52 protein-coding genes and 2 pseudogenes (2 of these 54 cut by a window edge) are annotated in these 56263 nt (G+C 71.1%); 26 read left to right on the top strand and 28 right to left on the bottom strand.

The window, feature by feature from the left end:
• The 5 genes from uraH to polX form a co-directional block, all read right to left on the bottom strand.
• Positions 1-203, bottom strand: the 5' end (the start) of a protein-coding gene (gene uraH, locus ACGFZQ_RS15645) for a hydroxyisourate hydrolase (protein ID WP_393840829.1). The gene continues 220 nt to the left of window position 1, outside the view; only the first 203 of its 423 coding nucleotides appear in the window; it begins with the start codon at positions 201-203; the stop codon falls past the left edge of the window.
• 4 nt (positions 204-207) lie between these two features.
• On the bottom strand, positions 208-720 hold the full coding sequence (gene uraD / locus ACGFZQ_RS15650; protein WP_393840830.1) for a 2-oxo-4-hydroxy-4-carboxy-5-ureidoimidazoline decarboxylase: 513 nt from the start codon (positions 718-720) through the stop codon (positions 208-210).
• 126 nt (positions 721-846) lie between these two features.
• A complete protein-coding gene (locus ACGFZQ_RS15655) occupies positions 847-1215 on the bottom strand; it encodes a helix-turn-helix domain-containing protein (RefSeq protein WP_351729725.1) in 369 nt (122 codons plus the stop codon).
• On the bottom strand, positions 1212-1466 hold the full coding sequence (locus tag ACGFZQ_RS15660) for a hypothetical protein (protein ID WP_393840831.1): 255 nt from the start codon (positions 1464-1466) through the stop codon (positions 1212-1214). The genes ACGFZQ_RS15655 and ACGFZQ_RS15660 overlap by 4 nt, the downstream gene beginning before the upstream one ends.
• A gap of 259 nt (positions 1467-1725) precedes the next feature.
• Complete coding sequence (gene polX / locus ACGFZQ_RS15665; RefSeq protein ID WP_393840832.1) at positions 1726-3465, bottom strand: DNA polymerase/3'-5' exonuclease PolX; 1740 nt, start codon at positions 3463-3465, stop codon at positions 1726-1728.
• Between the two features lie 133 nt (positions 3466-3598).
• Here polX and ACGFZQ_RS15670 point away from each other — a divergent pair, with 133 nt between their 5' ends.
• The 4 genes and pseudogenes from ACGFZQ_RS15670 (at position 3599) to ACGFZQ_RS15685 (ending at position 6788) form a co-directional block, all read left to right on the top strand.
• Complete coding sequence (locus ACGFZQ_RS15670; protein ID WP_393840833.1) at positions 3599-4456, top strand: TIM barrel protein; 858 nt, start codon at positions 3599-3601, stop codon at positions 4454-4456.
• A gap of 69 nt (positions 4457-4525) precedes the next feature.
• Positions 4526-5416, top strand: coding sequence for a 2-hydroxy-3-oxopropionate reductase (locus ACGFZQ_RS15675; protein WP_393840834.1), 891 nt, complete (start codon positions 4526-4528; stop codon positions 5414-5416).
• 198 nt (positions 5417-5614) lie between these two features.
• Positions 5615-6167, top strand: a pseudogene (locus ACGFZQ_RS15680) (catalase); the annotation flags it as partial.
• 375 nt (positions 6168-6542) lie between these two features.
• Positions 6543-6788, top strand: coding sequence for a hypothetical protein (locus ACGFZQ_RS15685; protein ID WP_351729710.1), 246 nt, complete (start codon positions 6543-6545; stop codon positions 6786-6788).
• 211 nt (positions 6789-6999) lie between these two features.
• On the opposite strand, the gene gcl is transcribed toward ACGFZQ_RS15685, so the two are convergent.
• A complete protein-coding gene (gcl, locus tag ACGFZQ_RS15690) occupies positions 7000-8784 on the bottom strand; it encodes a glyoxylate carboligase (protein ID WP_351729707.1) in 1785 nt (594 codons plus the stop codon).
• Positions 8785-8981: 197 nt separating this feature from the next.
• Between gcl and ACGFZQ_RS15695 the strand changes: the two genes are divergently transcribed.
• Positions 8982-9653, top strand: coding sequence for a hypothetical protein (locus ACGFZQ_RS15695; protein WP_393840835.1), 672 nt, complete (start codon positions 8982-8984; stop codon positions 9651-9653).
• Between the two features lie 72 nt (positions 9654-9725).
• On the opposite strand, the gene ACGFZQ_RS15700 is transcribed toward ACGFZQ_RS15695, so the two are convergent.
• Entirely contained in the window at positions 9726-11333 is a 1608-nt protein-coding gene (locus ACGFZQ_RS15700) for an AMP-binding protein (protein WP_393840836.1), read from the bottom strand.
• Positions 11330-13000 carry an AMP-binding protein gene (locus tag ACGFZQ_RS15705; RefSeq protein WP_393840837.1) on the bottom strand — a complete coding sequence of 557 codons (1671 nt, stop codon included), beginning with the start codon at positions 12998-13000 and terminating at the stop codon, positions 11330-11332. The genes ACGFZQ_RS15700 and ACGFZQ_RS15705 overlap by 4 nt, the downstream gene beginning before the upstream one ends.
• Positions 13001-13128: 128 nt before the next feature.
• Here ACGFZQ_RS15705 and ACGFZQ_RS15710 point away from each other — a divergent pair, with 128 nt between their 5' ends.
• The 3 genes from ACGFZQ_RS15710 (at position 13129) to ACGFZQ_RS15720 (ending at position 17916) form a co-directional block, all read left to right on the top strand.
• Positions 13129-13962 carry a response regulator transcription factor gene (locus ACGFZQ_RS15710; protein WP_393840838.1) on the top strand — a complete coding sequence of 278 codons (834 nt, stop codon included), beginning with the start codon at positions 13129-13131 and terminating at the stop codon, positions 13960-13962.
• Positions 13963-14105: 143 nt separating this feature from the next.
• Positions 14106-16922: an AAA family ATPase gene (locus tag ACGFZQ_RS15715; protein ID WP_393840839.1), complete on the top strand. Its 2817-nt coding sequence runs from the start codon at positions 14106-14108 to the stop codon at positions 16920-16922.
• 202 nt (positions 16923-17124) lie between these two features.
• Complete coding sequence (locus ACGFZQ_RS15720; RefSeq protein ID WP_351729689.1) at positions 17125-17916, top strand: serine protease; 792 nt, start codon at positions 17125-17127, stop codon at positions 17914-17916.
• Between the two features lie 233 nt (positions 17917-18149).
• Here the strand turns inward: ACGFZQ_RS15720 and ACGFZQ_RS15725 are convergent, their stop codons facing one another.
• Entirely contained in the window at positions 18150-19253 is a 1104-nt protein-coding gene (locus ACGFZQ_RS15725; protein WP_393840840.1) for a winged helix DNA-binding domain-containing protein, read from the bottom strand.
• A gap of 164 nt (positions 19254-19417) precedes the next feature.
• On the opposite strand from ACGFZQ_RS15725, the gene ACGFZQ_RS15730 reads away from it, so the two are divergent.
• The 6 genes from ACGFZQ_RS15730 to ACGFZQ_RS15755 all read left to right on the top strand — a co-directional run bounded on the left by ACGFZQ_RS15730 (position 19418) and on the right by ACGFZQ_RS15755 (position 23760).
• Positions 19418-20599, top strand: coding sequence for a magnesium and cobalt transport protein CorA (locus ACGFZQ_RS15730; RefSeq protein WP_393840841.1), 1182 nt, complete (start codon positions 19418-19420; stop codon positions 20597-20599).
• Positions 20600-21129: 530 nt separating this feature from the next.
• Positions 21130-21633 (top strand): helix-turn-helix domain-containing protein, encoded by a 504-nt coding sequence (locus ACGFZQ_RS15735; protein WP_393840842.1) that lies wholly within the window; start codon positions 21130-21132, stop codon positions 21631-21633.
• A gap of 40 nt (positions 21634-21673) precedes the next feature.
• The gene (locus ACGFZQ_RS15740; RefSeq protein ID WP_393840843.1) at positions 21674-22117 is read left to right on the top strand and encodes a hypothetical protein; all 444 of its coding nucleotides are present in this window, start codon (positions 21674-21676) and stop codon (positions 22115-22117) included.
• A gap of 71 nt (positions 22118-22188) precedes the next feature.
• Positions 22189-22821, top strand: coding sequence for a sigma-70 family RNA polymerase sigma factor (locus tag ACGFZQ_RS15745; RefSeq protein WP_393840844.1), 633 nt, complete (start codon positions 22189-22191; stop codon positions 22819-22821).
• Positions 22818-23132: a hypothetical protein gene (locus tag ACGFZQ_RS15750; protein WP_393840845.1), complete on the top strand. Its 315-nt coding sequence runs from the start codon at positions 22818-22820 to the stop codon at positions 23130-23132. The genes ACGFZQ_RS15745 and ACGFZQ_RS15750 overlap by 4 nt, the downstream gene beginning before the upstream one ends.
• A gap of 13 nt (positions 23133-23145) precedes the next feature.
• Complete coding sequence (locus ACGFZQ_RS15755; protein ID WP_393841191.1) at positions 23146-23760, top strand: DNA-binding response regulator; 615 nt, start codon at positions 23146-23148, stop codon at positions 23758-23760.
• Between the two features lie 56 nt (positions 23761-23816).
• Here the strand turns inward: ACGFZQ_RS15755 and ACGFZQ_RS15760 are convergent, their stop codons facing one another.
• Together ACGFZQ_RS15760 and ACGFZQ_RS15765 are read right to left on the bottom strand one after the other, a co-directional pair.
• Entirely contained in the window at positions 23817-25097 is a 1281-nt protein-coding gene (locus tag ACGFZQ_RS15760; RefSeq protein ID WP_393840846.1) for an NtaA/DmoA family FMN-dependent monooxygenase, read from the bottom strand.
• Between the two features lie 92 nt (positions 25098-25189).
• Positions 25190-26257, bottom strand: a complete 1068-nt coding sequence (locus ACGFZQ_RS15765; RefSeq protein WP_393840847.1) for an LLM class flavin-dependent oxidoreductase — start codon at positions 26255-26257, stop codon at positions 25190-25192.
• A gap of 391 nt (positions 26258-26648) precedes the next feature.
• Between ACGFZQ_RS15765 and ACGFZQ_RS15770 the strand changes: the two genes are divergently transcribed.
• Together ACGFZQ_RS15770 and ACGFZQ_RS15775 are read left to right on the top strand one after the other, a co-directional pair.
• Positions 26649-27680 (top strand): aldo/keto reductase, encoded by a 1032-nt coding sequence (locus ACGFZQ_RS15770; RefSeq protein ID WP_393840848.1) that lies wholly within the window; start codon positions 26649-26651, stop codon positions 27678-27680.
• 435 nt (positions 27681-28115) lie between these two features.
• Positions 28116-28265 (top strand): annotated as a pseudogene (locus ACGFZQ_RS15775) (aldehyde dehydrogenase family protein); the annotation flags it as partial.
• Positions 28266-28362: 97 nt separating this feature from the next.
• On the opposite strand, the gene ACGFZQ_RS15780 reads toward ACGFZQ_RS15775, so the two are convergent.
• The 10 genes from ACGFZQ_RS15780 to ACGFZQ_RS15825 form a co-directional block, all read right to left on the bottom strand.
• Positions 28363-28959 (bottom strand): helix-turn-helix domain-containing protein, encoded by a 597-nt coding sequence (locus ACGFZQ_RS15780; protein ID WP_393840849.1) that lies wholly within the window; start codon positions 28957-28959, stop codon positions 28363-28365.
• A complete protein-coding gene (locus tag ACGFZQ_RS15785; RefSeq protein WP_393840850.1) occupies positions 28956-29876 on the bottom strand; it encodes a sugar phosphate isomerase/epimerase family protein in 921 nt (306 codons plus the stop codon). The genes ACGFZQ_RS15780 and ACGFZQ_RS15785 overlap by 4 nt, the downstream gene beginning before the upstream one ends.
• A 22-nt stretch (positions 29877-29898) precedes the next feature.
• Complete coding sequence (locus ACGFZQ_RS15790) at positions 29899-30438, bottom strand: MarR family winged helix-turn-helix transcriptional regulator (protein WP_393840851.1); 540 nt, start codon at positions 30436-30438, stop codon at positions 29899-29901.
• A gap of 333 nt (positions 30439-30771) precedes the next feature.
• Positions 30772-31908 (bottom strand): hypothetical protein, encoded by a 1137-nt coding sequence (locus tag ACGFZQ_RS15795; RefSeq protein ID WP_393840852.1) that lies wholly within the window; start codon positions 31906-31908, stop codon positions 30772-30774.
• The gene (locus tag ACGFZQ_RS15800) at positions 31905-32213 is read right to left on the bottom strand and encodes a helix-turn-helix domain-containing protein (protein WP_351697821.1); all 309 of its coding nucleotides are present in this window, start codon (positions 32211-32213) and stop codon (positions 31905-31907) included. The genes ACGFZQ_RS15795 and ACGFZQ_RS15800 overlap by 4 nt, the downstream gene beginning before the upstream one ends.
• Positions 32210-32953 (bottom strand): hypothetical protein, encoded by a 744-nt coding sequence (locus tag ACGFZQ_RS15805; protein ID WP_393840853.1) that lies wholly within the window; start codon positions 32951-32953, stop codon positions 32210-32212. Before ACGFZQ_RS15805 ends, ACGFZQ_RS15800 begins: the two co-directional genes overlap by 4 nt.
• On the bottom strand, positions 32950-33234 hold the full coding sequence (locus ACGFZQ_RS15810; protein WP_393840854.1) for a hypothetical protein: 285 nt from the start codon (positions 33232-33234) through the stop codon (positions 32950-32952). The genes ACGFZQ_RS15805 and ACGFZQ_RS15810 overlap by 4 nt, the downstream gene beginning before the upstream one ends.
• Entirely contained in the window at positions 33231-34025 is a 795-nt protein-coding gene (locus ACGFZQ_RS15815) for a hypothetical protein (RefSeq protein WP_393840855.1), read from the bottom strand. Before ACGFZQ_RS15815 ends, ACGFZQ_RS15810 begins: the two co-directional genes overlap by 4 nt.
• Positions 34026-34133: 108 nt before the next feature.
• Positions 34134-34835, bottom strand: a complete 702-nt coding sequence (locus ACGFZQ_RS15820; RefSeq protein ID WP_393840856.1) for a Crp/Fnr family transcriptional regulator — start codon at positions 34833-34835, stop codon at positions 34134-34136.
• 141 nt (positions 34836-34976) lie between these two features.
• Positions 34977-39428 carry a hypothetical protein gene (locus ACGFZQ_RS15825; RefSeq protein ID WP_393840857.1) on the bottom strand — a complete coding sequence of 1484 codons (4452 nt, stop codon included), beginning with the start codon at positions 39426-39428 and terminating at the stop codon, positions 34977-34979.
• 489 nt (positions 39429-39917) lie between these two features.
• Between ACGFZQ_RS15825 and dacB the strand changes: the two genes are divergently transcribed.
• Positions 39918-41252 carry a D-alanyl-D-alanine carboxypeptidase/D-alanyl-D-alanine-endopeptidase gene (dacB, locus tag ACGFZQ_RS15830; protein WP_393840858.1) on the top strand — a complete coding sequence of 445 codons (1335 nt, stop codon included), beginning with the start codon at positions 39918-39920 and terminating at the stop codon, positions 41250-41252.
• Positions 41253-41325: 73 nt separating this feature from the next.
• Positions 41326-41886 carry a GNAT family N-acetyltransferase gene (locus ACGFZQ_RS15835; protein WP_393840859.1) on the top strand — a complete coding sequence of 187 codons (561 nt, stop codon included), beginning with the start codon at positions 41326-41328 and terminating at the stop codon, positions 41884-41886.
• Positions 41887-41909: 23 nt separating this feature from the next.
• Here the strand turns inward: ACGFZQ_RS15835 and ACGFZQ_RS15840 are convergent, their stop codons facing one another.
• From ACGFZQ_RS15840 to ACGFZQ_RS15855, 4 genes are all read right to left on the bottom strand, one after another.
• Positions 41910-42677, bottom strand: a complete 768-nt coding sequence (locus ACGFZQ_RS15840; RefSeq protein ID WP_393840860.1) for a class I SAM-dependent methyltransferase — start codon at positions 42675-42677, stop codon at positions 41910-41912.
• A 130-nt stretch (positions 42678-42807) separates the two neighbouring features.
• Positions 42808-44022: an aminotransferase class V-fold PLP-dependent enzyme gene (locus tag ACGFZQ_RS15845; RefSeq protein WP_393840861.1), complete on the bottom strand. Its 1215-nt coding sequence runs from the start codon at positions 44020-44022 to the stop codon at positions 42808-42810.
• Complete coding sequence (locus ACGFZQ_RS15850) at positions 44019-45356, bottom strand: pyridoxal-phosphate dependent enzyme (protein WP_393840862.1); 1338 nt, start codon at positions 45354-45356, stop codon at positions 44019-44021. The genes ACGFZQ_RS15845 and ACGFZQ_RS15850 overlap by 4 nt, the downstream gene beginning before the upstream one ends.
• A complete protein-coding gene (locus tag ACGFZQ_RS15855; protein WP_393841192.1) occupies positions 45353-46822 on the bottom strand; it encodes a Y4yA family PLP-dependent enzyme in 1470 nt (489 codons plus the stop codon). The genes ACGFZQ_RS15850 and ACGFZQ_RS15855 overlap by 4 nt, the downstream gene beginning before the upstream one ends.
• A gap of 403 nt (positions 46823-47225) precedes the next feature.
• Between ACGFZQ_RS15855 and ACGFZQ_RS15860 the strand changes: the two genes are divergently transcribed.
• The 3 genes from ACGFZQ_RS15860 (at position 47226) to ACGFZQ_RS15870 (ending at position 49932) form a co-directional block, all read left to right on the top strand.
• Positions 47226-48161: a metal ABC transporter solute-binding protein, Zn/Mn family gene (locus ACGFZQ_RS15860; protein ID WP_393840863.1), complete on the top strand. Its 936-nt coding sequence runs from the start codon at positions 47226-47228 to the stop codon at positions 48159-48161.
• Between the two features lie 74 nt (positions 48162-48235).
• Complete coding sequence (locus ACGFZQ_RS15865; RefSeq protein WP_393841193.1) at positions 48236-49054, top strand: metal ABC transporter ATP-binding protein; 819 nt, start codon at positions 48236-48238, stop codon at positions 49052-49054.
• Positions 49051-49932, top strand: a complete 882-nt coding sequence (locus tag ACGFZQ_RS15870) for a metal ABC transporter permease (protein WP_393840864.1) — start codon at positions 49051-49053, stop codon at positions 49930-49932. The genes ACGFZQ_RS15865 and ACGFZQ_RS15870 overlap by 4 nt, the downstream gene beginning before the upstream one ends.
• A gap of 11 nt (positions 49933-49943) precedes the next feature.
• Here the strand turns inward: ACGFZQ_RS15870 and ACGFZQ_RS15875 are convergent, their stop codons facing one another.
• A complete protein-coding gene (locus ACGFZQ_RS15875; protein WP_393840865.1) occupies positions 49944-50252 on the bottom strand; it encodes a nuclear transport factor 2 family protein in 309 nt (102 codons plus the stop codon).
• Positions 50253-50724: 472 nt separating this feature from the next.
• Here ACGFZQ_RS15875 and ACGFZQ_RS15880 point away from each other — a divergent pair, with 472 nt between their 5' ends.
• Positions 50725-51807, top strand: a complete 1083-nt coding sequence (locus ACGFZQ_RS15880; protein WP_393840866.1) for an NlpC/P60 family protein — start codon at positions 50725-50727, stop codon at positions 51805-51807.
• Between the two features lie 4 nt (positions 51808-51811).
• Positions 51812-52726: a hypothetical protein gene (locus ACGFZQ_RS15885; protein ID WP_393840867.1), complete on the top strand. Its 915-nt coding sequence runs from the start codon at positions 51812-51814 to the stop codon at positions 52724-52726.
• Positions 52727-52928: 202 nt separating this feature from the next.
• Here ACGFZQ_RS15885 and ACGFZQ_RS15890 read toward each other — a convergent pair whose 3' ends face one another.
• Entirely contained in the window at positions 52929-53618 is a 690-nt protein-coding gene (locus tag ACGFZQ_RS15890; RefSeq protein WP_393840868.1) for a M24 family metallopeptidase, read from the bottom strand.
• Between the two features lie 254 nt (positions 53619-53872).
• Here ACGFZQ_RS15890 and ACGFZQ_RS15895 point away from each other — a divergent pair, with 254 nt between their 5' ends.
• A complete protein-coding gene (locus tag ACGFZQ_RS15895; protein WP_393840869.1) occupies positions 53873-54292 on the top strand; it encodes a molybdopterin-binding protein in 420 nt (139 codons plus the stop codon).
• Positions 54293-54624: 332 nt separating this feature from the next.
• Positions 54625-55260 (top strand): molybdopterin-dependent oxidoreductase, encoded by a 636-nt coding sequence (locus tag ACGFZQ_RS15900; protein WP_393840870.1) that lies wholly within the window; start codon positions 54625-54627, stop codon positions 55258-55260.
• Here the strand turns inward: ACGFZQ_RS15900 and ACGFZQ_RS15905 are convergent.
• The gene (locus ACGFZQ_RS15905) at positions 55215-56156 is read right to left on the bottom strand and encodes a winged helix-turn-helix transcriptional regulator (protein WP_393840871.1); all 942 of its coding nucleotides are present in this window, start codon (positions 56154-56156) and stop codon (positions 55215-55217) included. The two genes, ACGFZQ_RS15900 and ACGFZQ_RS15905, sit on opposite strands and share 46 nt — an antisense overlap.
• Positions 56157-56248: 92 nt before the next feature.
• On the opposite strand from ACGFZQ_RS15905, the gene eno reads away from it, so the two are divergent.
• Positions 56249-56263, top strand: the start of a protein-coding gene (eno, locus tag ACGFZQ_RS15910; RefSeq protein ID WP_351729615.1) for a phosphopyruvate hydratase. Its footprint extends 1269 nt past the window's final position; only the first 15 of its 1284 coding nucleotides appear in the window; the start codon lies at positions 56249-56251; the stop codon falls past the right edge of the window.

Consider the following 56263-nt stretch of genomic DNA (forward strand, 5'->3'; position numbering starts at 1 on the left):
CCCTCCGGCAGCGCCGGCAGGCCCTTGCACCGGCCGTCCGTGTCGGTCGCGCCGCCGCCGAGCGCCTGCCAGACACCTCCCTGCCCATAGTGGGCGGACCGGCCCTGGCGGGCGGACAGCTGGACGGCGACACCCTCGGCGGGGCGGCCGAGCGAGGTGTCCAGGATGTGGGTGGACACGGAGGCGGTGGTGCTGGTGCTCATGGTGTCAGGCGTCCTCTGCGACGAGTCGGGCGAGCCGGATGCGGTTGATCTTGCCCAGTTCGGTGCGGACGATCTCCCGCTCCTGCTCGGGCGCGTTGCCGATCCGCTCCTTGACCGCGTCCCGCATCTCCTCGCCGCTGCGGCCGGTCGCGCAGATCAGGAAGACATGGCCGAACTTCTCCTGGTACGCCAGGTTGAGTTCGAGCATCTCCGCCTTGAGTGCTTCGGCGGCGTCGGCCATGCCGGACTGTTCGCGGGCCGAGGTCGGGTCACCGGGCCTGGGGCGGCCGATCGGCGGGTGTCCGGCCATGGCCTCCGCCAGGTCGGCCGGGCCCAGTTCGGCCATGGCCGCGTCACTGGCGGAGCAGAGGGCCTCGGGGGTGGTGTAGGGGCGGGCGGCGAGCAGGCGCCGGGCCCATGCGGTGGAGGCACACGCCTCGTGGAGGGCGGCGAGGGCCGCGTGCTCCTCCAGAACATTGAACCGGGCCAGACCCGGGGGCGTGGAAGTCGACGTCACGGGAGCCTCCGTGGCCGTAGGCGGCCTTCGTGCTGAACGGGCTGCCGTTAGCTAACGCCCTCCGGAACCCAGCGTCAACACTTTGTTGAAAATTCCGCGTAACAACCCCGGGACGCACCCCGCGGGTCAGCTCTCCTTCTCGCGGTTGAGGTAGTTGTAGACGGTGAAGCGGCTCACGCCGAGCGCGCCCGCCACGGTCTCCACACCGTGCCGTACGGAGAAGGCGCCCCGCGCCTCCAGTATGCGCACGACCTCCTGCTTCGCCTTGCGGTCCAGGTCGGCCAGCGGCTTGCCCTGCTTGCGCTCCATGGCGGCCAGGATGTGATCGAGGGAGTCGGCGAGCTGCGGCAGCCGTACGGCGACCACGTCGACGCCCTCCCAGGCGAGGACGACGTCGTCGGCGCCGGCCTCGTCGGGCGGGAGCATCTCCCCGCCCATGGCGTCGACCAGCGGCTTCACGGCCGTGATGAAGGGCTCGTCCGCGTTTCCGGTCACTTGTCGCCGTCCTCCCCCACCACGTTGACCTGGAGAGAGATCCGGGTGGCCCCGGCCTCCAGGCTCCGGCGCAGCAGCGCGTCCACGGCGCCGAGTACGGCGTCGGCGCCGCCCTCGGCCGTGTTCCCGAACGGCCCGACGTCCACCGCGTCCAGCTGAGCACCCTCGATGACCTCTCGGGCGACCAGCGCGTGCGCGGGTGCCTCGTCCAGGTCGAAGGGCTCGGTCGTGAACTCCACTCTCAATCGCATTGCGCCCCCAGAAAACGTCCCTGACCTGCACTTCGGCCGACCGCTGCACAGCCGCGACGCACTCCGGGCCAGTCAGTTCCACCGCGACGGAGCCGCTGCGTCCGCCACGAGCCGACCCTAGCCGACCGGGGCGCCCCTCCGCCTGGTCGTCTGTCAGGCCGTTCGTCCGGTGGATCAGCCCCGGGCCCGCTCGCGTGTGCCGCACGTGGCGGTGCTCGCCCCGGTCATGAGGTGACAGGCCGGGTGGCGGTCTCCCGGCTCAGCCGCGCTTGCGCAGGAAGCCGCGCAGTCGGCGCTCCGGCCAGGTGTTGATCACGTCGTCCTTGGTGAGCCAGCCGCGCTGGGCGGTGCCGATGCCGTACCGCATGGCGGCCAGATGGGGGACGGCGTGGGCGTCGCTGTTCACGGCGAACTTCACGCCGTGCCGCCGGGCCCGCAGGATGTCCTCGTCACGCAGGTCGAGGCGGTCCGGGTGGGCGTTGATCTCCAGGGCCGTGCCCGTGCGGGCGCACGCGGCGAAGACCGCGTCGAGGTCGGCGTCGATGCCGGGACGCCTGTCGATGAGGCGGGTGGTGGGGTGGCCGATGATGTGGACGTGCGGGTTCTCGCAGGCCCGGACGAGCCGCCGGGTCAGGGCCTCGCGGCTCTGCTTGAAGTGCGAGTGGATCGACGCCACGCACAGGTCGAACCCGGCGAGGAAGTCGTCCGGCCAGTCCACCTCGCCCTCGGGGCCGATGTTCAGCTCGGTGCCGTGCAGCAGTCGTAGCCCGCCGCGCCGCCCCTTGGTGGGGTACGTGCCGTCCAGCTCGCGCACCCGCTCACGCTGGGCCAGCATCCGCTCGTCGGTCATACGCTGCATGGCCAGGTCGGGCGCGTGGTCGGTGATCGCGTAGTAGGCGTAGCCGCGCCGGGCCGCCGCCTCCACCATCTCCTCCAGCGGTGCGAGCCCGTCGGTGAGGTCGGTGTGGGTGTGCAGGTCGCCGCGCAGGTCGGCCTCGGTGACCAGCTCCGGCAGCTCGTCCCGCAACCCGGCCTCGATCTCGCCGCGGTCCTCGCGCAGGGTCGGCGGGATCCAGGGCAGGCCCAGGCGGGCGTACACCTCCTCCTCCGTTCCGGAGACGATCTTCTCGCCGCTCTCGACGTCGAAGAGCCCGTACTCGGAGAGCTTGAGCTTCTGGTGCACGGCCCGTTCGCGGGTGCGGATGTTGTGGGCCTTCGAGCCGGTGAAGTACTGGAGCGCCGCGCCCCACGAGTCCGGCGGTACGACCCGCAGGTCGACGTTGAGCCCCTTGCTGGTGCGGACCGACGTTTTGGTCTCGCCCTGCCCGATGACCTCGGTGACGTACGGCAGCTCGGTGAACGCCCGCATGATCGGCGCGGACTTCCTGGCCGCGACGAGGATGTCGATGTCACCGATCGTCTCGCGGAACCGGCGCAGCGACCCGGCGTACGCGCACTTCTCGCAGCCGGTCACCGCGGACAGCGCGCCGACGACGCTCTCTGCCAGGTCCATGGCGACGTCGAGCCGCACCCGGCCCCCGGCCGACCGGAGCAGCTCGATTCCGTGCAGGATGTTCTCCTCGGTCTTCGGCCCGAAGCCCTTGAGATCGCGCAGCCGCTCCTGGTCGATGGCGTCGGCCAGTTCCTCGACCGAGGAGATGCCCAGCTCCTCGTAGACCGCCATCGCCTTCTTCGGACCGAGGGTGGGGATGGCGGTCAGCCGCCGTACCCCGGCCGGGATCTTCGCCCGCAGCTCCTCCACCGCGGACACGCTGCCCTTGTCGAAGAACTCCAGGACCTTCTGGGCGATCGACTTCCCGACGTTCGGGATCTCCTGGAGCCCCTTGAGGTCGAGCGTGGCGGCATCGGCGTGGTGACCGCCGACCGCCCGGGCGGCCTTCTCGTAGACCCGCGCCTTGAAGGCGTCTCCGCCGGTGATCGAGATCAGGTCCGCGTACTCCTGGAGCAGGGCGGCGACCTCGTCGTTGGACCGTGCCATGCCTTCAGGGTAGGGCGCGGGTTTTGCGCGGGCGCTCTTGACAGCTCTCCCCGGGCACAGGCAGTCTTCCATTAAGCAGAAACCAACTTCCGTAATACGGAATTACAGACAGCGGAAGGGAGCGCCGACCCCCATGCCAGGTTTTGAATTGAGCGCAGCCGCAGAGCAGCGCTTCAACGTCAACCTGTCGATCCTCTTCACGGAACTCCCGCTCCTGGAGCGCCCCGCGGCCGCCGCCGCGGCCGGCTTCGGCGCGGTCGAGCTGTGGTGGCCCTGGGTCGACTCCCCCACCCCAGAGCGGTCCGAGCTCGACGCGCTGAAGAGCGCGATCGAGGACGCGGGCGTGCGGCTGACGGGCCTGAACTTCTACGCCGGGCAACTGCCCGGCCCCGACCGGGGCGCCCTGTCGATCCCGGGCGCGGAGTCGGAGAAGTTCCGCGCCAACATCGAGGTGGCGGCCGGCTTCGCCCAGTCGCTCGGCTGCAAGGCCCTCAACGCGCTGTACGGCAACCGTGTCGAGGGCGTGGACCCGGCCGAGCAGGACGCGCTGGCCCTGGAGAACCTGGCACTCGCGGCCCGCGCGGCCGACCGGATCGGCGCGGTGCTCCTGATCGAGACCCTCAACCGGCCCGAGTCGCCGCGGTACCCGCTGGTGAGCGCACCGGCCGGCGTCGGCGTCGTCGACAAGGTCAACGAGGCCACGGGACTCGGCAACGCGCGCTTCCTCATGGACCTCTACCACCTGTCCATGAACGGCGAGGACCTGCCGTCGGTGATCGAGCGGTACGCGGCGAAGACCGGCCATGTGCAGATCGCCGACAACCCCGGCCGTGGCGCCCCGGGCACGGGTTCGCTCCCCCTGGAGGAGCTGCTCGACCAGCTGCGGAAGGCCGGTTACGACGGCTGGGTGGGCCTGGAGTACAAGCCGGGCGACCGCCCGAGCGCGGACACCTTCGGCTGGCTGCCGGTGGAGCAGCGCGCCGCCCGTTGAGGTGACCGCTGCTTTTGGCGACGCCCGCCGAGCAGCAGACGTATCACAGCAGTCAGAGAGGCACCCCCTATGAGCACACTCCCCAAGATCGCCTGGATAGGCCTCGGCATCATGGGCTCCCCGATGTCCGAGAACCTGATCAAGGCGGGCTACGACGTCACCGGCTTCACGCTGGAGCAGGACAAGCTGGACCGGCTGGCCGCGGCCGGCGGCACCGCGGCCGCCTCGATCGCCGAGGCCGTGCGGGACGCGGACGTGGTCATCACCATGGTTCCCGCGTCGCCGCAGGTCGAGGCCATCGCGTACGGCCCGGACGGCATCCTGGAGAACGCACGGTCCGGCGCGCTCATCGTCGACATGTCGTCCATCACCCCGCAGACCTCCGTCGACCTGGCGAAGGCGGCGCGGGACAGGGGCATCCGCGTGCTCGACGCGCCGGTGTCCGGCGGCGAGGCCGGGGCGATCGAGGCCGTGCTGTCCATCATGGTCGGCGGCGAGCAGGCCGACTTCGACACCGCGAAGCCGATCTTCGAGGCGCTGGGCAGGACCATCGTGCTGTGCGGCCCGCACGGTTCCGGCCAGACCGTGAAGGCCGCCAACCAGCTGATCGTCGCCGTGAACATCCAGGCGTGCGCCGAGGCCGTGGTCTTCCTGGAGAAGTCCGGCGTGGACCTGACGGCCGCGCTGGACGTGCTGAACGGCGGCCTGGCCGGCTCGACCGTGCTGACGCGGAAGAAGGACAACTTCCTGAACCGCGACTTCGCCCCGGGCTTCCGGATCGACCTGCACCACAAGGACATGGGCATCGTGACCGACGCGGCCCGCAATGTCGGCGCCGCCCTGCCGGTCGGTGCCGTGGTGGCCCAGCTGGTCGCCTCCCTGCGCGCACAGGGTGACGGCGGCCTGGACCACTCCGCGCTGCTGCGCGCGGTGGAGCGCCTCTCCGGCGCCCGGGTCTGAGCCGTACCCCATGACTTCCGGGCGGCGCCGGCGCTGACAACTGTCCTGTCGCGCCCAGGCGCCGGTGCCGCCCGGAAACCACTTCAACAAACTGTTGACGCCCCAGCCGACGCGATCCTAGGCTCCACAAAGCGAAAAGAAATTTCCGCTGACACCCGCACGGAAGGTCCACGATGTCGAAGCGCGTGCTCACCACCGAGTGGCGCGTACGGCTACTTCGAGGTGACCGACGACGTCACCGGCTTCACCCATGCCGACTTCCTGAGCACGGTCGGCGGGCGCACCGACGTCTTCCTGCGGTTCTCGACGGTCGCCGACTCCCTCGGCGGGAACAACACCCCGGTGTTCTTCATCAAGGACCCCGTAAAGTTCCCCGACTTCATCCACTCACAGAAGCGCGACCCCTTCACGGGCCGTCAGGAGCCGGACAACGTCTGGGACTTCTGGGCGCAGTCCAAGGTGTGGCCGCAGGCCGCTTTCTCCCCCAACAACTTCGTGCCGCCCCGAAGGCGACGACCGCGCAGAACTACGGCCGCGACGGCCTCATGGCCGCCAACCCGCAGGGCCGGCACGCCAAGAACTACGAGCCGAACTCGTACGACGGCCCGGTGGAGACCGGCCGTCCGCCGGCGGCCTCTCGCAGGTCTCCCGTGACGACGTGATCGAGAAGAACCTGGCCCACTTGCACGCCGCCGACCCGGAGTACGGCAAGCGCGTGGAGGAGGCGGTCCACGCCCTGCGCGAGGACTGACACAGACGGCCCGCGCACAGCCGGACGGCCCGGATGAGGGGTGGCCGGCCGGTGGTGCGCGGGCGTGGCAAGGACCGCGGCGGCGTGCGAGCCAGTGCGGTGGTGAAGGAACCGAGCGCCCTTCCCGACCAGAGGGAAGCGCGCCCCGGCTCCGTCGCACCCGCCGCGGTCCCAGCCGTTCCCAGACCCCGTCCGGCGGCGCGAACGACCTGTCGCGCCCAGCCTCGCGCCGTCGGACGGCCACAGCCGAAGAGGCCCGACCGAGCGCCGGAGCGCCGGATGCGGAACCGTCCGCGTCCTCCGCTCCGGCGCTTCGGCGTACCCGCATCCCCGCTTCGGCGTGCGCATCCGCGCCGGCCGCAGCACGCTGAAGGCATGACAGCGCACCCACCGACGGAGTTCCCTCACATCGTCGTGCACGCTCCCGCCCTGGACGGCTCCCGACGCGTCACCGAGGGGGAGGTGACCCTGGGGCTCGCCTCCCACCTCGACGACGTGATCGAGATCCTGCGGATGGCCGATCTGGACCGGATCGAGGTCGAGGAGAGCGACCTCATCGAATGGCAGGGCGGCGGACCGGACGACTGGCCGGGGCTCACCGAGCATCCCGAAAGCCCGTGAACCCGGGTAAAGCGGATGGCCGATCCTCAAATCAAGCTCTGAATCCTGTTCAGCAGGCTTCAACCGCCCCAGTCGGCGGGCATATTCACTCCACACGGAGCCCGCCGGCACGGGGGCGGCGGGCCCCGTGTCACCCACAGCGCGAAGCGGGCGGTCCATCCCTCGGATGGGCCGCCCGCTTCGGTGTACGCGCCGGTCGTCGTGCCCCGGCTCAGACCTTCAGTGTCCTGATCGACGTCGGCGCATGGCCGGGCTCGGTCGCGATCTCCTCGAACTCGACCACGTTGCCGATGTCGTTGGTGGTGGACATCGAGATGTTGGTGACCCGCTCCAGGATCGCCTCCACCACCACCGGCACCCGGTGCTCCTGCGCCAGCTTCCTGGCCTGCTCGAAGGCCGCGGCCAGCTCGTTCGGGTCGGTCACCCGGATCGCCTTGCAGCCCAGGCCCTCGACGACCTTCACATGGTCGACGCCGTAGACGCCCAGCTCGGGCGAGTTGATGTTCTCGAACTCCAGGTTGACCTGGAAGTCGATGTCGAACGCCCGCTGTGCCTGACGGATCAGGCCCAGGTAGGAGTTGTTGACGAGGACGTGGACGTACGGGATCTTGTGCTGCGCGCCGACCGCCAGTTCCTCCAGCATGAACTGGAAGTCGTAGTCGCCGGAGAGAGCGACGACGGAGGCCTCCGGGTCGGCCTTGGCCACGCCCAGCGCGGCCGGGATCGTCCAGCCGAGGGGGCCCGCCTGGCCACAGTTGATCCAGTGCCGCGGCCTGAAGACGTGCAGCATCTGGGCGCCGGCGATCTGCGAGAGGCCGATCGTGGACACGTACCGGGTCTCCGGACCGAAGGCCTTGTTCATCTCCTCGTAGACGCGCTGCGGCTTGATCGGGATGTCGTCGAAGTGGGTACGGCGCTGGAGGGTCGCCTTCTTCTCCTGGGCCGCCGCGGCCCACTCGCTCCGGTCGGGGAGCCTGCCCGCCGCCTTCGACTCCCGTGCCACCTCGACGAAGAGCTCCAGAGCGGCCTTCGCGTCGGAGGCGATGCCGTAGTCGGGGGCGAAGATCTTGCCGATCTGAGTGGGCTCGATGTCGACGTGCACGAACTTCCGGCCGGCCGTGTAGACGTCCAGCCTGCCGGTGTGGCGGTTGGCCCAGCGGTTGCCGATGCCGAGGACGAAGTCGGACTCCAGGAAGGTCGCGTTGCCGTAGCGGTGCGAGGTCTGCAGGCCGACCATGCCGGCGTTCAGCTCGTGGTCGTCGGGGAGCACGCCCCAGCCCATGAGGGTGGGGACGACCGGGATCCCCGTCAACTCCGCGAACTCCACCAGCAGTTCGGCGGCGTCGGCGTTGATGACCCCGCCGCCCGCGACGATCAGCGGCCGCTCGGAGGCGTTCAGCAGACCGATCGCCTTCTCGATCTGGGCGCGGGTCGCGGCCGGCTTGTAGACCGGGAGCGGCTCGTAGGTCTCCGGGTCGAACTCGATCTCGGTGAGCTGGACGTCGATCGGCAGGTCGATCAGGACCGGACCGGGGCGGCCGGAGCGCATCAGATGGAAGGCCTGCTGGAAGACGCCGGGGACCTGGGCCGCCTCCAGCACGGTGACCGCCATCTTCGTCACCGGCTTGGCGATCGAGGCGATGTCGACCGCCTGGAAGTCCTCCTTGTGGATCACCGCGGTCGGTGCCTGGCCGGTGATGCAGAGGATCGGGACGGAGTCGCCGGTGGCCGAGTACAACCCGGTGATCATGTCGGTGCCGGCCGGACCGGAGGTGCCGATGCAGACGCCGATGTTGCCGGGGTGGGTGCGGGTGTAGCCCTCGGCCATGTGCGAGGCGCCCTCGACATGGCGGGCGAGGGTGTGGTTGACGCCCCCGGAGGCCTTGAGTGCCGCGTAGAACGGGTTGATCGCCGCGCCCGGCACCCCGAACGCGGCGCTGACGCCCTCGCGCTTGAGGATCTCAACTGCCGCGCGGGCAGCGGTCATTCGAGCCATCGAGTACTCCTGCTTCGGCTGTCGGATGCCTGCTCCCGTCGCGCCCTGCGGTGAGCATAATTCCGCAATACGGAAACTAACTTCTACTATCTGAAATCAATGTAGGCGCGGGGGCGAACGTCGTCAAGGGACGGACAAGCAGGCCCCGGCGGGAGCACCATGGGACCGCTGAACCGACGCGACGCTGGGGTGGGGCCATGTCCGAGACCGTGCCGGTGCGCTGTCCGGCCTGTCGGCGCGAGCACGTCTACACCGCGCCGTCGTACCCCTGCGCCTGCGGTGCCCCGGTCACCCCGTCCCTCGACGGCAGGACCGCGCCGACTTCGGTGGCCCACCGCGCCTGGGACGAGGACTGGGTGATGGTGAGCTGCGGCTCCTGCGGCCGCCGGGACCAGTGGCCACAGCCGGAGCTGGGCTGCCCGTGCGGGGCGGTGCTGCGCGTCCCGGTCGCCGGGACCGAGTCCGCGCCCGCGCCGGCCCCCGAGCCGCGGTCGCCCTTCCAGCCGGTTCCGATCCGGACCGCCCGGGACGCGGTCACCGCCGCCGCGCTCTATCTGCGCTGGCTCGGCTACCGGGACATACGCCGCGCCGACCAGCGGCCGCCGTCCGGCATCGGCCTGGCCGCGCGCGGTCTGGTCGCCCAGGTGGACCCGACCGTGCGGCCGGCCTCACTGCGGGACGTGGAGTGCCTGTGGCTGACGGCGATGACGGAGGACTCGGGGTGCGTGTACTTCTCCCTCGCGGGGTACGCCGAGGAGGCACGTGAGCGGGCCGACGCGCTGGGGATAGCGCTCTTCGTGCTGGACCTCACGGGGACGCCGCAGCCGATGAACGGGCCCGCGGACGAACTCGCCTCCACGGGAAGCTGATTCGCCCGCGGGCCGGTGGGGGCTTGGCGCGCCCGCGCCGCGGCAGCCGCGCATCGACACACCCCGCGCCCCTTACGGGGCGCTGTACGTCTCCCTCAGTTCGATCTTGCGGACCTTTCCCGACACCGTCATCGGGAAGTCGTCCATGATCTGCAGTCGGCTCGGCACCTTGTAGTGGGCCAGCCGGCCCTGGCAGAAGGCCCGCAGCTCCTCCAGGGTGAGCGGCTCCGCCGGGTCGTGCGGGATGACACAGGCCAGGACCTCCTCGCCGTACCGCTCGTGCGGCACCCCGACCACCTGGACGTCACGGATCTTGGGGTGGGCGTAGAGGAACTCCTCGATCTCCCGCGGGTAGATGTTCTCGCCACCCCTGATGATCATGTCCTTGATCCGGCCGACGATCTCGACGTACCCGTCGTCACGCATCATCGCCAGGTCGCCGGTGTGCATCCAGCGCCCGGCGTCGACGGCCTCCGCGGTCTTCTCGGGCTCGTTCCAGTAGCCGAGCATCACGCTGTAGCCGCGGGTGCACAACTCACCTGCCACGCAGCGGGGTTGGGTGACCCCGGTGGCCGGGTCGACGACCTTGACCTCCAGGTGCGGCAGCACCCGGCCGACCGTGCCGGTGCGGTGTTCCAGGTCGTCGTCGATACGGGTCTGGAGGGACACGGGGCTCGTCTCGGTCATGCCGTAGCAGATGGAGACCTCCGCCATGTGCATCTCCGCGACCACCCGCTTCATCACCTCGACCGGGCAGGGCGAGCCCGCCATGATGCCGGTGCGCAGCGTGGAGAGGTCGTACGAGGCGAAGCCGGGGAGGTTCAGCTCCGCGATGAACATGGTCGGGACGCCGTACAGCGAGGTGCAGCGCTCCCGCTGGACCGCCTCCAGGGTGGCCTCGGGGTCGAAGGACGGGGCCGGGATCACGATGCAGGCGCCGTGCGAGGTGGCGGCCAAATTCCCCATAACCATGCCAAAACAGTGATAAAAGGGCACCGGGATGCAGATCCGGTCCTGCTCGGTGTAGGAGATCAACTCTCCGACGAAGTAACCGTTGTTGAGGATGTTGTGGTGGGAGAGGGTGGCGCCCTTCGGGAAGCCGGTCGTCCCTGAGGTGTACTGGATGTTGATGGGGTCGTCGCAGGACAGCTCACTCCTGCGGGTCCGGAACTCCTCGTACAGGTCGGGGGTTCCACGCCGGAGCAACGCCTCCCAGCTCGGATCCCCGATGTACACGGTCTCCCGCAACTCCGGGCACCTGCCCCGAACTTCCTCCACCATCGCCCGGTAGTCGCTGCTCTTGTGGCTGAGGGAGGCGAACAGCAGGGAGATCCCCGCCTGGTTGAGGACGTACTCGACCTCATGGGTGCGGTAGGCCGGATTGATGTTCACCATGATCGCGCCGATCCGGGCGGTGGCGTACTGGACGAGCACCCACTCCGCGCAGTTGACCGCCCAGATCCCCACCCGGTCGCCCTTGGCTACCCCGCTCGCCAGCAGCGCGTACGCCAACCGGTCCACGTCCGCGGCGAACTCGCCGTACGTCCAGCGCCGTCCGGACGGCACGTCGACGAGTGCCTCGCGGTCCGGCCAGGCCGCGACGGCCCGGTCGAGGTCGGCGCCGATGGTGTCGCCGAGCAGCACGGTCCCGCTGGTGCCGTGTGTGTACGAGGTGCTCACCTGAAGTCCTCCTCGCGGTACTCGTCCGCGGACCCGGCCGCCGTGGCCTCACGCAGTTCGATCCGGCGGATCTTGCCGGAGACGGTCTTGGGCAAGGCCCCGAACTCCAGCCTGCGGACCCGCTTGTACGGCGCCAGGACCTGACGGGAGTGCTCGAAGAGCACCTTCGCGGTGTCCGGGCCCGGCTCCCAGCCCGCCGCGAGGACGATGTACGCCTTGGGCACGGCGAGCCGCAGTTCGTCCGGCGCCGGGACGACGGCCGCCTCGGCCACCGCCTCGTGTTCGAGGAGCGCGCTCTCCAGCTCGAACGGGCTGATCTTGTAGTCGGACGCCTTGAACACGTCGTCCGCGCGGCCGACGTAGGTGATGTAACCGTCCTCGTCCCGGGAGCCGATGTCACCGGTGCGGTAGTAGCCGCCGGCCATCGCCTCCGCCGTACGGTCCGCGTCCCCGTGGTACCCGGTCATCAGGCCCACCGGCCGCGCCGACAGGTCGAGGGCGATCTCGCCCTCCGCCGCCCCCGGCGCGCCCGACACCGGGTCGAGCAGCTCGACCCGGTACCCGGGACTCGGACGGCCCATGGAGCCGGTCTTCAGCGGCTGTCCGGGGCTGTTGGAGACCTGTACGGCCGTCTCGGTCTGCCCGAACCCGTCCCGGATGGTGACGTGCCAGGCCCGCCGCACCTGCTCGATCACCTCGGGGTTGAGCGGCTCGCCGGCCGCCACCACCTCACGGGGCGGGGTGCGCAGCTGCGTCAGGTCGGCCTGGATCAGCATCCGCCACACCGTCGGCGGAGCGCAGAAGGAGGTCACCCCGTGCCGGTCCATCTCGGCCATCAGCCGGCCCGCGTCGAAGCGGCTGTAGTTGTGGATGAAGACGGTCGCCTCCGCGTTCCACGGCGCGAACAGGTTCGACCAGGCGTGCTTGGCCCAGCCCGGCGAGGAGATGTTCAGATGGACGTCGCCGGGCTTGAGGCCGATCCAGTAGAGGGTGGCCAGATGGCCGATGGGGTACGAGGTGTGGGTGTGCTCGACCAGCTTGGGCCGGGCGGTGGTGCCCGAGGTGAAGTAGAGCATCAGTGGGTCGTCGGCCAGCGTCGGCCCGTCCGGCAGGAACTCGGCGGACGCCACGTACGCGTCCTCGTACGCCTCCCAGCCCTCCGCCGGCCCGCCCACCGCGATCCGGGTGTACACGCCCGGCACCTCGGCGAACTTGGCGGCGTCCTCGGCGCGCGTGATGACGTGCTTCACCCGGCCCCGGTCGACACGGTCGCGCAGGTCGGCCGGGCCGAGCAGCGGGGTGGCCGGGATGACGACGGCGCGCAGCTTCATCGCGGCCAGCGCGGTCTCCCACAGCTCGGCCTGGTTGCCGAGCATGACGAGGATGCGGTCCTCCGGCTCGACGCCCCGCGCCCGCAGATGGTTCGCGACCCGGTCGGAGCGTTCGGACAGCTCGGCGAAGGACAGCTTCGTCTCGGTGCCGTCCTCCTCGACGATGTGCAGGGCGGTGCGGTCGTTGCCCTCGGCGATCACGTCGAACCAGTCGAGCGCCCAGTTGAAGTGGTCCGGACGGGGCCACGCGAAGCCCTCGTAGGCGGTGGCATAGTCCGTACGGTGTTCCAGCAGGAAGTCCCGTGCCCTGCGGAAGTCCTCCGTCGCACTCGTCATACGCGTCTCCTTCGGTACCGGACCATTGCCGGGCGGCTCTCTGGCATCGTGTAATCCGTGATGCAGGTCTCACTACCCCCGAACGGGGGTGTGGGCAGCACGAGGCCGGGGTCGAAGGGGCAGGACAGGTGGCAGCAGAGGTCGCGGGGGCGGTGGAGATACGCGGTGCGCTGGCCAGACTCCGGCGCGCCACCGGGCTCCCGATCGCCTTCGGCGGGCTGGTCGACGCCGACCGGCCGCAGGTCCGGATCAGCGAGCTGACCGGCACCAACACGGCCGCCCTGCGCTCGCTCGCGGTCACCTCCGGCAACGGCCTGGGCGGCCGGGCGGTCATGCTGGCCCGCCCGTGCGCGGTCACCGACTACTCCGTCTCCCGGCAGATCAGCCACGAGTACGACATCCCGGTGGCGGCCGAGGGCATCCGCTCGGTCCTCGCGGTGCCCGTGGTGGTACGGCGCCGGGTACGGGGCGTGCTGTACGGCGCGCTGCGCACCGCCCAGCCGCTGGGCGACCGCACGCTGGGCGCGGCGGTGGCGGCGGCGCGTGACGTGGAGCAGGCCCTCGTCGTACGGGACGAGGCGCGGGGCCTGCTGGCGGCGGCGCGGCCGGAGCCCGCCGCCGTACCGGATCCGGGGGGCGCCTGGGAGCAGGTGCGGGAGGCGCATGCCGCGCTGCGGGCGCTGGCCCCGCGGATCTCCGACCCCGAACTGCGCGCCGAACTGCTCGCCGCCTGCGGGCTGCTGAGCACCCCGGTACCTGCGGCCGAAGGGACGCTGGCGCCCCGGGAGCTGGATGTGCTGGCCTGGGTGGCGGCCGGCGCGACCAACGCGGCGGTGGCCGAGCGGCTCGGGCTGCGGCCCGAGACGGTCAAGGGGTATCTGCGCTCGGCGATGCGGAAACTGGGCGCACACACCCGAGGGGAGGCGGTGTCGGCGGCTCGTCGGACGGGGTTGTTGCCGTAGCGGAGGGAACCCATTCCATTCATGCATGCGTGCTTTGAATTGCCCGATGCAAGGCCGCTGTTATTTCCCTCACCATGCCGTTCGGCCGGATTTCAGGGTTCGTTGCCTAGAATTTGGCCCGAACACGACACACGAGGGGAGCGGTGACCGTGCGACGGGACTTCCAGGAGCCTGCCCGATGCCGCCCCGACCTGGTCATCGGCCGGGCGGAGCTGCTCTCGGCCGCCCGTGAACAGCTCGCCTCGGGCGGCAGCGTGCTCCTGCACGGGCCCGCCGGAATAGGGAAATCGACCGTCCTGGGGGCATTGGACGCCGAATACGCCGGCGCCGCGCGCACCGTGTTGCGCTGCTCGGCCACCGAGTCCGAATCCCATCTTCCGTTTCTGGCCCTCGCCGACCTCTTCGGGCTGGTCCTCGACGAGGTCGCGCCCCGGCTGCCCGGCGCCCAGCGCACCGCCCTGGAGTCGGCACTCACCGGCCGCGGCGAGTCCACCCTCCAGCGCGACGGCCTCGCCCTGCGCCTCGCGGTGCTGTCGGCGCTGCGCGCGCTGGCCGCCGAGGGCCCCGTGCTGATCGTCGCCGACGACCTCCAGTGGCTGGATCCGGCCAGCGCCGAACTCCTCGGCTTCGCCGCCCGCCGCCTCGGCGGCACCCCGGTCCAGCTGCTCTGCGCGGTCCGCACGGAGGGCCAGGAGTACGACCGTCACCTACGCGCGTCACCCCCGGACACCGTCGCCGTCCGCCTCGGCCCGCTCACCCGCAGGCAGGTCGCCGACCTCCTCGACCACCGCGGCCACGCGGCGCTGACCCGGGCCGCGGTCCGGGAGATCCACCGCACCAGCGGCGGCAACCCGCTGTTCGCCCTGGAGCTCGGCCGCGCCCTCGCCGAGAACCCCACCCCGCCCCGGCCCGGCGAGCCGCTGCCGGTGCCGACCTCGCTGCGCGCCCTGGTCCTCACCCGCCTGGACATGCTCTCCGTCGAGGCCCGCCGCACCCTCCTGGTGGCCAGCGCCGGCGCCCGGCCCACGCACGCCCTGCTGCACGCGGCCGGCCGCGAGAACGCCGAGGCCGAGTGCGCCCAGGCGGCCGAACTGGGGCTGCTGGCCACCGAACCGGAGGGCCCGGCCGTACGCTTCGCCCACCCCCTCATCTCCGCCGCGCTGTACGCCGAGGCGCCCGCGCAGGAGCGCCGGGCCGCGCACGCGGCGCTGTCCACGGCCGCCTCCGACCCGATCGAGCGGGCCCGGCATCTGGCCCTGGCCGCCACCGGTACCGACCCGGAGGTGGCCGCCCGGCTCGCCGAGGCCGCGACCCAGGCCCGGGACCGGGGAGCGCCCTCGGTGGCCGCACAGCTCGGCCTGCTCGCCGCCCGGCACACCCCCGGTGACAACAGACCCGGCCCGGAGGAGCGCCGGCTGCTGGCCGCCGAGGACGCGATCAGCGCCGGCGAGGTCGACCTCGCCCAGGACATCGCCCGTGAGGTACTCACCCGTGCCACCCGGCCCGCCGACCGGGTACGGGCCTGGATCCTGGTGATCGACTCCGCCGGCCACACCATGACCGAGGTCGACGCGGCCTTCCCGCACGCCCTCGCCGACGCCGGCGACGACCCGCGGCTGCTCGGCCTGGTCCACTACCAGCTGGCCTGGCGAGCCCTGATCGTGGAGGGCGACTTCACCGAGGCCCGGCAGGCGGCCGCGCACTCCGCCGGCCTCGCGGCCCGCGGCGACGACCGGCGCACCGAGCTGCTCGCCCTGTCCCTGCAGGCCCAGGTCGAAACCCTGATGGGCCATCCGGCCGCGCCCGCCACCATCAAGCGCGCCCTGAAGGAGCCGCAGGACCCGAACGTGTCGTGCCATCACAACGGAGCCGGCAGCGCCCGGTTCCGCTGGCTGGTGATGGGCGACCAGCTGGCCGACGCCCGGGCCACGGTCACCGCGCTGCTGCGTGAGGTGCGCCGGCGCGGCCAGGTGGAGAGCGAGGTGCACTTCCTGCGCGGGCTCGCCGAGACCGAGCTGCGTTCCGGGCACTGCGGCCGGGCCCTCGACCTGGCCCGGGAGGGCCTGCACCTCGCCCACGACTGCGGGATCGGCGAGACCGCCTCCGCGATGCTCACCTCACTGGCCGAGGCCTCCGGCGGTGACGTGGACCGGGGCCTCGCGCTGGCCCGGGAGGCGGTGGACCACGCCGAGCAGGACGGCGACACCATGTACCTGTCCCGGGCCCTGGGCGCCCTCGGATACGCCCAGTTGGTGGCGGGTGACCCGGCGGGCACCGTGCGCTCGCTGCGCCGGGTGCGGGAGCTGGAGCAGAGCCTCGGCATCACCGACCCGGCGCGCGGCCGCTGGCAGGGCGACCTGGCCGAGGCGCTGGTCCGGGTGGGTGAGACGGCCGAGGCGCAGGACGTCATCGACAGCACCCGGGAGCATGCCCTCAGACTCGGCCGGGAGAGCGTTCTCGCGGTGCTCGACCGGGCCGAGGCGCTCGTCCGGGCGGCGCACGGGGAGCACGAGGCGGCCGTCGCCCAGCTGACCTCGGCTCAGGACCGGTTCGCCAAACTGGGTTACGGTCTGGAGGAGGCCCGGGCCGCGTTCGCCCTGGCCTCGCTGCGCGAGCGGCGCTCCCCCACGGCGTACGACGAGGCCACCCGGCTGTTCCGGCGGTGCCGGGCGCTGCCGTGGCTGCGCCAGGTGGACGAGGCCGTCTCGGCTCCCGAGTCCGAGCCCGAGCCGGCGGTCGGGGCGCCGGCCGAGCCGACCGCCGCCCTGGAGGGGCTGGCCGCGATGGAGCGTCAGGTCGCCGCGCTGGTCATGGAAGGCGCCACCAACCGGGAGATCGCCGCCCGGCTGTTCATCAGCGTCAAGACGGTGGAGGCGACGCTCACCCGGGTCTACCGCAAGCTGGGCATCCGATCGCGCGTGGACATAGTCCGTTTGGCGGCAGGGCGGCGCGCGAAGTGAGAGCGCTCCCGGTTAACTGAGGCGGACCGAGGGTTTTCCCTCCCCCATCCCCCTAGGGGGTTCCCTCATTGGGAGGGTGGGGTTCCGGGTTCTAGCTTATGGATGTGCCGCTCGCCCGGGCATACGGGGGTCGGTCCCGCGACCCCCGTGCACCCCCCACACCCGCGCGACCCCCCACCGGCAACCCCCACTGAGGAGACTCATGTTCGGGCTCAACCGCGCCAGAAAGACCGCCGCCGTCCTGGCGGCGACGGCTGCCGCCGCAGCGACCGCGCTGATCGCGTCCCCCACCGCGTCAGCCGCCCCCCAGCCCATCGTCGGCGGCACGACGACCACGACCACCGCGTACCCGTTCATGATGCAGATCACGGACGCGTCCGGCAGCCAGTTCTGCGGCGGCACCCTGGTGTCGGCCACCAAGGTGGTGACCGCCGCGCACTGTATGGAGGGCGAGTCCACCAGCAGTGTCCGTGTGGTCGGCGGCCGCACGAATCTCAACGGCACCAACGGCACGGTCAGCCGGGTCAGCAAGATCTGGATCAACCCGGACTACACGGACGCCACCAACGGCGACGACGTGTCGGTCCTCACCCTCTCGACGGCGATGTCGTACACCCCGGCGTCGTACGTCAGTTCCTCCCAGACCAGCGTGTACGCGGCCGGCACCACGGCCCGCATCCTCGGCTGGGGCACCACCTCGGAGAACGGCAGCTCCTCCAACCAGCTGCGGACCGCGACCGTCCCGATCGTGTCCGACACCAGCTGCAAGAGCTCCTACGGTTCGGACTTCGTCCAGACCGACATGGTTTGCGCCGGATACACATCCGGTGGCGTAGACACCTGCCAGGGCGACAGCGGCGGTCCCCTGCTCATCGGGGGCGTCCTGGCAGGGATCACTTCCTGGGGAGAGGGGTGCGCGGAGGCCGGTTACCCGGGTGTCTACACCCGGCTGACCACCTTCTCGAACCTGGTGACCACGCAGGTCAACTCGTAACCAGAAGACCTCCCGAGCCTCGCTCGGGTGAGTGACCAGGGGGCGTTGCGGGCTACCACGAGCAGCCCGCAACGCCCCCTATCCATGTCCCGGCCCGGCTACTTGCCGGCGGTGAGCCTGCACGGTCCCGGCGGGAATCCTGCCCCGACTCCGCAGGCCCCGTTCGCATGTCCTCCGAACGAGTGGCGCGGGCGGCGTCACGACGATCGGGCCGAGCGGACCGAACCCAGAGATCACCGGGCTACGACGGTCCCGAACCGGATGTCGTACGACGTTCCGGGGTGCAGGACGGCCAGCATCCGCTCGCCTTCTTCCACGACGGCGGACCGCTGGGCCCGGCTCAGCGGCCCGAAGGGCTCGATGACCAGGGCGTCGTCCACCGGCTTCCACACGCCCGCCAGAAAGCCGTCCACGAGCAGGGTGCGGTGGGGCTGGTTGCCCTGCCAGAGGCGGCCCCGGTGCTCGGGCGGGACGACCCGGGTGCGGTCGGTGTGCGCGAGGAGGAGGTTGTCGTACTCGGGGAGGAAGCGGGGCGGGGCGGGCGTCCCGGGGTCGGGGCGGGGCGCGTCGGGCAGGTCGAAGAGTTCGACGCCGTGCTCGTCCCGGAAGGCGAGGAGGCGGGGCCGGAGCCGTTCGAAGACCTCGCGCAGCCGGGTCAGTCCGGCCCAGGTCTGCATGTCCTTGACGGAGGCCGGGCCGAAGGCGGCGAGATAGCGCAGCACGGTGTCGTCCGGTGCCGGGGCCGGCGCGGCGGGGCGCCCCAGCCAGTGCTCGGCGGTGGTGAGGGCGACCTGTCCGGACCGGCCCCACAGGCCGCGCGGGGGGACCTGGACGAGGGGCAGGGTGCAGCGGGCGGCGACGGCCAGGGACTGCGGGTCGGCGTCGGGCCACTCGGCGAGGAGGGCCTGGCGCAGTTGGGCCATGGTGCGCGGCTCGGCCTCGACCAGGTCACGGGCGAGGGCGGCGAGCCGGTCCAGGTCGACGCCGGTCAGGCCCTTGCGGAAGGCGGTCAGCTCGCGGTCCCGGGCGGGCTGCACGAGCGGGCGCAGGGTGCGGGCGTCGTCGGCGGTGTGGGTGTGGATGGTCGACCGCAGGGTGACGATCCGGACGACCTCCCGGTCCGCCATCAGCCGCGAGAGCCGCTCGGGGTCGAACCCGTCGAGCCGGGCGGCGAGGGCGTAGTACGGCGGCTTCACGTTCTGCGCCTGGAGGCCGACGAGATGCGCCACGGCCTCCTTCACCGACCGGGGTGAGCGGCGCAGCAGCAGCTGACGGTCGAGGGTGGCACGGTTGAGGGCGCGGGTGCCGAGGACCGGGCCGGGGGACGTCTTCGCCATATCGCGCACGCTAACGTCCGTCGCGGACAGATCGTGTCCGCTTCTCTCACCGAATCCCGGCCTTGATTCCCTCCGCCGGGCCTGTATGCCCCGTATATCCTGCGCCAAGACCCACTGATCACGCCTGACCACGCCGATGCAGTCCCCATCGAGAGGCGGCCGCGATGTCCGAGCGACGCCCCAGCCCGGTCTCGAAGAACTCCGGGAACGGCAGGAACGGCCGCAGCGCCAGACGGTCCGTCTGGCGCCGTGCCCTGCCGCCGGAGCAGGACACGGCCGACCTGCCGGAGCCGGAGTCCGCGTCGGCGGCGGGGCCGGGCGAGCCGCCGAGCGTCGTGGAGGCGGCGCTGTACCGCGACGGGGTGCGGGTGTCGACGCCGGCGACCCTGGCGGAGACGTACCGCGAACTGCGCGACCAGCCCGCGGGGATGGCGTGGATCGGCCTGGCCCGCCCCACCTCGGACGAACTCCTCTCCCTGGCCACTGAGTTCGACCTGCATCCGCTCGCGGTCGAGGACGCGATGGAGGCACACCAGCGCCCGAAGCTGGAGCGGTACGGCGACACGCTCTTCGTGGTCCTGCGTGCCGCCCGCTATCTGGACGCGCCGGAGGAGGTGGACTTCGCCGAGCTGCACGTCTTCGTGGGCCCGGACTTCGTGATCACGGTCCGGCACGGCGCGGCACCGGATCTCTCGGCGGTCCGCCGCCGTATGGAGGACAGCCCCGACCTGCTGAAACTCGGCCCGGAGGCGGTCCTGTACGCCATACTCGACGCGGTGGTCGACGGCTACGCCCCGGTCGTCGAGGGCGTCCAGAACGACATCGACGAGATCGAGACGGAGGTCTTCCGCGGCGACCCGGAAGTCTCCCGCCGTATCTACGAACTCTCCCGCGAGATGGTCGAGTTCCAGCGCGCCACCCGCCCCCTGGTCGGCATGCTGCACAGCCTGATCGCCGGTTTCGCCAAGTACGAGACGGACGAGGAACTCCAGCGCTACCTCCGCGACGTCGCCGACCACGTCACCCACATCAGCGAACGCGTGGACGGCTTCCGCCAGGCCCTCACGGAGATCCTCACGGTCAACGCGACCCTGGTCACCCAGCAACAGAACGCGGAGATGCGGGCGTTGGCGGAAGCGGGCTTCGAACAGAACGAGGAGATCAAGAAGATCTCCAGCTGGGCCGCAATTCTGTTTGCTCCCACACTCGTCGGCACTATCTACGGCATGAACTTCTCCCACATGCCCGAGCTGCACTGGGGGTTCGGATACCCCTTCGCGATCGGCCTGATGGGGGTTGTATGCGCCAGTTTGTACGTGATTTTCAAGCGGCGGGACTGGCTTTAGGGGGAGCGCTCTCCCACGCGGAGTTCTGCTGTTTACTCTCACAGCTCCCAAAAGCAGGGCACAAACGGGCTCTGGGGAGTCCCTGGGGAGAAGTGCTGTGGATGATCTCCTCGTGCTGCTGTAACCCGGCATCTGACCTGGCCTTTTGAGCACTTCTCAACCGCCGAGCTTCCCTGTTCACCAGCGTCTGCCGAGCCGACTCACTCCTGTGACACATCGCGTCCTGTGACAACGATGCGCCGCCCCGCTGCCCGTCACCGATGCGTTCGGTGTCCCCATCACAGCCTATGCGCTGCCGCAGGCGGGACTGAGCGCCTGGCAAGACGCCATTGAGGACCTGTGCGCCGCCTGCGGCATGCGCCGTGTCCGCATCACACAGCCCATACCAGGGGTGCGTGGCGCGCGGGTTCGGGCACGAGCCGCTGGAGGCGGTGATCCGCTCACTGCTGCTCGGCCGCGACGGCTCTCCCATCTGCCGACGGGGTCAGTTCGTGGTCTGCCGATGAAGTGCCGTTCGGGGGACGAGGAGAGTGCGTGACGACGAACTCCTCACCGTCCCCGAGGCGATGGCCCGTTTCAAGGTCGGCCGCTCCGCCCTCTACGACCTTCTGCGCAACGGCCGGCTGGCCTCGCTGAGCATCGGCCGCGCCCCCCGCATCCCCATCCCCTCGCTGACTACGTTCAACATCACTTGGAAAAGGCCACCCGATGACCGCGCCCAAGCGCAAGAAGACCCACGCCAACGGCGACGGCACCGTCTACCAGTGCAAGGACGGGCCGGTGGGAGGTTGCCGGATACGTCCTCGCGTCCGATGGACAACCACGGTGCACGGGAAGTCACGGTGGTGAGCGCCGTCGGCACCGGCGCCCGGCCGACGCTCGACCTCGGCCGTGGCAAGAGGGGTGCCCGGCACGACATGCCCCACGAAGGCTGCAGATTTTTTGCGGACAGCGACAACCTCGGGTGGGGCCGCACGTCTGGTGGGGTGAAAGGCGGTTTCCGGGATGGGATTTTCAGCCCCGGTGCTGCCTGACCTGTCAGCGTTGTCCATGAACTCTATGGAGTCGTTTTCTATGCGCCACGTCCGCGCCAAGAAGTCAAACCGTTCCCTCCGCACCTGGGTGCTGGGGTCGACTGCCGGTCTCGCCCTGGTGGTGGGCGGCGGCATCGCCGCTCAGGCGGCCACCGCCGGCCACGCGCACCCGGCCAAGTCGGCCACGGTCGACCCGAAGCCCGTGCCCTCCACCCCGGGGAAGCAGACCTCCACCGACACCGACCCGACCCCGGTCCCGGGCGACGCGAACGGCAAGCCCTACCCGTCCGCCGTGCCCTCCACCTCGGGGAAGCGCACCTCCACCGACACCGACCCGACCCCGGTCCCGGGCGACGCGAACGGCAAGCCCTACCCGTCCGCCGTGCCCTCCACCTCGGGGAAGCAGACCTCCACCGACACCGACCCGACCCCGGTCCCGGGCGACGCGAACGGCAAGCCCTACTCGGGTAACACCAGCCGCTGAGCCGCCGACCATAGGTGTGGCGGGGTCGGACAGGAGCCGGCCCCGCCGTACCCCTGTTGTGAACGAGGACGATGCAGCTCACCCTTGCCCTGCCCTGGTGGGCCCGGCTACTGCGCCGCGCCCGTACCACCTCCTCCACTCCGGCGTCGGGCACGCCACTCCTCGGCCGACGATTCCGGCACCTGCGTTCGGTGGCCGACCGGGACGGCGAGGAAGACTCCCCCACACTCGCCGATCTGTACCGGACCCGGCGGCTCGACATGGTCCGGCTGGCGGTCTTCCTGGTGGACGACCTGCACACCGCCGAGGACGTCGTCCAGGACGCCTTCGCCGCCGTCTGCCGTCGGCACGGCGAACGGCTGGACGACCTCCAAGACGCGCACGCCTACCTCCACACCGCGGTGGTCAACGCCGCCCGCTCGGTGCTGCGTCGGCGGCGCACCGCGCGTGCGTACACCCCGCCGTACCAGGGCCCGGGGGCGCCGGTCGACGAGCTGCTGCTGCTCGCCGAGGAGCACCGGCAGGTCTTCGACGCGCTGGCGCAGCTCACCGCGCGCCAGCGCGAGGTACTGGTCCTGCGTTACTGGTCCGACCTGAGTGAGGCGCAGATCGCCGAGACCCTCCGCGTGTCCCGTGGCACCGTTAAGTCGACCGCGAGCCGCGCGCTCGCCACACTGGAAAAGCTCTTGGAGGTGGACCGATGAGTACTCGGGCACCGATCGAGGAACGGCTGCGCGCTGCGCTGGAAGCGCGCGGGCAGCTCATCAGCGCCCACGACTTGTCACCGGCCCGCCCGCCTGCCGGAAGTACCTGGGGCACACGCAGGATTCGGCGGGTGCTGTACGTCGCCGCAGCCGCCACTGCGGCGGCCGCAGCCGCGGTCATCTTCCTGCTGTCCTCCAACACCCCGGACCGGCCTCGCCCGGCACCGCCCGCACAACATTCCAGCCCCGCCGTCACCCCTACCTCCACCGTCCCGTCCCCGGTGCCCTCCGCCGTCGCATCCACGTCCTAGTAGAGCTCCGTTACTGACCTTGAACTTGGGTTCCCGCGGGCGAGTCCGACTGGAGGCACGATCGCATCGGCCGGTGCAGGGGGCGGGACTTCGTGATGACCGTCCGCCGCAGACCGACGCGCGGGGCGCGCACGGTCTCGCCGCCACGTCGGAGATCTGCGCGGATCCGGAACTGCGGGCCAGCCGCATCCTGATCCTCACCACGTACGAGACCGACGAGTACGTCGCCCAGGCGCTGCGCGCGGGGGCCGGCGGCTTCATCGGCAAGGGCATCGGGGCCGAGGACCTGCTGGACGCCGTGCGTACGATCGCCGCCGGCGACACTCTTCTCTCCCCCGCCGCGACACGCTCCCTGGTCGCCCGTTTCCTGGCCACTCCGGACGACGCCCCGCCGCACCACGCCGAACGGCTCGCCGTACTCACCCCGCGTGAACGCGAGATGGTGGCCCTGGTCGCGACCGGCCTGTCCAACCAGGAGATCGCCGAGCGGATGTTCCTCAGCCCCTTCACCGTCCGCGCCCACGTGCAGCGCGCCATGACGAAGCTGGAGGCCCGCGACCGGGCGCAACTCGTCGTCATCGCCTATCGGACGGGGCTGGCCCACTCCGCCCCCGACCGGCTGCCGTAGTCCGGTAAGTGGGCAAGAGCCCCTTGGCGGTCCCCCACACCTGCCCACGGTCCGGGTCAGACCCGGACCGGTGCGGTGTCGCGGGCCGGGAGTTCGAGTCCGAGGTTCTCGCGGAGCGTGGTGCCGGTGTAGTCGGCGGCGACGATCTTTCGTCTGCGCAGCTCGTGCAGGAGGCCGTTGACGACGAAGTCGTGCTGGCGCGGGTCCGCGAGTCCGCTGAGCGAGATCACGTCCAGGACGCCTGCGCGGAAGCGTTCCTCGACGGCGTCGGCGAGTTGCTCGGGCGTTCCCGCGGCGGCCCAGTGTCCGGTGTCCTGCGCCGCGATGATGAGCTCCCGCAGCGTGTAGCCCTGCCGCGCGTAGCCGGTGAAGATGTCGGCCCGGCCGCGGCGGCGGTTCACCGACGTCACGTCGGGCAGCAGGCTCTCCGGCAGCGTCGCGTCGAGCGGGAGCTCCGACAGGTCGACTCCGCCGCCGAGCATGTCGGCCAGCTGGACACGGCCGCGTTCGAAGTCGATCGACTCCCGCTTCTCGCGTACGAGCCGCTGCGCCTCCGCCTCGGTGGCGCCGTACGTGGCGTGGAACGAGCTGAAGATCAGCGGCAGTCCGTCGGCCCGTCCCAGGCTCCGGGCCTGGTCGCGGATCTTCCGGGTGAAGTCGAGAGCGTGGTCGAGGGTCGGCAGCGACGTGAACACGATCTCCGCGTAGCGGGCGCCGAGCGCCGTCCCCGCGGCGGACTGCCCGGCCTGTATCTGCACCGGGCGCCGCTGCGGCAGCGGCGGGATGTTCAGCGGACCGGTCACGGTGAAGAACCGGCCGGAGTGGTGGATCGGGTGCACCCGGTCGCGCCGCAGCACCGCCTTCCCGTCCGCACCGGACGTCAGCGCGCCGGGTTCCCAGCTGTCCCACAGCGCGTTGACCACGTCCAGTGTCTCCGCGGCGCGCGCGTAACGCTCCTCCGGGCTGGGCAGTTCGCCGGCGCCGAAGTTCTCCTCACCGATCGAGGAGGTCACCAGGTTCCACGCGGCCCGCCCGTTGCTGACGTGATCGAGGGTGCCGAAGAGCCGGGCCAGGTTGAACGGGTGGTGGAAGGTGCTCGACACCGTCGCGATCAGGCCGATCCGCTTGGTCACCTGGCTCAGCGCGGAGACGAAGACCAGCGGCTCCTGCGATCCGATCGCACCCTGGGCGTCGAACCTGAGCAGATCGGCGGTGAACAACGCGTCGAACCTTGCCGCCTCGGCGAGCTTCGCCACCCGCACGGCGGTGTCCAGAGTGGATCGGGCCGGGTCGATCGCCAGGTCGTACGTCTCCGACGTACCACCGGCTCCGGTCACGGTCTTCAGTGTTCTGGGCTGCTTTGCGCTCACTACGCGTCCGTTCTCGTCGATGTCGGTAGGGACGGGCCCTGGGACGAACCACCGCGTGGTCACCGCAGCAGGGGCAGCAGTTGGTCGCCGATGCGGCTGATCTCCTGCTGGTAGGGGGTGTCGGAGAGGACGAAGTGGGTGATGCCGAGCTTGCGGTAGTTGTCCAGCGCCGTGGCCACGTCGGCGGCGGAGCCGACCAGCCAGGTGGTCCCCGCTCCCCCGCCGCCGAACCTGCCGGGCGTGGTGTACAAGCAGGTGTCGAGCACCTCGCCCCGCGCGGCGAGGTCGAAGAGCCGCCGCTGTCCGACGGCGGTCCTGCGGTCCCCCGCCCAGGTCAGCTCCTTCCCCCCGTCCGCCGCCATCCTCGCGACCCGCTCCTCGGCCGCGCGCCACGCCTCCTCCGTGGTGTCGCGCACCAGCGTGGTGATCCGCAGCCCGAACTCCAGCGGCTTGTGCCTGCGGCCCACCTGCTCGCTCAGCGCCTTGAGGCGGTCGATCCGTCCGGCGAGTCCGTCGAGCGGTTCACCCCAGAAGAGCTGGACGTCCGCCTCCGCCGCCGACACCCGCTCGGCGGCCTCGGACGCACCGCCGAAGTAGAGCGTCGGATGCGCTCTCGTACCGGTCGCGTACGGGCGTGGGGCCACCGTGGACCGGCCGACCTGGAAGTGTTCGCCGTCGAACGTCACGTCCTCCTCGGTCCACAGGCGTCGTACGAGATGGAGGAACTCCCGGGTGCGGTCGTAGCGTTGTGCGGGATCGCTGCGGGTGTCGCCGTACGCGGCGAGGTTGTCCAGTCCGCTGACGATGTTGACCAGGACCCGGCCGCGGCTGAGCTGGTCGAGGGTCGCCGCCGCACTGGCGAAGTGAGCGGGCTGCCAGTAGCCGGGACGGATCGCGATCAGGGGCTTGAAGGTGGTGGTCCGGGCGGCCAGCGCGGTGGCGACGGTGAAGGTGTCCGGGCGGCCCCATCCCGTTCCCAGGAGCGCGCCGCCCCACCCGTGTTCCTCGGCCGCGCGGGCCAGGTCGGTGGAGTACTCGACGGAGCCCCACCCGGTCGTCGTGTCGTCACCGCGATGTCCCGGCTCGACGGTGTTGGGGATGTACCAGAGGAATTCCGGGCTCATCATGCTTCCGATCACTGTGCGGGGTGGCGGCTGTCAGAAGGCAGGCGGAGGACACCGTCTGAGGCACTGTGCACGGATCGGCGTCGAGCGCCCGGGGCAGCGGGACTCACGTCCTCGCGGGTTAGAGCGGACGCGGCAGCACGCGACAGTGGACTGGCGAAGGGGACCAGAGGATCAACACTGGGCGCTGGACACCCGTACGAGGTCGACGCATCGCTCGCTGGTGAGCATCAGGACCTCGGGCATGCGATCGAGTCTCCGAGTGATCGACCGGAATGTCAATGCGCCGATCCGCCGCCGCACGGCCGGTGCGGAGCCGACCGCCGCCGGCCTCTTCCTGCCTGATTGGATGTGCCCAGCCCCCCGATCCCTCGCCTGGACGGACCTTCCCCGCATGGCATTTGGCGCCCCCTCCCATCGAGCGGCCGACGACCGCTACGAACAGCTCGGCAGCTACCGCAGGGCCGGCGACTCCGGCATCGAACTCCCCGCCTTCTCGTTCGGCCTCTGGCAGAAGTTCGGGACGGACCGCCCCCACGCGACCCAGCGCGAGATAGTGCTGCACGCCTTCGACCTCGGCATCACCCACTTCGACAACGCCAACCGCTACGGTCCGCCGCCGCGCGCCGCCGAGAAGTTCTTCGGCACGGTGCTCCGAAAGGACCTCGCGCCGTACCGGGACGAACTCATCCTGTCGACCAAGGCCGGCAACCCGCTCGGTCCGAGTCCCTATCTCAGCGGCGGCTCCCGCAAGTCGCTCCTGGCCTCGCTCGACCACAGCCTGCGCGATCTCGGCACCGACTACGTCGACATCTTCTACAGTCACAGCCCCGACCTCGCCACTCCGCTGGAGGAGACCGTCGGCGCCCTGGTGAGCGCGGTCCGGTCCGGAAAGGCGCGCTACGCGGGCATCTCCAACTACTCCGCCGAACGGGCCCATGAGGCAGCGCAGTTGCTCCGCCGGGCCGCGGTCCCGCTGCTGGTCCATCAGCCTCGTTACTCGGTCTTCGATCGTCGCCCGGAGCTCGACGGCCTGCTCGAACTCGCCGCCGAGGACGGCTTCGGACTCGTGGTCTACAGTCCACTCGCCCAGGGCCTGCTGACCGACAAGTACCTCGACGGCACGATCCCTCCGGGCGCCCGCGCCCGTGACAGCGCCTTCCTGTCGCCCGACGCCATCGACGACACCTACCGCGAACGCGCGACGGCGCTCGACGAGATCGCCCGGCGACGGGGCCAGTCACTGGCGCAGCTCGCGTTGCAGTGGGTTCTGCGACAGCCCCAGGTGACCAGCGCGCTCATCGGCGCGAGTTCCACGTGGCAACTGGACCACAACCTCAAGGCGCTGGACTTCCCGCCGCTGACGGACGAGGAACTCACGCTGATCGACCGGCACGGCGTCCACGGAACCGGCGCCCGCCGCTGACCGGCACGGCGGCCGTCACGCTCATCCGGACCACCCGGCAGGTGGGACCCCGGGAGACTCGGGCACCGCCAACGGACCGGACCCACGGCTTCAGTTCGCCGCGCGGCGCGACCTCGGCGAGGTCGATCGAGTCCTGGGTGCTGATGAGGGTGTCGGTGTCGCCGCTGCCTCCGGCTCGTCCTCACCCTCACCCTGCTCGCCGACTGGATCGCCCCGTACGGCCCCGACGACCAGGAACTCATCGCCGACCTCCAACCACCCCGCTGGCGCCCACTGATTGGGCACCGGCGAGCTGGGCCGGGACGTACTGAGCCGACTGATGTACGGCGGCCAGGTCACCCTGCTCGGCGTCCTGATCACGCTGGTCGTGTTCCTGAGCATCGGCGTGCCGGCGGGCATGATGGCCGGTTACCGGGGCGGCTGGTTCGACCGGTTCTGCCCGACGCCGATCTCGACAAGGCCGTACCGGCGATGGTCCCCAGCATCGTCACGAACAGCGGCCAGGTCTGCGCCGCCGGATCGCGCGTGCTGGTCCACACATCCCTGCAGGGCCGAATGGTCGAGGCGCTGGCCGAGGGCTTCCGGGCCGTCCGGGCATCGATCGGCTCCTCGCCACCCCCAACCTGGTCTCCGCCTTGCGCCGTGTGGAGGACCGGTGCCGTTGTCACATCAGCCTCAGGGGTCACTCACGTATCGGCTCGCGGCGATTCGGCCACGGGCCACTCCCCCGGAGCTGCGCTGGTCGGCGGTCGGCGCATCGCACCCCCGGATTCGTCCGGGGAGAGATCCGGCTCAAACACGCGCGTTCGAGTCGGGCTGGGTCCCGTGCCGTGGTCGCCAGGAGTGCTCTGCCCGCGCTCGTGGCCGTCAGGGGGAGTTCGTCGCCGGAAGCAGCGAGTACCAGGCCGGCGCCGGGTGCGGCAATGGTGTCGAGGCACAGCAGGTGATCGCCGCTGAGCGTCGCCAGTGCCACCCCCGCGCCAGTGCGGCGCGCCAAGGCGTGCAGATGCACCGCCGCGGCTCGGCGCAGCTCCCGCTCCCAGGGCGCGGCGGCGCCCAGGCGCCAGATGTGCTCCCCGAGCTGGTACCGGCCGGATGCCGTGCGGACCAGCACGGCCCCCTGGAGCAGCTCGCCCAGCAAACGGTGCGCCGTGGAGACCGGGAGGCCGGCGCGGCGTGCGATCTCACTCAGCGTCAGAGGGCGCGGGGCCGTCGCGACGATGTCGAGGAGGCCGAAGATGCGCCTGGGCAGCGAGCGTTCGGGGACGCCCTCGGTCATGGTCGTCGCGTCCTTCGGCCTTCCCGGTTCGCCAGGATGTCGAGCGCCGCCGCGTGAGTCCGGTCGAAGGCTTCGCGCGCCTGGAGCAGAAAACGCTTCGGCGGCATGGCCCAGTAGGAGTCCGGGAGTACCGTGCCGTAGGTGCCGTCGTCGGAGAAGATCTCCAGCTCCCACCATCCGCGATAACCGGCTTCGATGAGAGTGGCCATGATCTCCGGTGCGACTCCTCGCCCCTTTCCCGGTAGCTCGCGATCGAACGCACAGCGCTCCGGATCGCGGATGTCGCACACCTGGACACTGTTGATCCGTGAGGCATACCGGCGCAGATCTTCCTGCAGCCCGGGCTCGGACCAGCTGTGGAAGACGCTGAACATGATCCCCACGTTGTCCCGGCCCACGGTGTCGACGACGTCGACCAGCTCGTGCATCGACGGCACCGCCGAGCCTCGCCGCCGGGCCAGCAGTTCCAGTCCGATGCGGACACCGCAGGCCGCGGCGGTGTCCGCGATGGCGGGCAGGACCTCGAGGACGGCATCCAGTGGACCCGCCGGATTGTCGGGGTCCCCGGACGCCCCAGGGGCGATGGTGACCACCTCCGGCGTGAACGCCGCGAGCCGCTCGATGCTCGCGCAGATGAGGTCGCGTCTGGCCAGGATGTCCTGGGGCGCGCCCGGAGGGTCGATCTGGGAGGGAAGAACGCAGTTGACGGCCGGCACGCAGAAGGTGGCGGAGATCCCGGCCGCGCGCATCCGGTGCGCGACCTCCGGGTCCGAGACGCCGGCCAGCTTGCGCTCCCAGAGTCCCAGGCCGCGCGTGCCGGTCGCGGCCACGTTCTCGATGTCGTCCCAGACGGTCGAGTGCGGCATCGAGGTCGCGTTGACCGCATAGGGAACGGCGAAGGGAACGGCGGGTGGCATCATGGCCTCCGTCTCACACGCGTCATGTCTGCTCTGTGGTCGCGGCCGCGTCCATCGTCCGCTGCAAGTTGCTGAGCACGTCGAGTGCCTGGCTCGCTTCGGCGGCGCTCAGGTGCTCCAGGCCGCAGAAGGACGTCGCGATCCGGCGCATCGCGTCCTCCGCGATCGTGCGCCCGGCCGGCCGCAGGCTGATCAGCACCCCGCGCAGGACCTCGGGATCCGGTACGCGTTCGACCAGCCCCAGCTCGGCGAGGCGGTCGACCTGCTTGCTGACCGCTCCCGAAGTGATCATCAGCCGCTTGAACAGCGCCGTCGGGCTCATCGCGTACGTCGGCGCGGACCTGCGAAGCGCCAGGAGCACGCGTAGGTCACCGGGTCCGATGCCGCTGCTTCGCGCAAGAGCCGTGAAGGCATGCTCGACCTGCTGCGCGAGGCGCAGGATTCCGGCGGAGACCAGGAAGGGTGCGAGATCCAGACCGGGCAGCTCGCCTGCCCAGGCAGCGGCGATCTCGCTCGGCTCCGACGTCTCGGTCCGGGAATGCCTGTCCGTCCGCGACGCCACGAGAACCACTCTCCTTGACCGAGCTCCGCAAGCATCGGACTTCTTCGGAAGTTAACTTCCATGGAAGTCTAAGCTGTGCGTCACCGCACATCCATGAGCGAACTGTCAGCGAGTCCGGGTACAAGAGCCCCCCGTGGGGGCGACGAGCGCCTCGCGACCTCAACCGAGCGAAGCGCCTCCAACGCCTGCCGGTGCCTGCGGCGGCGCCCGTTCTCGGTCCCCTTGTTGTTCTCGGTAGCAGGGTCGTGGGCGGCGATTCCCTTCGCCCCGACCCTCGTCCGGAGCGCGCAGTGCCCGGGCCTCTGAGGAGGCCCGGGCACTGGGAGGGCAGAGTCAGGCAGTGGCAACGGGTGCCAGAGCGCGGGCCTTGGCCGCCCACTCCCCCATCCTCGTGATGACGGAGGTCAGTTGCCGCACCGCCGAGGAGATCTCCTTCACCGGCTTTCGGAGGTGCCGGCTCACCCGGACCATGGCGCCCACCGTGGTACCGAAGGCGCCGATCTGTACCAACCCCTCCTGCGCGGCCTCGTCCAGGGACATCAGCTGCTCCAGGAACTCCTCCGCTCCCTCGCCGCGCTCGTCGGGCGGCGTCATCTCGATGAGCCCCAGCGCGGCCCGCACCCCGCTGTCCAGGGTCGCCATCCGCTCCGCGAACGCGCCGGCGACGGTGTTCAGTTCGCCCGCCGGCGCACTGATCGTCTCCGCATACCGGGCGACTGCGGCAAGCCGTGCGCTCGCGGGAGCGTTCGCCTGGGTCAGATCGAGCATCTCGCTGCCGGACTGCTCGGTCAGCGCTTCGATCGTCTCGATGGTCTTCGTGATCGCCTCCATGTCGGCGGCCATCTCGTCCAGGCCGTCCTCGATCACGGCGAAGTCGTCGAGCAGACCGGGCGAGTCCTCGTCCTCCCCGTTCCCGCCGTCGTCGGCCTCCGAGTCGGAGGCCGGTCCGTCACCGGTCTGAAGTCCGCGCAGCACCCGTGCCGGTGTGAGGAGTTCGAAGCCGTCCCGGAGCCCGGCCGCCAGGGCGCCTTCGATCTCCTTGCGCGCTCCGGCCAGCTGGCTGCGCGTCCGCTGGTAGCGGATCGTCCTGATCGACGCGATGTCGAAGGGCAGCTGCCCGGCCTCCCCGATGTGGATCGTCGGCTTGCCGGTGATGTGCCGCAGCCCCAGCTCGTACATCACGTTGGGGTTGCCACCGCTGACGTCCGCGACGACCAGGTCGGACTCGACGACGTGCCGGCAGATCTGCTCGTTGATGTCACCGGCGTGCGCGATGCCGTCCGCACGCACGGCGGTGATGCCGTACTTCTCGCAGGCGGGAGCGATCACCTGCTCGAAGATGCCGAGATGGTGCTCGTACGCCTCACGCTCGGGGCTGCCGTGCGCGGCGTGCGGGTCGCCGATGGGGCCGACGACGAAGCACATCCGGGGCTGGTCGGACTCCTGCCGGAGCGTCTGTGACGAGATCATGCGGAAACCTCCGATGCGCGGGCGTGGATGTCGTGGGGCCGGGCTGCGGGCGCGGCGTCGTCCTCCAGGGGGACGGCGTACACCGGTCGCTCCTCGATGCCGAGGGTGCGCAGCAGGTAGGCGGTGGGGATGCGGTAGCGTCCGCCGACCCGCAACACGGGGCACGGGAAGGCGCCGAGGCGGATCAGCTTGTACGCCGTCGCGGGGCAGATACCGAAGGCACGGGCGGCTGTGCGCAGGTCGACGCTCAAGGGCAGGTCGAGGGCCTCCGCGAAACCGAGCGGCGGACCGGACCGCCCGCTCACCGCCGCGCTCCCGCGGGGCGCAGGACCAGCGTGCCGATGAGGTCGGCCTCCTCGTGGCGGCGGGCCCGGAACACCAGGTCGGGCAGGCGGGTGGCGGTCCGCCGGCCGCCTTGCCGCGGGTGCGGCTCGGCGAAGCGGAGCGTGGCGTACAGGCCCTCGCGGCGTGGCGGAGGCGTGATGTGCACTTCCCATCCCCCGGGCGGGAGGGGCCGTTCCTCCGACGGAACGGTGGCGTCGCGGGCCTCGGCGAAGGCACCGATGTCGACGACGGGGATCTCCCGCGTGACGCGCTTCGCGTAGGCCCACATCCGGTTCACCGCGTCCTTGACCAGGCGACCGCCCGGGTCCGGGCCGTCCGGGTCCGCCGCGTCGAGGGCGGCAAGCACGGCCAGGACGGCCTCCGCCTCCAGGTCGGCCCGGTCGACCTGCCGCCAGAGGCGCAGGATCCGGTGCAGGTGCCGGTACAGCCCGGGAAGGGCCAGCCAAACGACGAGCAGCCGTCCGGCGCCGTCGGTGTTCCGCGGCTCCCCCCGGGCCTCGGCGACGGCCTGTCGCCAGACCGCCGCGCCCAGCACCGCGTCCCGTCGCGGGCCGTAGAGCGCCCTCCTGCTCTCCTCCGGGGAGAGCAGGACCGCACAGGAGCCGACGTGCACCGTGAGGGACGGCCGTGTTCCGCCGGGCGGTCCGAGGACGCCCCGGTCGATCCGGGCGAAGACGCCTCCGGGTCCGGTCGGTGTCATCCCTCCTCCTTTCCGGCCTCGTCGGGCCGGAGGTACGCCAGCGCGGCGGCGGCTCGGCCGCAGGCACGTGCGAGATCGGTCAGGGCCGACCGCACAGCCGCGTGCCACGTCATGCGGGCCGGGTACGCCGTCCCGTTCCGGCGTCGGAGCCGTGCGGCGGGCGAGGCGGCCGGGTGGAAGTGAATGCCGCCGTACACGGCGTGGCCGACGTTCACCCCGTAGTCCGCCCACTGGCTGTCGCCGCGCTCGCGCGACGGCGGGGGTTCGTAGGCGGCCGTCACCGGGCGGGCCCGGGGCCAGCCGGCGGAGGGGGCACGGGCAGGCCGACGGTGAGACCGCCGGCGACGTCCCGGCCGACGGCGACACCCTGGTGGACGTACTGGGACAGCGCCGTCCTGCTTGGGGCGGCGCGGCCGTCCGGCGAGGGCTTCGGCCCCTGCGTCTCGGCCACGGCCGACCGCACGTCGTCCGGCGCGTAGCCCGGCACGCGGATCCAGCCGTAGCCGCCGAACTCCTTCACCCGCACATGGGCCTGCACGTACTGCGCGGGGTCGAGGTCCGGCCGCCCGGACCGCACGACGTCCTGGTACAGGCGGTCCGACACGATCACGGCGAGATCCGCTGCGGTGAGGGTGGCGAGTACGGTCCTGAGCTGGGACGCGTTGACATAGCGCGCCACGGCGACCGGAGCCGGGCCGGCGTGGCCCAGGGCGGCGTCCGCGACCACGCCGGTGTCCACGGCCATCCGCAGCCTGACCCGCTGGGCGGCCGGACGGGCGTTGCGGTCCCCGAGGCGGATCGCGAGGTGATGGACGAAGGGACCCAGGACGGCGGCCTCCGGCGTGGCCTCGGGGAGGACGGCGAACTCCAGGTCGCCCTGCGGCTGACGCGTCCAGGCGGCCCGGTCCAGCCCGGTCAGCGTCGCCGCCTCATCGAGCATCCGGACCAGCTCGGACTGGACGGCCGACTGCGCCCGGGTGTCGAGACGGCTGTACTGCTCCACGTCCGCGGCCAGGCACAACCGACGGTGCGGCAGGCCCTCCCGCGGGCCGGGAGGAGAGATTTCGTTCACGACAACTCGCCACCTTCCAAGGGGGGTTGGGTGCATGCACGCCAACTGTGCGAGGAAGGGGCGGGGCAGCCAAGAATGCCGCATTAGTGCGGCTTTCTGGCCATGGCCCTAGGCGACCGGGACACTCAGCCGGGCCGCCTTGCGCAGGCTGACCAGGTCCCGTACGTAGGTTTTCCGGGAGTCGGTGCTGATGATGTTCTTGTCCCGCAACCGGGCGAGTGCCTGGTGCACGCTGCGCGTTCTGGCTCCGGTGAGTGCGGCGAACTCGGGCTGGGTCAGGTTCACGTCGATGCGCAGCGAGTTCCGTTCGGGCTGCCCGTACGTGGCGGCGAGTTCGACGAGGACACGTGCCAGCCGGACCGGGACCGGGTATCCGCCCAGTTCGAGCCGTAGGCGGTCGGATCGGCGAAGCCGGCCGCAGACGAACCGAATGAGCGACAGCGACGTCTCGGGACGGGCGAGGAGGAAGGCCTCCAGTTCGTTGCGCGGGACGACGGTGGCGACCACGTCACCGCAGGCGGTGACCGTGGCCGACCTCGGCCCGGCGCCCATCGCCGCCACCTCGCCGACCACGTCCCCGGCGATCCTGATGTCCATGAGCGACGCCCGGTCACGGTCCAGCCGGGCAGTCACCTTCACGAGGCCCTCATGGAGGACCACCAACTCCTGGGCGTGGTCGCCCTCGTGGATGAGTACGTCGCCCACGGCGTAGCGGCGTCGGGTGCCGAGCCGGGTGAAGGCCGCGCGAGCTTCGGGCGACAACGTGTCGAGGAAGGCCGCGCGACCGTTGGGGTTCGAGCCGTGCATCATCCGCACAGCACAGCACTCGGCAACCCCGGCGGCGAAGGTTTCCGCCCGGTGCGCCGGACGCACCCTGGGGCGCGCGGCGGCGCACGGCGGGAGCATTCGCCCGACTTCCTGCGGTCCGGGACCGAGAACGGGCAGTTGCGTTCAGCGCCGGTCGGCGTCGTTGATCGCCTCGGCCACTCCGTAGGACCCGAGCAGCAGCAGCCGGTCCAGCAGGTCGAGGATCTCGGACCGGCGCGCGGGCGACGTGGCCTGGACGTAGGCACGGACCAGCAGTCGGCCGATGTGGCGGGCGGCGCCCGCCGCACGGCGGGGCGGATCGGCCGAGGCCGGGCCGAAGACCGTGAGAAAGCGCCGTACACACGTCAGGACCAGTTCGTCGACCCGGTCAGGGGCGTGTTCGAGCGTGATCAGCAGCTGGGTCAGGGCGGCCCCGAAAGCGCGTGAGTCGATCAGTGCGGTGATCGTCCGCCGGTAGGGCCCCAGACGTCGGTCGCGCAGTTCGGCGGCCACCGCGGCGGCGGCTTCCCGTACCTCCTCCTCGGAGTCATGGAAGAACCGGACGAGCGCGTGGTGGGCGAGCGCCGCGTCACCGGTGTTCAGGAGGCGCTGGGCACACACGTCGGCGGCTCCCTGCCGCTGCGCCGTGTCGTTCCCAGCGAGCACCTTCGCCAGCAGGTCCGGCATCTCCCACTCCATCGCGGCCAGCGCGGCGACCTGCCCGCCGCCCCTACGCACCGGCGCCACCGGGGAGTGCAGCATCCGTTCCGTCAGCGGTCCGGCCGCCGCCCGGTCTCCGTGCATCAGGGCGACGGCCAGACGGGGCACGTACGGTGACGCCAGCAGCTGGTCGGGGGACCGGACGAGCACCGCGAAGGCATCGGCCACCGCCGGGCGATCGTGGCGGATCGCGGCACCCAGCAGGTGAGCCACGCAGGCCCGGACGTCCAGGGAGGGGTCGGCCGCCAGCCGGCCCAGGTGGGGGACGACCAGGGCGGCGCGGGAACCATCCGCGTCGTGGAGGAGCAGATCGCCCAGGCTCTCGGCCGCGCTGCCCCGTACGGTGTTGATCCCGGCGGTGAGCAGGTCGCGCGTCACGTCGCCCCCGCCCGCGCCGGACAGATCGCCGGTTCCGCTCGGCTCACCCGAGTCGAGAGCGCGGCTGAGGAGGGCTTCCACCAGGTCGAGCGGCACGTGGTCGAAGTACTTCCGCAGAGCGTGCCCCAGCCAGCGGTCCTGCTCGGGCCTGCCCCTGCCCGCGAAGTGGCGCACCGCCGCGAAGACGGTTTCCGGGTCGTCGTACGGCTCGGCTTCCCCCAGGCCAAGCAGCAGTGAGGCACCGTAGGCCGGGTGCGTCCCGGCGTCGATCCGCGGGGCGAGCCGCGCGAACCGGCCAGGGTCCGCCACCGTCATGTTCCGCAGCACGTGCGACAGTTCGCGCGCCCCGCCGGTGGAGGTCGCCCGGTCGGTGCGGTCCTGGCTGTGCTTCCTCATGGCGCTCAGCCACTGGTCGTCGCTCATGTGCCGGGCCGCTTCCGACGGGATGGGCGGTCCGATGAACCCGCCCGTCGCTCCCTCCGGTTCGTCCGGCTCCCGCCGGTCGCCGTGGAGCCGGCGGAGTTCGCCGAGCCGCCGCGCCGCCCGCTCGGAGAGCCGCCCTTCGGGAAGCGCCGTCAGCAGAGTGAACTCGTGCCAGGGCGAGAGCCTGTCGTCCGAGGGATGGCGCAGGTGAAGCAGCAACTGCTCCAGCCGCCCGAAGGTGTCGTCGGGCAGGGTGTCACCGGCGGCACGGAGGACCTCCCGGGCGCCCCACACGGCATTGGCCACATAGCCGGACAGGAAACGGTGTCCGCCCTGGAGAAGGATCTCGGCGGACCACGGAGCGAGGGCGGGTCCCGCCGCGGCCAGTGCCTGGTAGAGGAGCCACTGTGCCGCCTCGTACGGCAGGTCGGCGAGCCCTTCCACGAGCCCACGCGCACGCGTGGCGTCCCGGTGGGCCACCATCCGCAACGCGGTGGCCGCGCCTTGCAGCAAGGCGTCGCCCAGGTCGACGGGAACGTCACCGGGATGGCGGTGCGAGAAGTGCCGGTCGGGGACGGGGCGTCCGGTCCGTGCCGGGTAGGCGGTCAGGCTCATGACGGCCGACAGGACCGGCAGCATCCGCACGCAGAACTCCTCCGGAGCGCCGACGGCGGCGGCGGTCACCGTCTGGAGTGCCGCGTGGTCCCGGGTCAGGAGCACCGCCACACTGCCTCGGTCGTCGAGTCGGAGGGCGTCCGGGCCTTCCGCCAGCAAGGTGTCCAGCAACTCGACCGCCCAGGAGGGCTCTTCGGCTGCCAGGATGTCCGCCGGGTCCCACAGGACGTGTTCGACGTCAGCGAAGAGGCCCGCTCGCACGCCGTCGAGCAGGAGGTCGAAGAGCGGCCTGCTGTGGGCGAGGCGGGCATAGGGAACGATCCGCTCCAGCCACGACCCGTACCGGGGATCGGCGGCGTGTGTTTCGAGGACGCGGGCCACCCGGTCGGGCAAGGTGTCGGTGACCGACATCAACAGTCGTACCGCCCAGTCCTGTTCTCCTGCGTCGGCGCTGCCGAGCCAGTTCTCGACGACCCCCTCGTCGTCCGCGCGACGGAACCAGGCCGGCATGCCCACCATGTCGACCATGCGGTCACGGAAGGGCGGGCGCGTGTCCAGCACACGGGCGACGGCGCCCCACTCGACGGCGGTGGGAGCGTCCAGGCCGCGCAGCACGGCCAGGGTCAGGTCCTTGAGGTGGTAGCGGATCTCCGGACTGGTCAGCAGGGCCACGATCTCCTCGGCGAACCGATCGGGGTCCAGCTCCCGCAGGTGATCGAGCACTTGTCGAAGCTGTCCGCGGCGGAACAGCTCCTGCTCCCCGCCGGTGAGGAAGGCGACCAGACTCTCGTCGCGCCGGAGCCAGTCGCGTGCGAAGGCGTAGTCGAAGAAGCTCTCGTGGAAGAAGGCCAGTTGACGGCCGTCGCGCACACAGACGTGTTCCGACTCCAGTACCTTCCGGCTGGCCGCGAGGTCGTCCGTGTCGAGCACGCTGTACGGCACGGACAGCCGCCGGCGTGCGCTCATGGCGGCCACGACGGCCGAGACCGCGTCATGGAAGCGCACGGAGGGCTGGCGCCGAGCGCACTCCTCCCGTTTGGTGTCCCAGAAGGCGTCGAACAGCTGCCGGGTGGTGTGGAAGGAGAGGGCCTCCGCCTGGTCCGCGACCTGGGCGAGGAGAACGAGATGCAGCGGGGAGCGCAGCAACGCCAGCTGCTGGGCGCCCAGTTGAGAGGCGTCCAGGCCCATTCCGGTGACGGCGGCGTCGACCTGGGCGTCGGAGAGGGACTCGATCGTGACGCGCGCGCAGTGGTCCGGGGTGGTGAGCCTGCGGATGCGAGCGTCGGCGTCTGCGTCGAACGCACGGCAGGCCAGGACGACCCGCATGCCCGGGTGTGCCGCCGCCTCGTCCACCAGGTCGGCCACCGCGTCGAAGGCCTCCGGGATCCGCCCTGAGGCCATGCTGACGGCGTCGAGCTGGTCCACGACGAGGACGCAGGGCCGACCGTCCGCCACGGAACCGAGAGCACCGACAGGGGACAGGGGCAGGCCGATGCGCTGCCCCAGTTCATGGGTCGAGCCGAAGGGGTCCAGGCGGTCGAGACGGAAGGCGAGCACCGGAGTGGCCGCCTGGTCGAGGACGGTGAAAGCCTGGTGCAGTACGGCGCTCTTCCCGTCGCCCGCAGTACCGGTGAGCAGGATGAGCCGTCGATGGTCCGACCTGGCCTCCGCCACAAGGCGGGCGGCCTCCTCACGGGGGATGACGGGCCGAAGCAGCTCACGTTCGACGGTCGCGGCCCACCGTCGCGTCGCCCCGCTCACCGCGTCGGACACCGCGACAGCGTCCGCCCGCCCGACCCGCCGCAGTCCGTACGGCGCCAGCCGGGCGGTGAGGGCCTCGGCGTCGAGGGTGGTGCCCAGGTTGTCGAGCAGGAGTTGGCCGAGGGCGAGCGCTGCCAGGCGGCCAGGTGCTCCGGCCAGGACCTGTTCGGCCAGGACGGCGTTGGTGTGCACGAGGTCCCGTTCGTCGTGCACACCAACGCGGAATCCTCTCAGCATCCTCCAGGCTGTCGCTGCCGAACCGTAGATGTCGGCCGAGGCCAGGGCGTCGAAGGGACCGCGGAGTTCGTCCGTCAGCCACTCGGCCTGGAAGGCGGCGACATCGTCGGAGCGGCGGGCGCGGTCGGCGAGTTCGTCGAGCGCACGGGCCGGAAGCACGGAGACGAAGTGGAATGCCCGGCCCGCCTCGACGTGCGCACGCAGGCTCTCCCACACCCCCTTGTCACGGAGGGCGGCCACGTTCCAGCTGTTCGCGTTGCGGTTCTGCCGCTTGACCTGGTGCACCTCCGTTTCGTGGTCGTGTCGGTAGACGAACTCGACCCCGTCGCCAAGCGGTCCACCAGGCTCCACGAGGAGCGACGAGCCCGAGCCCAGCAATACGTACAAGGCATGTCTGACCGTCCAGGCGCCCTCGTAACGGTTGCCGAACTTGTCCGTCTCGCCACCCGGCCGCGGTACCACCGTGCCCCCCCTACCCCACCCGGCCAGACGAGCCGCGCGCGTGCGCGGACGCTACCGCATGGATGCCAGGCACGCAGAGGGCGGCTGAGCGGGACCCCATTGAGCGGGGCCGACGGCGATCAGCGTGGCGGTAGGCGGCCCACCGCACCGGCACCAGGGCAACGGCGCCCCGGTGAGCCCGGCGCACGGTGAGCCCGGCGCACGGTGAGCCCGGTGCACGGTGAGCCCGGTGCACGGTGAAAACCGCACGTCAACCGGTTCGGTGCGCATCGGCGGCGCGTCGGCTCGTCGTCACACAGCCGTGCCGTGGACGGCCTCGCCGACGCGTCGAAGGAGCCACCCCGGAAGCCCCGCACCGTCGCAAACCGGCCACGCTCCCCCGCTGCACAACGTACCGACGGGTAACGCCAGTTGAAGCTGTTACTTTCCCTTCCAAGATCCCTGGACCTTCCGTACCTCCCCCACTCCACACCCCGTACCGAGGCCCCCATGCTGAACTCGCCCTCCGCCGACCGCGCGGGCGGACGCCACCGCAAGGACAAGACGATCAATCCGGCGCTCCGCCGTGCCGCCGTCATCGCGGTGACCGCCCCCGTGGCCGGGACGATCCTGTTCGGCACGTCCGCCTTCGCCGCCGAGAAGACCGTCTCCAAGACCGCCGCGGCCACGCTCGACCCCGCCGAGCAGAAGATCGCGGACAACCTCGGCACCCGTATCCAGGACACCCGTCTGGGCAGCACGCTGAGCGGTGTCGTCATCGATGCCGAGTCCGACAAGGTCGTATGGGGTCATGACGCGACCACCGCGTTGATGCCCGCGTCCAACACCAAGCTGGCCACGTCGACCGCCGCGCTGACGGTCCTCGGCCCCGACCACCGCTTCACCACGAAGGTCGTCTACGGCGACGGCACCCTCACCCTGGTCGGAGGCGGGGACCGCACCCTCACCTCCGCCGACCTCGACGCGATGGCCACGACCGTCGTCGCGGGCCTGAAGAGCGCGGGCCTGACCTCGGTGAAGGTGCAGGTCGACGACAGCCTCTTCCCCGAGCCCACGCTCGCCACCGGCTGGAACGACGGCTACTACCCCGACTCCATCGCCCCGGTACGGGCGTTGGTGGTCGACGGCCACCACGTCACGGACACGTCCCTGGACGCCGGTCAGACCTTCGCCAAGCTCCTCGCCAAGCAGGGTGTCACCGTCACCGGGAGCGTCACCCACGGCGTCGCCGGCACCAGAACCGTCCCCGTGGCACAGCACCAGTCCGAAGCGCTGTCGGCCATCGTGGAGCACATGCTCAAGGTGAGCGACAACGACATCGCCGAGACCCTGCTGCGGACGACCGCGCTCGCCGCCGGCCGCCCGGCCACCTTCGAGGACGGCACGGCGGTCGTACGCCAGATCCTCGGCCAGTACGGCGTGTCGCTGGACAACTTCGAGATCCACGACGGCAGCGGTCTCTCCCGCGCCAACCGCATCCCGGCACAGACCATCGCCGACCTCCTCGACCTGGCCGACGACCCCGCCAACAGCCGGACCCTGAAGTACATCGTGGACGGTCTGCCCGTCGCGGGTGAGGCGGGCTCGACGCTGGGCCCCGAGTGGGGCCGGTTCGACACCGTGGACTCCCAGTGCGCCGTCGGGAAGGTCAGCGCCAAGACGGGCACGCTCACCGGCGCGATCGCACTGAGCGGACCGACGAAGGCCGCAGACGGAGCCTGGAAGATCTTCTCCTTCATCGAGAACAACTCCACCGCCGACCCCGCCGCCACCAAGGACGCCCTGGACGGCCTCGCCGCCACGGTCAACGGCTGCTGGGCGTAAGGACACGGCACGCCCTGACGACGGAACCCACACTGATCACCTCCGCGGCGGACCGTCTGGCAGGGTGACCGCCATGACAGCGCACGTGACGGGGAAGCCACCCGCGTTCGCACAGGTCACCCGGCCCCAGGAGGCCACCGCTGACCTCAGACGGGAGCTGGTCGACTGCTGGACAGCGGTGACCAACGCGGGCGGGGCGGTCATCGCCGCCGGTTTTCCGCTGCCGCCGGTGAGTACCCGGAACGTGGCGCCCGAGGTCGACCGCATCGTCCGCGGACTCGGCCCGCCCCACGGCCGGCTGCTCGTCGCCACCGTGGAGGACGTGCTCGCGGGCTGGCTGCTCCTGCGCCGGGATCAGCATCCGCTCGTCGCGCACTGCGGGGTGGTCAACCACGTCCAGACGCACCCCCGTTTCCGTGGCCTGGGCATCGGCGCGGCGCTGATGCGTCGCGTGCCCGGCATCGCCCGCGACGAGATGGGCCTGGAGCGGCTGGGTCTCACCGCGCGAGGCGGTACGGGGCTTGAGGTGTTCTACCGGAAGCTGGGCTGGACGGAGGTCGGGCGGTGGCCGGGGGCACTGCGCGTGGCCCCCGGCGACGACCGCGACGAGATCCTGATGAGCCTCAGCCTCTGACGCCTCTGACGCCTCTGCCGGGGTCAGTCCTTGACGGCGACGAGGACGTGACTGTCGCCGAACTGCCAGACGGGGGCGACGTGGCGAAAGCCCGCCTGCCGGAGCAGTTCGGCGTGGCGGGCCGCTGTCACGTCGTGGTCGCCGCCGCCCCCGCCGTGTGCGGCCATGCGCTGCTCGCGCTCGGTCAGCAGATCGGCGAGTTCGGGCTCCGCGGCCGCCGCGCTCCACCAGGACCGCCAGTCCTCGTGCGCGTCGGAGCGCGAGCGCTCGGCCTGCCGGCGGCCCACCAGTGCCGCGAGTTCGGCGCAGGGTGGGCCGGCCGCCGGGAAGTGGTCGCCGTTGACGAGGACCCCGCCGGGGCGCAGGAGTACGGCGAGGCGGCGGTAGGTGCGCAGCAGCGTCGCCTCGGGAAGGTAGTGCAGGGCTGTGGTCGAGACGGCCGCGTCCAGCGGGCGGTCCAGGCCGAGGGCGTCGGTCCAGCCGTCGTCGCCGATCACGGTGTCGACATAGCGGGCGGCGCCCGCGTGGTGGGTTCGGGCGAGTTCCAGGAGCAGCGGGTCCATGTCGACGGCGACGATCTCCGCGTCCGGCAACCGCCGGGCGAGCCGCGCCGCCAGCGAGCCCGGCCCGCAGCCCAGGTCCAGCAGCAGCGGCCTGGCCCGGCCGGCCGAGACATGCTCGACGACATCGGCGATCACGGTGAACCGCTCCTCGCGGTCGACGGCGTAACGCTGTTGCTGTCGCTCCCAGCGCTCCACCCAGTGTCTGGCCGTCGCCATGCTCACGCCCATCTGGCCGCGCCACCTCTTCCGTCGCCCACCTGTCGTCGATGCCGCCGAATCTACAGGTGGAAACGGTTTTCATTCGTTCCTGCGTCCTGCATTCAGTCCAGTCCGTATTCAGTCCGTATTCAGTCCGTATTCAGTCCAGTGACGCGAGTACCAGCAGCAGACGGTCGATCTCCGCCTCCGTGTTGTACACATGCAGGCTCACCCGTACCGAACCGTCCTTCGCGGTCGCCCCGGCCTGGCACAGACTGTCCGCCCGCACCATGAAGCCGTAGCTGAAAAGGATGAAGCCGAGGTCGTCGGAGGGGATGCCGTGGTGCCGGAAGGTGACGATGCCGTGGCGCCGCTGGTCGGCGGGGAGGGCGGAGTCGGCACCGAGACTGGACTGGCAGCCCAGGATCTCGTACGAGGTGAGGTGCCGCAGCCCCTCGGTCAGCCGGGCCGTGAGGGCGCCGGTCCAGCGGGCGACACGGTCCGTGCCCACCGCGCCGAGCCAGTCCAGCGCGGCCTCCAGGGAGGCGATGCCCACGGTGTTGGGCGTGCCCTGCCAGCCGCCGGGCTCGAACACCGGGCCGCGCGCGTTCCTCGCCCACACCGCCCCGGTGCCGGGCAGGGCCAGTGCCTTGTGTCCCGAGAAGACGACGAAGTCGACGTCCAGTGCCGACTCGGCCACGGAGACCGGGAGATGGCCGACGCTCTGGGCCGCGTCCAGGCAGATCGGCACGTCCGGGCCGACGGCCGCGCGGATGCGGTGCACGTTCATGTCGCCGCCGTACACGTGGTGGACGTGCGTGGCGGCGACGAAACGGGTGCGCGGGCCGACGACGTCGTCCAGCGCCCGGTGGTCGTAGTCGCCCGACCGCGTCTGGTACGGCAGTGCGCGCACGCCGATGCCGATCCCCCGGTCGGCCAGCAGCCGTTGCGCCTCCAGCCAGGGGTCGAGGTTCGCCCGGTGATCCGCGAAGGGGACGAGAATCTCGTCGCCGTCGGTGAGGTACCGGGTGAGCCAGTCCCGGGCGACGGTACGCAGCCCCTCGGTGGTCCCGCTCGTGAAGTGGACGGCGGATCGCCGCGGTTCCGGGTCGGCGAGGAACTCCTTGACCCGCTGCCGGGTCCGCTCCACCAGTTCCGTGGTCCGGTTGGCCCACGGGTAGGTGCCGCGCCCCGCGTTGGCGTTGGCCGTCGTGAGATAGGCGTGTACGGCGTCCAGCACGGCCCGGGGCTTCTGCGAGGTGGCCGCGCTGTCGAAGTAGGCCAGTTCGGGGTGGGCGGTGATGATGGGGAACTGCTCCCGCAACTCCCGCTGCCAGCCTACCGATTCGGCCCGGCGGGACGACTCGACGCTCATTCCCGCACCAGCGGCGCACCCGCGTCCCGCCACGCCACGATCCCGCCGGCGAGGCTGCGGACGTCCGGATGCCCCAGCCGGGTCAGCAGCGCCGCGTACCGGGCGGACTTCTCGCCCACCGGACAGGCCAGCAGGACGGGCTGCGCCTTGCTGAAGGGCAGTCCGGCGCGGACGAGTTCGTCGAAGAGCTCGTCGACGATGTTGACGGACCCCTCGATGTGCAGCGCGGCGTACGCGTGCGGGCCGCGCAGATCGACGACGAGCGGGCGCGGTTCGCCTGCGGTGATCCAGCGCCGCGCGCCTTCGGTGTCCACGGTCCGCGCCCCGGCCCGGACCTCGGCGTCGGTGAGGGCGGTGACGGAGTGTCCCCGGCGCGGCCCGCCCAGCAGTTCGGGGCGACGCTGCCGTACATAGCTCAGGTAGCTCTCGGCCCGGTCGCAGACGATGAAGACCGCCGTGTGACGCGATGCGGAATCCGTCAACTCCGCGTCCAGGGACCGCAGATGGCGGACCGCGCCCAGGTAGGCGGCGCCGCCGGTCGGTCCGGACAGCAGTCCGCAGCGGCGGATGAGGGTGAGCATGCCCTCGATGGCCTCCTCGGAGGTCACCGACTCGATGGTGTCGTACGTCGCCGGGTCGAACAGGCCCACCTGGTGCACCTCGTCGATGGTGCGGATACCGGGGATGAAGTCCGACTTGTCGGCGACCAGGCCGAGGACCCGTACGTCGGGGTCGTGCTCGCGCAGCACCCTGGCCACGCCGGTCGACGAACCGGCCGTACCGACGCAGGCGACGAACCAGTCGGGGGCGCGTCCGTCCAGGTCCTTGATGATCTCCGGGCCGGTGCCGGCCGCGTGCGCCTCGGTGTTGAGCGGGTTGAAGTACTGATCGGTGTGCAGATACGTGCTTCCCGGCTCGGAGAGCGCCTGGTGGAAGCGGGTCAGCGGATCGTCCGTGTCGGTCGGGTCGAGACATTCGCTCTGTCCGGGCAGTTCCTCGATCTCGGCCCCCAGCAGCAGGAGCAGTTCCCGGATCTCCGGGACCCGCATCCGGTTGGTGACGCTCTTGAAGCGCAGGCCGTGCATTCCGGCGAGGAGGGCGAGGGCCTTGGCGGTGTTGCCGCTGGAGAGTTCCACGACCGTCTCGCCGTTCCCGGCGGCGGCTTCGAGCAGCGGGCGGGCCATGTTCCAGGCGGGCCGGTCCTTGACCGAACCGAAGGGGTTGAGCATCTCCAGTTTCGCGTACAGGTCGATGTGGCGCAGGCCGTGCACGGCCGGGTCGATGCGTACCAGCGGTGTGTTGCCGATGGCCTCCGTGATGCTGTCGTACCTCATGACCAGGCTCCCCCGGGATGTGTGATCGGCCAGTACTCCTCGTCCAGGCACCAGCGCCAGGAGTCCCCCTCTCGTACGACGGCCACGGTCCGGGCGACCGGCTGCCGTTGTGCGTGATGGGCGTGGAAGTCCATCGCGTACCCCGCGGTGTTGGCGAAGGCGAGCAGGTCCCCGGCGCGCGGCAGCCGGGGCAGGAAGACCGTGCGGCGCGTGATCAGATCGGCCTCCAGGCAGAGATTGCCGACGAGGTGCACGCCCACCGGGACCTCGCCGTCGTCCGGTTCCGCTCCCGGGCGGGGCAGGAGCACCGGATCGACGAGCACACCGTGCTCCTCCAGACTCACGTCCCCGGCGTTCATCCCGAGACGCACCAGATACTCGCCCGACCCCGAAGTCCCCTCCGTACGCCGTACGTCCAGGACGCGTGCCAGGGAGAGCCCGCACTGGTCGACCAGGGCCCGGCCCGGTTCGGTGTACAGGTCGTACAGGTGCTCCAGAAGCAGGGTGGCCGACGGGCGGCCCAGGGAGGGCGCGGGCAGGGAGAGGAGTTCGTCGAGGTAGCCGGGGCCGGCGGTGGGGCGGTGCGCCGGATAGAGGGCGGCCGTCCCGCGTACCGTGCCGCCCTCGTTGCGCAGCCCGTAGCCGTGGCCGCGCCAGGTCAGCGGCGGGCGGGCGCCGAGCACCGCCTCGGTCAGCGCGGTGGTGTAGCGCTCCCACTCGCCGGCGTCGGCGACGTAAGCGGCTCCGAAGCCGCCGCCGATGTCGAGGACGCGCGGTGACAGGCCCCGGGCCCGGCACTCGTCCATGACCTTCACGCAGCGCTCCAGGGCACGGGCCTTCTCCGCCTGGGCGGTGGTGTCCAGGTGGTAGGCGATGCCCGTCAACTCGACGGCGTCACGGTGCCGTTCGACGGCGGAGAGCAGTTCGCCGACGTCCCCGGCCGGCCAGCCGAAGCGGCTGCGCCGCGAGAGCAGTCGCACGCCCTGGCGGTCCCGACCCGACTCGAACTCGGAGAGCCGCAGCAGGACATCGACGCGCGGCAGGCCGTACTTCCTTACCAGTTCGGCCAGTTGGTCGAGTTCGTGGGGGGAGTCGAGGTTCACCGTCACCCCGGTGCGGGCGGCCAGCCACAGGAACTCCGGCGTCTTGGGGCCGGTGGCCATGATCCGGTCCGGGGTGAAGCCGCCGCCCAGGGCGTGTCGCAGCTCCCCGAGGGAGGCGACGTCGATGCCGACCCCGGCCGGGTCCGCCGCCGCCAACCTCCGCACCAGCGCGCTGGACCGGTTCGCCTTGTGCGCGAAGTACACCCGCCCGGCGAGGTGGTGCGCACGGCAGACGGCCCGGAACCGCTCGGCGTTCTCGGCGATCCGGTCCGGGAGCAGCACGTTGAGCGGCGAACCGAGCGCGTCGACAAGGGAGTGCAGGAACGGTCCGCCTTCCAGCAGCGAGCTGAGCGGTGGTTCCAGTCGTGGTCGCAGATACAGGGGCACTCCCACGACAGGCACCTTCCCTTTCGGCCTGCATCGGCCGAGCGGCTCCGACGACCGTTCGGGCGTAATCATTTCCGCCTACAACCGTCATTAAGCGCTCAGGATCGGACACCTCATGACAGCTGGCGCGACACCCTCGAACCACACACGCAAGACGTAAAACGACAGGTTTTGCCACACGCACATGCCCGCATGCGGCGACCTCGACGGAGTCCGCCGCACGCGCGGCGTCACGTCAAGGCTTGGCAACGATTTTCATATCTATTAGATCCAGCCATGGTCCTGACATTCATTTCCATCTAGCGTGACGGGGGTCCGGCTTCGACCGGCCGTTCCCACCCTTGCGAAGCATCCCGCACCAACCCGTCGTGGAGGACCCATGCCCTCGTCCCCGTCCCGCAGCCTGGCGCTCATGGCCGGCGCCACCCTGGCCCTCCTGGCCGGCTGCGGCAGCTCGTCGGACTCCGGAAGCGACGGGAGTTCCGCGTCGGGCCCGGCCTCCTCGTCCAGGATCCCGGTGGTCGCCTCGACGAACGTCTACGGCGACATCGTCGAGCGGATAGGCGGCGACCATGTCGACGTCACCTCGATCATCAGCGACCCCGACCAGGACCCGCACTCCTACGAGGCCGACACGCAGAACCAGTTGACCCTGTCCAAGGCGAAGGTCGTCGTCGAGAACGGCGGGGGCTACGACGACTTCGTCGACCGCATGCTGAAGAGCAGCGACTCCGCCGCCCAGGTGATCAACGCCGTCAAGGTCTCCGGGAAGACCGCCCCGAAGGGCGGCGAGCTCAACGAGCACGTCTGGTACGACTTCCCCACCGTCGCCAAGATCGCCGACAGCATCGCCGCCGCCCTGGGCAGGGCCGATGCCACCGACGCCGCGACCTTCACCCGGAACGCCGAGACCTTCAAGGCGCGGCTCACCCGGCTGGAGTCGAAGGAAGCGCAGATCAAGAAGGAACACGGCGGTGCGGGCATCGGCATCACCGAGCCGGTGCCGCTGTACATGACCGAGGCGAGCGGCCTGGTCGACAAGACGCCCGCGGAGTTCAGCGAGGCCGTCGAGGAAGGCAGCGACGTCTCTCCGAGGATCCTCCGGGAGACCCTGGCCCTGTACAGCGACAAGCAGGTCAAGGCGCTGGTCTACAACGCGCAGACCTCCGGTCCGCAGACGGAGAAGGTCGAGAACGCGGCCAAGGCGGCCGGCGTCGCCGTCGTGCCCGTGACCGAGACGCTGCCCAAGGGCAAGGACTACCTCGGCTGGATGACGTCGAACGTCGACGCGCTCGCCGGCGCGCTGGCCGAGTGAGGCGAGCGGCCGTGACACCCGTACCTCACTCCCGCCGCGGCGACACGGAGGCCGGCGGCAGCGGCACCGCACCGGTGCTCAGCCTCCGCGGAGCCGCCGTGTCCTACGGCGAGCGGGTGGTCTGGCAGGGCCTCGATCTCGACGTACGGCCAGGGGAGTTCCTGGCCGTGCTCGGGCCGAACGGGTCGGGCAAGACCAGCCTCGTCCGTGCCCTGCTGGGCCGGCAGCCGCTGTCCGCCGGAACGCTGACGGTCCTCGGCCGGCCCGCGCACAAGGGCGGCCGGCACATCGGGTACGTCCCGCAGCAGGCGGCCCTGTCCGCGCAGGCGCTGCTGCGCGCCCGCGACCTCGTGCGGTTCGGGATCGACGGGCACCGTTTCGGGCCGAGGCCGCGCACGGGCGCCGTCCGCCGCCGGGTGGACGGGATCCTGGAGGCGGTCGGGGCGTCGGCGTACGCCGATGTCCCGCTCGGCCTGCTGTCCGGAGGCGAGCGCCAGCGGGTGCGCATCGGGCAGGCCCTGGCGACCGATCCGCGGATCCTGTTGTGCGACGAGCCGCTGCTCTCCCTCGACCTGAACCACCAGCGGGCCGTCACGGAACTGGTGGACGCCCGGCGCCGTTCCCACGGCACGGCGGTGGTCTTCGTCACCCACGAGATCAACCCGGTCCTCGGTCTTGTGGACCGGGTGCTGTACCTGGCGCGGGGCGGCCACCGGACCGGGACACCCGAGGAGGTCCTGACGTCCGCATCGCTGTCCCGGCTGTACGGCACCCAGGTGGACGTCGTCCGTGTGCACGGCCGGGTCGTGGTGGTCGGAGCACCCGACGAGGTCGCCGCACCGCCCCACCACCCCGCCCGGGAAGCCCACCGGACCGACGGAGTCCGCTCATGACGTTCGCCGACGGGATCTGGCAGCAGGTCTTCAGCTTCGAGAACTACGGCGAACTGCTGGCGCTGGTCCGCAACTCCCTGATCGTCGGTGCCGCGCTCGGCCTGGTCGGCGGCCTGGCCGGGGTCTTCGTCATCATGCGCGACCTGCCCTTCGCGGTGCACGGCATCAGCGAGCTGTCCTTCGCGGGTGCGTCGGCGGCGCTGCTGGCGGGGGCCGACATCGTGGCGGGCTCGATCGCCGGTTCACTCGTCGCGGCCGGCGCGATCGGCATCCTCGGAGCGCGCGCCCGGGACCGCAACTCGGCCATCGGCATCCTGATGCCCTTCGGCCTCGGCCTCGGCGTGCTCTTCCTCGCCCTCTACAAAGGCCGGGCGGCCAACAAGTTCGGTCTCCTCACCGGGCAGATCGTCGCCGTCGACACCCCGCAGACGAAGTGGCTGCTCGGCACCTCGGCCCTCGTCCTCGTCGTCCTCGCGGTCATCTGGCGCCCGCTGGCCTTCGCCAGTGCCGACCCGGACGTCGCCGAGGCCCGCGGGGTGCCGGTGCGGGGACTGTCCTTCGCCTTCATGCTGGTGCTCGGTCTGACGGTCGCCCTGTCCGTGCAGGTCGTCGGTGCCCTGCTGGTCCTCACCCTCGTGGTCACGCCGGCGGCTGCCGCCGCCCGCGTCACCGCCTCACCGGTTCTGCTCCCGCTGCTCAGCGTGGCCTTCGCCGTGCTCTCGATCGAGGGCGGGATCCTGCTCGCCCTGGGCAGCTCCATCCCCATCAGCCCCTACGTCACGACCATCTCGTTCACCGTCTACGTCGTCTGCCGGCTGGTGGGCGGCCACCGCGGCCGACGGCGGGGGGCCAGGAGGTCGGCCCCGCACCCCGCGTGAACCCATGAGCCTCAGGAAACGTCCTTCCGCAACGACGTGATGAGGAGGTCAAGGTCCCCGCGTACCGTGTACGCACGGATCGGGTCGATGTAGTCCCGTGACTCGATGATCCGGCCGTCCCGGACACGCATGACGAAGACGCAGGGCACCTTGGCGGTGGAGTCGTCCGGCAAGGTGAACTCGTAGGCGAACTCGGCGACGATCACCTCGGGATCGGCGGTCTCGTGAACGAGGACATCGACGACCCGCCTCTTCGGCAAGGACTCCGGACCCTCCGGTGGCACGGTGAAGTGCTCCTGGAGCGCACGCCGACTCGTCAACGGCTCGGACTCCGGCGTCGCCATCGGATGCCGGACATCGGTGACCTAGCCATACAGGTCGGGCAACTCGCTGAGGTTCCCCTCGGCGACCCCATGAACAAGCCGGAGAAACACCTCACGCGGACTCGGACTCACCAGACCTCCCCAAGTAGTACGCACAGCCGGCTAGTGATCATTGTCTCGTGCTAGAGCCCGGCCCTGCGGGCTGTTTCGGCCCTCCGGCCCCGCCCCGGCAACCAGTTGCTCTCCGAGTCGTTGAGTTCCCGGGGCTCAGGGCCGGCTCCGGAGAGGCCGGCACCCGCTCGTGCAACGTGTGCTGTTTGCGACACGTGTCGGGATACAAGGGGCCGCCGTTCAGGGGGAGGTACTGTGTTCGAGGCTCGAACGGTCCTCCGTGAGAACCGCGGTGGCAACCGCGATGGGCAAGTCATCCGTCTGAGCCGCCTGCACGCGACCTCTGAAGATGGAGCCGATGAACGTGTCGACCGGCGGCAGACGACTGCGCGGCCGCGCCGCCATAGCAGCCCTCGTCTGTGCGATCACCCTGTTACCGGGCCCGAGTTACGCGGCCCCGGGCGCACCCGATCCAGGCGACGACCAGTCGATCGAGGACATCCACAACGAGCTGAACGGCCTCTACCGCGAGGCGGAGGTGGCCACCGAGGCGTACAACACCGCGGACGTGAAGGCGACCGAGCAGGAGAAGCGGCTGACGTCGCTCCGCAAGGACCTGGCCCGCACCGAAAGCCGGCTGGACGATCTGCACGACCTCGCGGGTGCGGCCGCCCGGACGCAGTACCGCGGGGGCAATCTCGACTCCACGGGCATCCAGTTGCTGCTCGGCGACCACCCCGACCAGGCTCTGAACGACGCCTCCCAGGCCCGTCAGGCCCTGCGGAGTCTGGTCAACGTCTCCGAGAGCCAGCAGAGCGCCCGCGCGGAGCTGGACCGGCAGACCGACGCCGCCGCGGAGAAGCTGCGGGAGCTGAAGAGCAGCCGCGCGAACAAGGCCGAGGCGAAAGGGAAGATCGAGAAGAAGATCGCCGAGGCCGAGCGGATCGAGGCGGGACTCAAGAAGGAACAGACCCGCAAACTGGCCCAGTTGGAGAAGGAGGAGGCGCAGCAGGCCAAGTCCGAGTGGACGGGGCCCGATTCGGGCGGCACCTCGACCGGTTCCGGCTCGGGCGGCGGCCGGGCGAAGGCGAGCGGAGCGGCCGCGAAGGCCGTCGACTTCGCGATGGCGCAGACAGGCAAACCGTATGTGTGGGGCGCCGTGGGGCCCTCGTCGTACGACTGCTCGGGACTCACCTCCACGGCGTGGGCGGCTGCCGGGCACCCCATACCCCGTACCTCGCAGGCGCAGTGGCAGGGGCTGACCCGGGTCAGCCTGGCCTCCGTGCAGCCCGGAGACCTGATCATCTACTACGACGCCACGCACGTGGGCATGTACATAGGAGGCGGGCAGATCGTCCACGCCCCGCGGCCCGGACGCACGGTCACGATCGCCCCGGCCGCCTCCATGCCCATCGTCGGTGTCGTCCGACCCGGAGTCTGAACGGATGACCTACTCGCTGACCCCCCGTAACGAGGGGAACCTGCCCGCGCTCAGCGCACCGCCGCTGATCCGGCTCGACGCCTATGTGGCCGAGGACGGCTCGACGGTGGTCAACGGCCATCTGCTGGAGATGGGCGGCACGCGGCCCCCCAACGAGGCGATACTCGACGCCATCGCCATGTTCGCCCGCACCCTGCGGGCTCCGGTGGCGGCCACCGTCATCGACCGCACCGTGCAGCAGGTGGCCCGCCTGCGGGTGTACCCCGACGGCTCCAGCCGGACCATCGCCGACGAGGAGGACCTGCCGCCCGGGCGCGAGCGTACGGCCGCGGAGGAGGAGTCGTTTCCTCCGCTCGCCCGCGTCGAACGCATCATCCAGCACGCGCAGCGCGAGGAGCTGCACGCCGCGTTCGTCCTCGCCAGCGCACTGCGGGAGCACCTCACGCTGCGCAGGGGCGCGGAGGACGAACTCTCGCTGGAGGCACGGGCGATCGAGGCGTACCTCGCGTATCAGCGCGGCGACTACATGCTCTCCACCGTCCTCGCGCTGACCGTCGCACGCATCCGCTGCCGCACCGATCTGAACCGGGCGGCGCCCGAGGTGGCCCGTGCCACCGCGGCGTGGCAGCGGCTGATCGACGAGGGCCAGGTGGCCACCCGGGGACAGGAGTTGCTGCACATGTGGGAGCACCTGTCGTCGGAGGGCCTGCTGCTGGAACCGTCCCACCAGGCCATGGCCCAGGCCGTCCGGGGCCGGCTCGAACGGCGCGGCCGGTCCGTACCGGCCCCGGCCACGGCGCCGGCCCTGACCGCGGGCCAGAACCCGATCGCCCCCGAGGACCAGCCGCTCAGGCCCACACGACGGGGCCTACGACGTTTCACCCGCCGACCCGGCCGGCCCACCGAACCATCGTCCTAGGCCGGAGCGGCGACGTACTGCCGAAGGTGCCGTGCGGGAAGTACCCGGTGGCGATCACCGTGTCCGGCCGCTTCAGCACGCGGTCGCGCACGGCTTCGGCCCGGTCCGGATCGGCGTCCGAGGAGAACGCGAGGTTCGGATCGGCGGTCTCCTTCGGGACCGCTGCCGCGGCGCGCTCTGCCCGGACACCGCCCGGGACGGATCAGAGCGTGAGGAGCTCCTCGTAGAAGCCGCCGAACTCCCGCTGCCGGTCGACGAGATGGATCTCCAGGATCCAGTGGCAGGTACGGCCCGCCTTGTCGGTGCGGCGCAGAGGCGTGTCGTTGGCGGGTGCGATGTACGACTCGGTGTCCGCGCCGTCGATCTTCTCGTGCGGGAACTCGCCGACCAGGTGGCCGGCGTGCCAGCCGCCCAGTTCCCAGCCGGCCTCGGCGGCCAGCCGCTCCACCTCGGCGTACAGCCGCTTCCCGGTGATGTCCGGATCGGCCTCGAAGAACCGCTTGCCGGCGGCGAAGACCTTCGCCAGGTCGTCGCGGAGCCGTCGTTTGACCGGGTCGTCGCCGAGGACGAAGGTCCGCCCGAAGTCGGCCTCGTACTCCTCGAAGATCGGCCCGAAGTCGGCGAACACGATGTCGTCCGCGCCGATCAGGCGCTCCGGCGGGTTCTCCCGGTACGGCTTGAGGGTATTCGGGCCCGAGCGCACGATCCGCTTGTGCCAGTGCCGGGTCGTACCGAAGAGTTCGTTCGCCAGGTCACGGACGCGGTCGCTGACCGCCCGCTCTCCTTCGCCCGGCGCCACCAGCCCCCGCGTCTCCATCTCGGCGAAGAGCCGCTCGGCCTTTGCCTGGGCGTCCAGCAGTCGGGCCGCCCGTGTGGGTTCATCATGAGCCATAGCAGGGAAGGTACGTTTGGCTGCACTCACGAGTCAATCAGATTGAACTGCACCTGACGTGTCGGCCTCGCCGCGGCGAGCGCGGCACCGATGGCGTACGGCGCTCTCGGATTTGCCAGGGCCGGGCGGGCACACGGGTGGCGGATGCGACGGGTGGCACAACGGGCGTTGCCGAAGCGGCTAGTTTATGGATTCACGATCCATACAAAGCGTAGCAATTCATCCCGGTCCACCCTTCCGTGAGGCGCCTCGTCATGAGTCTGAGCATCCGCAACCAGATCCCCGGCACTGTCACCGCCGTCACCGTCGGCGAGGTGATGGCGACCGTCAAGGTACGCCTGGACGGCGGCCAGGACCTCACCGCCGCGATCACCCTGGAGGCGGTCAAGGACCTGGGCCTCGCCGAGGGGTCGGCCGTCCGGGCCATGATCAAGTCCACCGAGGTCGCCCTCGCCACCGGTCCCGTGACCGGGCTGTCCATCCGCAACCGGCTGCCCGGCACGGTCAGCGACGTCGCCGTGGGCGGGGCGATGGCCACCGTCAAGGTCACTGTCGACGGCGGCGAGCTCACCTCGGCGATCACCAAGGACGCGGTCGCCGACCTCGGTCTGACGGCCGGTTCGCCGGTCGTGGCGCTGATCAAGTCGACCGAGGTGTCCCTCGCGACCGCGTGACACCGGTCGTACCTGGTCAGACGCCGGCCCGGTCGGACCTCGCGGGGGCCGAAGCCCTGCTCGGTGACGGGCCGGGCGCGTACCCCCGTACGGCCCTGTGCCGGCCACCGCACCGCCATGTCCGCCGGCTCACGCATGACCGCGGCCCCCTTCGTTCCGCGCGTCGGCCCCGGGGAAAGCGCCTGGTGGGCAGGGGCGCCGTGGCGGAATCGCAGGGAGGGCCCGCCTGCGGACACTCGCCGCGCCCCGGTCCGGCCGCACCCCGCGTGAGCGCCTACCCTGCACAGGGTAGGCAGCCCTGACCAGGACACCGGTGAGGAGAGAGGACCCGCATGACAAGCGACCGACCAGGCACGGCCGAGGCCCCCGGCCGGATCCCTCCCGGCCAGCGCCTGGTGCACGGCTGGCCGGTCTCGCACTACGGCCCGGTCCCCCGCTTCCGCCCAGAGCGCTGGAACCTGCGGGTCTTCGGCGCCACCGCCTCGGGCGGGACCCACGAGTGGCACTTCGACGACCTGGCCACCCTCCCCCACGTCACGGTCGTCGCCGACCTGCACTGCGCGAGCGGCCCCACCTCCACCGGCCACGAGTGGTACGGCATCCCCGCCGGCACCGTCCTGGACCTGGTCCCGCCCGCCCCCGGGGTCACCCACGTCATGGCCTGGGCGGAGTACGGCTTCTCCGCCAACCTGCGCCTCAGCGACTTCACCTCCCCGCACACCCTGATGGCCACCCACCACAACGGCGAGCCCCTCACCGCCGAACACGGCTTCCCGCTCCGTCTGGTCGTGCCCCACCTGTACGGCTACAAGAGCCCCAAGTGGCTGCGCGGCATCGAGTACATGACCGCCGACCGGCGCGGCTTCTGGGAGGAACGCGGCTACCACAACATCGCCGACGCGTGGCAGCAGCAGCGCTACTCCTACCAGGAAGCGGAAGCGGACGGGCCGGCTCCCGCGGCTCCCTGACCCCATCCGCCCGAGCCCGGTCGACCCCCGTCCGCGGCAGCGCGGTTCGACGCCAGTCGCAGACTCTCCGCGACCGCGTGCGGGATGTCGTCGACCGGGAACAGCGCGTGCCGTACGGTCCGTTCGGCGTCGACGACCAGGATCAGGCGCTTGTGGCGCAGCCGGCCCGCACCGCGGAAGGCCGGCAGCCGCAGGGCCGCCGCCAGTTGGTAGGCGGCGTCGGAGAGCAGGGGGTACGGGATCTCTTCGGCGCGGGCGAACTCCGCCTGTTCGTGGCCGAGTTGGGTGCTGATCCCGCGTATCTCCAGACCCGCCTTCCGGAATTCGGGCCAGGCGTCCCGGAACAGCCGGTTCTCCAGCGTGCAGCCGGGGGCGCCGGGGATCGGCGGCTCGCCCCATTCGACTCCGGTGCCGGGGTAGGTGAACAGCACGGTCGCCGGGGCGTCCGGGGAGACCAGGGGCACGTCGGTGCCCTGCGCGGCGGGCAGTTCGAGGCCGTCGGGCAGGCGGGTGCCGACCAGGGCGTGCACGCGGGCGTGTTCGGCACCGTCCGCCGCCGCCGTCGCGGTGAGGCTGCCGTCGCCCAGTACCCAGCGGTCGCCCCAGTCCTGCATCGCGACGAGCAGCGGCAGCAGCCCGGCACCGGCGTCGGTGAGCAGGTACTCGTAACGCACCGGCCGCCGCTGATAGAGGCTGCGGTGCAGGACACCGTGGGCGACGAGCCTGCCCAGCCGTTCGGTGAGCACCTTGCGGGACAGGCCGATCTCGGCGGCCAGCGCGTCGAAGCGGACATGGCCGCGGGCGACCTCGCGCAGCACCAGAACATTCCACCAGTCCCCCAGGACCATGGCGGCCTGGGCGGTCCCGCAGGTCTCGTCAGCGTTGTGCATCCTCATGCACCCATAGTAAGTTCCCTTTCGGGACTCACTTTGTTTCTCGATGGAACTTACCGCCCGTCAGCGCACGGGCCCAGCGTGAGGAGTGCATCGTGACCGCCATCAGC

This window comes from Streptomyces sp. NPDC048254, from assembly GCF_043201895.1.
In the GTDB taxonomy this organism is placed as follows: domain Bacteria; phylum Actinomycetota; class Actinomycetes; order Streptomycetales; family Streptomycetaceae; genus Streptomyces.

Coding starts and splice junctions, on each gene's coding strand:
- ACGFZQ_RS15660 (WP_393840831.1), bottom strand. CDS start 1,466: ATGCGATTGAGAGTGGAGTTCACGACCGAGCCCTTCGACCTGGACGAG.
- polX (WP_393840832.1), bottom strand. CDS start 3,465: ATGGCACGGTCCAACGACGAGGTCGCCGCCCTGCTCCAGGAGTACGCG.
- ACGFZQ_RS15670 (WP_393840833.1), top strand. CDS start 3,599: ATGCCAGGTTTTGAATTGAGCGCAGCCGCAGAGCAGCGCTTCAACGTC.
- ACGFZQ_RS15675 (WP_393840834.1), top strand. CDS start 4,526: ATGAGCACACTCCCCAAGATCGCCTGGATAGGCCTCGGCATCATGGGC.
- ACGFZQ_RS15685 (WP_351729710.1), top strand. CDS start 6,543: ATGACAGCGCACCCACCGACGGAGTTCCCTCACATCGTCGTGCACGCT.
- gcl (WP_351729707.1), bottom strand. CDS start 8,784: ATGGCTCGAATGACCGCTGCCCGCGCGGCAGTTGAGATCCTCAAGCGC.
- ACGFZQ_RS15695 (WP_393840835.1), top strand. CDS start 8,982: ATGTCCGAGACCGTGCCGGTGCGCTGTCCGGCCTGTCGGCGCGAGCAC.
- ACGFZQ_RS15705 (WP_393840837.1), bottom strand. CDS start 13,000: ATGACGAGTGCGACGGAGGACTTCCGCAGGGCACGGGACTTCCTGCTG.
- ACGFZQ_RS15720 (WP_351729689.1), top strand. CDS start 17,125: ATGTTCGGGCTCAACCGCGCCAGAAAGACCGCCGCCGTCCTGGCGGCG.
- ACGFZQ_RS15725 (WP_393840840.1), bottom strand. CDS start 19,253: ATGGCGAAGACGTCCCCCGGCCCGGTCCTCGGCACCCGCGCCCTCAAC.
- ACGFZQ_RS15730 (WP_393840841.1), top strand. CDS start 19,418: ATGTCCGAGCGACGCCCCAGCCCGGTCTCGAAGAACTCCGGGAACGGC.
- ACGFZQ_RS15740 (WP_393840843.1), top strand. CDS start 21,674: ATGCGCCACGTCCGCGCCAAGAAGTCAAACCGTTCCCTCCGCACCTGG.
- ACGFZQ_RS15745 (WP_393840844.1), top strand. CDS start 22,189: ATGCAGCTCACCCTTGCCCTGCCCTGGTGGGCCCGGCTACTGCGCCGC.
- ACGFZQ_RS15750 (WP_393840845.1), top strand. CDS start 22,818: ATGAGTACTCGGGCACCGATCGAGGAACGGCTGCGCGCTGCGCTGGAA.
- ACGFZQ_RS15765 (WP_393840847.1), bottom strand. CDS start 26,257: ATGATGAGCCCGGAATTCCTCTGGTACATCCCCAACACCGTCGAGCCG.
- ACGFZQ_RS15770 (WP_393840848.1), top strand. CDS start 26,649: ATGGCATTTGGCGCCCCCTCCCATCGAGCGGCCGACGACCGCTACGAA.
- ACGFZQ_RS15780 (WP_393840849.1), bottom strand. CDS start 28,959: ATGACCGAGGGCGTCCCCGAACGCTCGCTGCCCAGGCGCATCTTCGGC.
- ACGFZQ_RS15785 (WP_393840850.1), bottom strand. CDS start 29,876: ATGCCACCCGCCGTTCCCTTCGCCGTTCCCTATGCGGTCAACGCGACC.
- ACGFZQ_RS15795 (WP_393840852.1), bottom strand. CDS start 31,908: ATGATCTCGTCACAGACGCTCCGGCAGGAGTCCGACCAGCCCCGGATG.
- ACGFZQ_RS15805 (WP_393840853.1), bottom strand. CDS start 32,953: ATGACACCGACCGGACCCGGAGGCGTCTTCGCCCGGATCGACCGGGGC.
- ACGFZQ_RS15820 (WP_393840856.1), bottom strand. CDS start 34,835: ATGATGCACGGCTCGAACCCCAACGGTCGCGCGGCCTTCCTCGACACG.
- dacB (WP_393840858.1), top strand. CDS start 39,918: ATGCTGAACTCGCCCTCCGCCGACCGCGCGGGCGGACGCCACCGCAAG.
- ACGFZQ_RS15835 (WP_393840859.1), top strand. CDS start 41,326: ATGACAGCGCACGTGACGGGGAAGCCACCCGCGTTCGCACAGGTCACC.
- ACGFZQ_RS15840 (WP_393840860.1), bottom strand. CDS start 42,677: ATGGGCGTGAGCATGGCGACGGCCAGACACTGGGTGGAGCGCTGGGAG.
- ACGFZQ_RS15845 (WP_393840861.1), bottom strand. CDS start 44,022: ATGAGCGTCGAGTCGTCCCGCCGGGCCGAATCGGTAGGCTGGCAGCGG.
- ACGFZQ_RS15850 (WP_393840862.1), bottom strand. CDS start 45,356: ATGAGGTACGACAGCATCACGGAGGCCATCGGCAACACACCGCTGGTA.
- ACGFZQ_RS15860 (WP_393840863.1), top strand. CDS start 47,226: ATGCCCTCGTCCCCGTCCCGCAGCCTGGCGCTCATGGCCGGCGCCACC.
- ACGFZQ_RS15870 (WP_393840864.1), top strand. CDS start 49,051: ATGACGTTCGCCGACGGGATCTGGCAGCAGGTCTTCAGCTTCGAGAAC.
- ACGFZQ_RS15880 (WP_393840866.1), top strand. CDS start 50,725: ATGAACGTGTCGACCGGCGGCAGACGACTGCGCGGCCGCGCCGCCATA.
- ACGFZQ_RS15885 (WP_393840867.1), top strand. CDS start 51,812: ATGACCTACTCGCTGACCCCCCGTAACGAGGGGAACCTGCCCGCGCTC.
- ACGFZQ_RS15890 (WP_393840868.1), bottom strand. CDS start 53,618: ATGGCTCATGATGAACCCACACGGGCGGCCCGACTGCTGGACGCCCAG.
- ACGFZQ_RS15895 (WP_393840869.1), top strand. CDS start 53,873: ATGAGTCTGAGCATCCGCAACCAGATCCCCGGCACTGTCACCGCCGTC.
- ACGFZQ_RS15900 (WP_393840870.1), top strand. CDS start 54,625: ATGACAAGCGACCGACCAGGCACGGCCGAGGCCCCCGGCCGGATCCCT.
- ACGFZQ_RS15905 (WP_393840871.1), bottom strand. CDS start 56,156: ATGAGGATGCACAACGCTGACGAGACCTGCGGGACCGCCCAGGCCGCC.